Source organism: Vibrio rarus, from assembly GCF_024347075.1.
GTDB lineage: Bacteria > Pseudomonadota > Gammaproteobacteria > Enterobacterales > Vibrionaceae > Vibrio > Vibrio rarus.
The window spans coordinates 2,248,075-2,305,745 of the sequence record NZ_AP024900.1; the positions used below are offsets into that span (position 1 = coordinate 2,248,075).

Below are 57,671 nucleotides of genomic sequence, written 5' to 3' on the forward strand. Positions count from 1 at the left end.
CTGCTCTCAAGTTACTGAAGTGTGTAGAACAGTCCCCACTCAACTGCGAGAGATCGAAAGTCAACGTTTATCAAATTGTCACCTTTTTGGTGAACCTATCACACAGACAAAAGTCGATTCAGACCAACAAGACGTGTTCGGAGAAGTCACATGAGCAAACCTACAGGCGAATTACTCATTGAAGGTAAGAACTTAATTAAAGACTTTCCTGTTAGTAGTAATGCACTAAAAAACCCCATGATGCGCGCCATTAACGACGTATCATTTAAAATGTACAAAAGTCGTGGTTTATCTGTGGTTGGTGAGTCAGGTTCAGGGAAATCAACAACAGCCAAGATGATCGCTAAGATGTACGCGCCAACCGATGGTCAAATTGAATATCGTGGACGCGATATTCAAACCATCAATAAGAAGAAGGATTTAATGCACTACCGTGAAGGGGTGCAGATGGTATGGCAAGATCCATTTGGCTCTTTAAATCCAACACATAACATCTTTCATCATATTGCGCGCCCCTTGCTTATTCATAAGAAAGTCACTCGTGGTAACAACAAAGAACTACAAGATCGAGTGCATGATTTACTGGAGCAAGTAGGGTTAATTCCCGCCAAAGAAACCGCAGAAAAGTTTCCTCATCAGCTCTCGGGAGGACAGCGTCAGCGGGTTAATTTAGCGCGAAATATTGCCGTAGGTGCAGAGGTCGTCCTTGCCGATGAGCCTACCTCAATGCTTGATGTCTCTATTCGAGCTGGGGTATTGAACCTAATGCAAGAGATGAAATTTGAAAAACAAATGTCTCTTTTATACATCACTCACGATATTGCAACCGCTCGTTACATTGCAGAAGATATTGCGGTGATGTATGTGGGGCACATGGTGGAATGGGGAGATACTGATGAGGTTATCGCCAATCCTCAACACCCTTATACGCAACTGTTGATTTCTGCTGTGCCCGATCCGGCAAAATCTATTCACGTCAAACTAGAAGGCAATAAAGGTGATATCCCCCTATGGACACCCGAATCTTTTGGATGTCCTTTTGCAGGTCGATGCCTACATGCAACAGATAAGTGCAAAGAGCGGCTCCCTGAGGTTACTCAATTATCCGAAAATCATTTTGTGCGTTGTTATTTGCACCAAGATTAAGGGTAACCTTTCTTTATAGCCTCCTATATAGGAGGCTACTTTTAGCTAAACAGATTAATACCTTAATAGATTGGTTAACGTTTTCATACTCATCGCACACCTACCGTAAATGAATCACTAGGAGACTCACAATGAGCCTATTTCGTCTTAACCTAAAAGTGGTTAACGAAACCCAGCAGCGCACTCGTTTTTCTTTATCTATTATTAATTTATCCGCTGTGACTCTCAATGACTGGAAACTGCACTTCTCCATTACACGCTTTTTAGAGAGCCAAAGCTTCACGTTAGGATCTTGTTCACAAGTGGGTAGCTTTTGCACAGTAACCCGCCTTCCTAACCTTAAACCTGCTGATACGATGACCACTGAGTTTGAAATGCTAACGCCACCGTTGCAACTGCAATGCGATGGCATACTAGAAGCCTTTGTGGTGAGCTCGGAGGATGAATATTCGGTGGAGGTTATGCCATTGCAGTTGATGCAACCTACGACTAAGTCACCCACAATAGCACCAGTAAAGGCGGCGACTGTCGCTATTATCCCAAAGCCTAATAAACTTGCCGTCAAGCCCGGCCACTTTCAATTTAGTCGAGGGGAAAGCCTAGCGATAACGACGGAGATGGCAAAAGATGCGGCGCTATGGTTATGTGAGGCACAGCAAACGTTGCATTTAAATCTCAGTCAAATGGAAGATCGAATACACTTTAAGCAATGCGACACACTTAAAGCTCAGGCTTATCAACTGGATATTTCAACCGACAAGATCTCTATTTATGCCAATAGCAAGCAAGGGTTTAGCCACGGCGTAGCGACATTACTGCAACTCATTAACGACAATAACAGCGCACCCTGCGTGGAGATCTCCGATAGTCCTGCCTATGACTACCGTGGGATGATGCTAGATTGCGCTCGACACTTTCATCAAATTGAGCAAGTTAAACTCATCATAGAGCAACTTGCCAGATACAAATACAACCATTTTCACTGGCATCTTACCGATGATGAAGGCTGGCGAATCGAAATTAAAGGCCTTCCTGAGCTCACCGACATTGGTGCCTGGCGGGCAATTGATCTTCCCCTAACAGCTCAATTTAGACACATTCAATCGAAATACGGTGGCTTTTATACCCAACAACAAATTACAGATGTGGTGAACTACGCTCAGCGTCGTGGCATTACCGTAATCCCTGAAATTGATATTCCAGGACACTGTCGCGCGGCGATTAAGTCTCTGCCACAACTTCTTTTAGACAGTGATGACCACTCTGTTTATCGCAGTGTTCAGCACTATAATGACAACGTGTTATCCCCAGCACTGGCAGGCACTTATCAGTTTTTAGATCACGTTCTTGAACAAGTGGCGACGTTATTTCCTGCCCCTTATGTTCATATTGGCGCAGATGAAGTTCCTGAAGGGGTTTGGACAAAAAGCCCCCGTTGCCAAGCTCTAATGAAAAAGCATCATTATGCTGACGAAAAAGATCTGCAAGGGCACTTGCTACGCTATGTTGAGAATAAACTGCATAGCTTAGGTAAACGTATGCTCGGCTGGGAAGAAGCGCAACATGGCGGAAAAGTGAGCCAACAAACCGTGATTTATTCATGGCAAAGTGAGCAGGCTGCTATCGACTGTGCTCGTCAAGGCTTTGATGTAGTATTGCAACCCGGTCAATATACTTATCTCGATATGGCTCAAGAGTTCGATGAAACAGAGCCGGGATTCTATTGGGCAAACATCACCCCTTTAAAACACGCATATCACTATCAGCCTTTACAAGATATCCCCCCTACAGACCCTATTCATAAAAAGGTGTGGGGAATTCAAGCTGGGTTATGGTGCGAATTAATCGATAATGAGCAAAAACTGCAATATATGGTACACCCACGATTGCAGGCTATTGCCGAAGTCTGTTGGACTCAAGCCGACGATAAAGAGTGGACAGACTTTTTATCACGATTAAAAACTGACTTACAACGACTGGATCGTCGTGGCATGACTTACCGTAATCCTTGGCACTAAGGCCAAGGTTATCTATTTAAAACGCTAACTGCTGAGTTGCTATCAAGATAACATCAACTCGGCTACCAATTTCTAACTGCTCAAGAGAACTCGAAATTAATTTATGTCCCTCAACATCAATAACATAACGAAAGTGGTCCCCCATAAATTGCCGCTCTAACACCTCTGTTAAGCCTTTGGGGTTGGCAAAGAGTTGCAGGTGTTGTGGTCTAAAGAAAATATCTACCAATTCACCATGCTCTCCCCTACCTCCGTGCTGATTCTTAGGCGCGACACTGACAATGCCTAAACAAGTCTGATAACGATCCAATTCAACTTTTAATCCCGGTAAGTAACTTCCGCCTCCTAAAAAGTTCGCGACAAAACGGCTCGAAGGATTATGATACAACTCGCTGGCAGTCCCAAATTGCTCGATAACGCCTTTATTCATTACTGCCATTTTGTCAGAAAAAGCAAACGCCTCTTCCCTACTGTGAGTAACAAAAATAGCGGTAACTCCGGCTTGCTTAAAGATGGCTCGGATCTGAGAGATCAATTGATGGCGCACTTGAGTATCTATATTAGAAAATGGCTCATCGAGTAGCAACAGGTCGGGCTTATAAGCTAAAGAGCGAGCGATTGCGACTCGTTGCTGCTGCCCACCAGACAACTGATGAGGGTAGCGATCCCCTAAGTTTTGCAAATGCACCATAGTCAGCATTTCTGCTACGCGTTCTTTTTGCGCGTATTTATCTAGGTGTTGAATACCAAAACTAATATTCTCCGCCACAGTAAGATGCGGAAATAGCGCGTAGTCTTGGAAGATCATCCCTATATTTCGTTGCTCCGGTGGCAACCAATATTCACCATCATCAATCACAGTTCCGTTCAGTTCAATGTGCCCTTTCGCTAAAGGAAGCAAACCTGAAATCGCCTTAAGTAAGGTGGTTTTACCGCAACCACTCGCCCCAAGCAGGCAGACTATTTCGCCCTGTTTAACGGTTAATGACAAGGACTCTAACACAGTCAGATCCTCATACTGGCAGGTTAGGTCTTTAATGGCTAAAGTACGGCTCATTAGTGTGATTGCTCCAAAGAACGGTTAACAATAATTAAAGGGATTAACCCAACGAGCACCAGCAATACCGCTGGCATAGCGGCAATTTCCAGTTGTTCGTCAGAGGCAAAGTTATAAACATAGGTAGCTAAGGTTTCAAAATTGAACGGCCTCAATAACAACGCGGCATTGAGCTCTTTCATCGACTCTATAAATACTAATAAAAAGGCAATAAGCGCCCCTCGCTTAATTAGGGGGATGTGCACGCGCTGCAACATTTTCGAGCTATTACACCCCATAGTGCGCGCAGCCATATCTAACGAAGGGGAAACCTTATTCATGCTACTTTCAATAGTGCCGATTGCCACTGCAGAAAAACGCACCACAAAGGCAAACACAATGGCAAACATAGAGCCGGAGAAAATAAGGCCGGGCCTGCCCCAATCCATTGCTTTAGCAATATCATTCACTGCATGATCTGCTGTCAGCACCGGCACCATAACGCCAATGGCAAGCACCGTCCCCGGTACCGCATAGCCCATAGAGGCAATACGCACGAACACACTACTACTGGTCGTGGCAGACAAACGATTATAAAAATTCAGTACGATGGCAATCAATAACGCAATCAAAGCGGCGAGTACTGACACTTGCACACTGTTGGCAGCATATTGATAAAACTGACTGGTCCAGCTTTCTGAAAAATAGTCGTAAGCGTAATGGCATAATTGTAACAATGGGAAAATAAAAGCCACAGCAACAATGGACCAACACCAAGTCACCGCTGCCCATTTTTTCCAACCATGCAACTGATAACGAAAGTTCTCATGGCTATTAAATTGGTTCTGAAACATTTTTTTCTTACGGCGACTGTAACGCTCCGCGCTGATGAGCAAAATGATCACTAACAACATGACCGCTGAGATCTTAGCCGCGGCGCCTAAATTAGAGTAGCCAAGCCAAGTATCAAATACCGCAGTAGTTAATGTATTCACCGCAAAATAGCTTACTGTACCAAAATCACCTATCGCCTCCATTGCGACTAAAGATAAACCCACCGCAACAGAAGGGCGAACAATAGGCAGAGAAATACGCCAGAAGCTTTGCCAAGGGGAGCACTTAAGGAGTCTAGCTGATTGTAAAATACTGACGCTTTGCTCCATAAATGCAGCTCGGCACAATAGATAAATATAAGGATAAAGAACCAAAGACAAGACCCAAATTGCCCCCCCTAAGGTGCGCATATCAGGAAACCAATATTCACCTGCCCCCCAGCCGGTTAAGTCACGCAGTAATATTTGTAAGGGACCGGCAAAATCAAACCAATCGGTAAAAACATAGCCTACGATATAACCTGGCATAGCTAAAGGCAGCACCATAGCCCACTGTAATATACGTTCTGAAGGCAAGTGACACATGGCCATCAACCACGCACTGGGGATACCTATCAACAAAGAGAGTAACATCACCCCTAATACCAACCACACAGTATTAGAGATATAGGTAGGCAACACGGTATCGATTAGGTGGGAAAATAGCGCATTATCGCCACCGATGCTCGTGTAAAAAATTGCTAAGATAGGTAATACGAGTAACAGCGCTAAAAGGGTGCTACTGACTCGAAATACTGGATAATTCTCTTTCATTTAATAACTTGAAAAGGCGCCTTAAAGACGCCTTAACATTAAACCTTATAATTTATAGGGATTTGTCCCATAGCAGTGTATTACAGGTCAAATTTCGTTTCATCAAGTAGTTTCACTGCAACTGCGTGATTTTCAGCAATTTTTTCTAAAGGAAGTGTGTCTGCTTTAAAATCACCCCATGAGGCAACAAGCTCAGAACGCTTAACCCCTTCTTTTACTGGGTACTCATAGTTAACTTCAGCATACATTTGCTGGGCTTTTTCACCGGTCAAAAACTGCATCAGTTTTAGTGCATTTGCATGGTTAGGTGAATGTTTAGCCATAGCCATACCACTCACATTGACATGAGTACCGGTGGTTTCTTGCCCAGGGAAGTTAATGTAAACAGATTCAGCCCAAGCGGTTTGTTTAGGGTCGTTGACCATTTTACCTAGGTAGTAACTGTTACCCAGAGCAATATCACATAAGCCTTCTTTAATGGCCTTAACTTGTGCGCGATCATTGCCTTGTGGTTTACGAGCAAGGTTTGCTTTGACACCTTCTAGCCATGTTTTCGCTTCAGCTTCACCATAGTGAGCAACCATAGAAGCGACAAGAGAAACATTGTAAGGATGTTTGCCACTGCGCGTACAAATCTTTCCTTTGTACTCAGGTTTAGTTAGGTCTTTGTAATCAAAATCAGAAGCTAACTTACCAACACGATCACGAGATGAGTACACATTACGTGCACGCAGTGTTAGAGCAAACCACTCACCTTCACTATCACGGTATTGAGCAGGAACATTGTCATTAATGGTTTTGTCTTGTACTGGTTGCACAACCTTTTTAGTGCTTAACTCCACCAAGCGACTAATGTCGGTCGTCAATACCACATCAGCAGGGCTATATTCCCCCTCTTGGACCAGCTTTTCTGCAAGACCTGTCTTTGAAAATTTAACGTTAACCGTAATGCCCGTTTGCTTAGTAAATTCGTCAAACATAGGTTCAACCAAAAATGGTTGGCGATACGAGTAAACATTAACCTCTTCTGCAGCTGATGCTATTGGTGCAAATACACCGCTAATCGCAGCAGTCAGCACAAGTATTTTTTTCATTACAGTTTCCTTAAGTAAAAGTGATAATAGTTATCAATTCGATTATTATATAAAAACAATGATAAGAAACAACCAATAGCTGATTTAATATAACTTTTGTAACAGTTTTGTGATGCTCGTCTTATGTCATACCCCTTTTACGAAATAACGGGTCATTCTAGCTTGTTAAAATACTCGATAACTGCGTTATAATTTTTGATTGTAGAATAACGACTTATCGCAAAATTCCGCCTTGTTTTCGAGCATTTTCCCTGCGCTATTTCTGATTACTTACTTAGTGTGATCGGTATAACATCCCTTTACAGATCTCATTGTTCGTCTATCAAAGATAAAAAAGGACCTGCATCAAGCAGATCCTTTAGTGAACAATTCATTATTGGGAGGATAATTACTATTTTTTAGCTGTCATAAACTCTGGGTATGCCCCTACACCACAGTCATGCATATCCATGCCTTCAATCTCTTCTTCTTCTGTAACACGAATACCCATTGTCGCTTTAATGATGCTCCAAACTAGGAGGCTGGCACCAAATACCCAAGCAAAGATAACTGCAGCACCAAGAAGCTGAGCACCAAATGTGGCATCTGCATTGCTTAGAGGCACTACCATCAAACCAAAGAAGCCACACACGCCATGTACAGAAAGAGCACCAACTGGATCATCAATTTTAATTTTATCAAAAGCGATGATACTAAAGACAACGATAACACCCGCTACAGCACCGACACCGACTGCAGCCAGTGGTGATGGTGATAGAGGATCTGCCGTGATAGCCACTAGGCCAGCCAAAGCACCGTTAAGAATCATAGTTAGGTCTGCTTTACCCCAAGTCGTCTTACATACTAGTAGAGCAGTAATGGCACCAGCGGCAGCGGCAGCATTGGTGTTTAGGAAGATTTGACCAACCGCAGTGGCATTTTCAAAGTCAGATATCATCAACTGAGAACCACCGTTGAAACCGAACCAACCGAACCACAAGATAAAGGTACCTAAAGTAGCTAATGGCATGTTTGAGCCTGGAATCGGGTTTACTGTACCATTCTTACCGTATTTGCCTTTACGAGCACCAAGTAAGATAACACCAGCAAGTGCTGCGGCTGCGCCCGCTAGGTGGACGATACCAGAACCTGCAAAGTCACTAAAACCTGCAGCTGATAGGAAACCACCACCCCATGTCCAGTACCCTTCTATTGGATAGATCAAGCCAGTTAATATCACTGAAAACACAAGGAAGGACCAAAGTTTCATACGTTCCGCAACCGCACCTGATACTACAGACATTGACGTTGCAACAAACACAACTTGGAAAAAGAAATCAGACTCTAAAGAGTGGTCAGCACCGGTTGCTTGGCTTCCTATTAAGCCACCAAATGATGGTAGCCATCCGCCTTCGCTGTTACCTAGATACATGATGTTATAACCCACCAGCAAGAATACGGTACAAGCAATGGCGTATAGCACGAAGTTTTTAGTTAAAATTTCTGTCGTGTTTTTAGAACGCACAAGACCGGCTTCTAGCATGGCAAATCCGGCCGCCATCCACATGACTAAGGCGCCTGAAATTAAGAAGAAAAAGGTATCTAGTGCGTAACGTAGTTCCGTTACTGTAGCTGAAAGTTCCATAATAAATTCTCTTATCCGTTATTCTTAAAGGGCTTCTGTATCCATTTCGCCTGTACGAATACGCACAGCCTGAGATAGGTCATAAACAAAAATTTTGCCATCACCAATTTTACCTGTGTGAGCGGCCTTAGTGACGGCCTCTACTACACGGTCTACGTTCTCAGCCTGTGTGGCTATTTCCAGTTTAACCTTAGGTAGGAAATCCACTTGGTACTCTGCCCCGCGGTATAGCTCTGTGTGTCCTTTCTGGCGGCCAAATCCTTTGACTTCAGAAACGGTCATACCTTCAATCCCTACATCGGATAGAGCTTCACGGACATCGTCCAATTTGAAGGGTTTAATAATTGCATTGATAAGTTTCATCGCTTTCCCTCTGCATACATAATAATTTCATCAACGCTTTTATATATACAAAGGGCGTGCCAAGTTTTTAAGGTATTGAATTAAAAGAAGTTTTATCGATAAGAAAAAAGAAGGGACCATAGAGTGCACCAGTGCGGTGCGCCACGCTCACCAAAAGTGCACAAAATGTTAACTGATGTCACAATTTTGTGCATATAAGCTAGAGACTAGCGTCCAGTAGTAAGAAAGCGTTGCCATTGATGAATGAGTATTGAAAAATCTTCTAAGCCACACACCGCCGAACTTTCACTATTGTAAAAGTCCATATCCGGCTCAAATTCTTGATCTTGCTGTTGCTGTAACACGTTTTCTTGTACTGTCACTTCTCCCATTTCAATTGCGAGGCTAATTTCAACACCGGGAAGCGTCAACAATTGAGTGCTGCTAGTTTGCGCGTTATTAATCAGTTCAAAAACCTGTTGTAGTTTTTCTGTATCACGGCCAATTTCTTCTTGTAGCCAACGACCTACAATCTCATGCCCCATGCTACATTGAATGGAATACACACCAAATGCTCGTTTAAACTCAAACTCCATGACTCACCTCTATCGCAACTTATATCCGTGACTCATACTAATCACACTAAGTAAGTGATCAGAAATAGCGCAGGAAAAATAGCTTCTGTATCAAATATTGAGGCGATTCTACCGTAGAATCCCCATAGTAGTAATAGCCAATCACTGTAAATCAATCATAAGAAATAGCGCAGGAAAAACCCCTTGCACTCAGGTGTTGAAACCCGCTTGGCTGATCAGTGACTTGCTACGATAGGAACCCATCAGCAAGCCTAGTGACGAGGTGAAAGAAGACATAAAAAAACCGCTGATAAACAGCGGTTTTATAGTGCATATTACATTTATGCAGGTTCTTGGAAAATAACCGTATCCGCTTTTTCCGTGTACTCGCTCATTCGATGGAAGTTCAGGTAACGATAGGTATCGGCCGCTGTTGCATCAATTTGTGAGGAATACTTAAGGTACTCTTCTTTAGTGGGGATTCGCCCTAAGATAGCACCTACAGAGGCCAGTTCCGCTGAAGCCAAATAGACGTTTGCTCCAGTACCTAGACGGTTAGGGAAGTTACGTGTTGATGTGGAGATGACCGTGGCTTTATCTGCAACACGGGCCTGATTCCCCATACACAAAGAACAGCCAGGGGTTTCAATTCGTACTCCAGCACGACCAAAGATACCGTAATAGCCCTCTTCGGTCAGTTGATCACGATCCATCTTAGTGGGTGGCGCAATCCATAGTCGAGTATCTAGTTGCCCTGTAAATTTATCGAGTAATTTACCTGCGGCACGGAAATGCCCAATATTGGTCATACATGAGCCAATAAATACTTCATCAATTTCAGTGCCTTGCACCTCTGATAAAGGACGTGCATCATCAGGATCATTTGGTGCGCACAAAATAGGTTCATCTATTTCAGCAAGATCAATCTCAATGACATGCTTATACTCTGCGTCTTTATCCGCTTGCATCAGTTCAGGCTTGTCGAGCCACTCTTGCATCGCAGAAATACGACGCTCTATGGTACGTCGATCTCCATAACCTTCTGCAATCATCCACTTCAGCATAACAATGTTAGAGTTCAAATACTCTTCAATGGATGCTTGCGAAAGCTTAACGGTACAACCTGCTGCGCTGCGCTCTGCAGATGCATCTGACAATTCAAACGCTTGCTCTACACTCAGGTGTTCTACACCTTCAATTTCCAGAACTCGACCTGAAAACTCATTGATCTTGCCTGCTTTTTCTACCGTCAGCAAACCTTGTTTAATGCCGTAGTAAGGAATCGCATGCACCAAATCACGCAAAGTAATACCCGGTTGCATTTCGCCTTTAAAGCGCACCAAAATAGACTCTGGCATATCCAATGGCATAACGCCTGTAGCAGCGGCAAATGCCACAAGACCAGAACCTGCTGGGAAAGAGATACCAAGAGGAAAACGAGTATGTGAATCACCACCAGTACCCACAGTATCAGGCAATAGCATACGGTTTAACCATGAATGGATAACACCGTCTCCTGGGCGAAGAGACACCCCACCACGGTTCATAATGAAATCCGGTAATGTATGATGAGTATTCACATCCACCGGTTTTGGGTAAGCCGATGTATGACAGAAAGACTGCATTACAAGATCCGCAGAGAAGCCTAAACACGCAAGGTCTTTCAGTTCATCACGAGTCATTGGGCCGGTTGTATCTTGTGAACCGACGGTTGTCATCTTAGGCTCGCAATATTGCCCTGCGCGCACACCTTCTACGCCACATGCCTTACCTACCATTTTCTGCGCTAGGGTATAGCCTTTATCTGACGCTGATGGATCTATCGGTTTAGCAAATAGATCCGTTTCGGCTAAACCGAGTGACTCTCGAGCTCGGCCAGTTAAACCACGACCAATGATTAGAGGAATGCGGCCACCAGCACGCACCTCATCAAGCAAGACCTTACTAAGTTCAAAGGTAGAGATCGGTTGACCATTCTTGCGTACAACACCTTCGTAAGGGTAGATATCAATCACATCTCCCATGTTCATGTCTTGCACATCTAACTCGATAGGCAAAGCACCAGAATCTTCCATAGTGTTATAGAAGATTGGAGCAATCTTGCCCCCTAAACAGATACCACCGGTACGTTTATTAGGTACATTTGGAATGTCATCCCCCATAAACCAAAGTACTGAGTTGGTTGCTGACTTACGAGAAGAACCCGTTCCTACGACATCCCCCACATAAGCCAGTGGAATGCCCTCTTTTTGCAGTTCTTCAATTTGACGAATAGGTCCTACGCTGCCTTGTTCATCAGGATTAATCCCTTCACGCTCCATCTTGAGCATGGCTTTGGCGTGTACAGGAATATCAGGGCGAGACCAAGCATCTGGTGCAGGTGATAGGTCATCGGTGTTGGTTTCACCGGTAACTTTAAATACTTTTACCGTGATTTTTTCAGCGACTTTTTCTTTAGTCGTAAACCACTTTGCATCAGCCCAAGACTGAATAACTTGTTTGGCAAATTCATTACCTGCTTTGGCTTTTTCTTCTACGTCGTAGAAAGCATCAAACATGAGCAAGGTATGGGAGAGCATTTTGGTTGCAATAGGAGCCAGTTCAACATCGTCTAAAAGGCTTACAAGAGGCTCAATATTATAACCACCTTGCATGGTACCTAGTAGTTCAACTGCTTTTTGTTTACTCACTAATGGGGATTCAACTTCACCTTTAGTAATAGCGGTTAAGAAGCCTGCTTTTACATAAGCGGCTTCATCAACGCCTGGAGGAATACGATTTTCTAGAAGATCTAAGATGAAACTTTCTTCACCTTGAGGTGGGGTCTTTAATAATTCAACAAGTGCTGCTACTTGTTCTGCATCTAGTGGTTTTGGAACCACTCCCTGTTCAGCACGCTCAACTACGTGTTTGCGATAAGCTTCAAGCACAACTTCATTCCTCTGGTTGTGGTCTATGATGGGATCACCACAGACATCCTTTGATCCGACACCTTGTCCTAAAATTGTCATTATGTTTCAGCAAAACAAAAGCCGTGCTGTGAACAAGGTCTAAAATGGTGTATCGAGAATAGCAAAACTGGCTATAAATTAAAATCTCACCATTTGACCGACATAGCAACTTAGAACAAAAGGTAATAAAAATGTAAACAAAATACCAACTTAGTTAAAGATCAGTTGATTCTATGGGTTTATTATTTAAACGCAGTACCAATGGAAAGATAAGCGGCTCCCATACCGTTTTCAGTCTGTCCATAGCCCAATAACACCGGCCCGATTGGAGAATCGATACCTATATAAGCTGAGCCTGCAACAAATAACGGCACATCATCAAGGCTACGATCCGCTCCTGACCATACTCCACCATACTCTGCTGATAATCCAACGTAAATCGGTGACTGGAACATACCAAAGTCATTTTCAAACCATCGGTAGCGATATATCAACATAGTAAATGCTTTGTTTTGGCCAATTAAGCTATTACGCGGGATACCTGACAAATGCTGAAAGCCACCAAGATCATAGGGATCAATAGGCGCCACATTATTTTCTGAATCAAACAGTCCCAGTTCGGCATTTGCTACAAAGGTATGTTTTTGCCAAAAAGTGAACGCTGAAAGCCAACGCACTTTGTATTCATCCACCCTTTCTTCTTTATAAGTAGATTTTTTTTCATCCACTTCATCAAAAGAGGTCAAATACTCCATGGATAAGTAACTACCTTTGGTAGGTAAACTCGCACTATCTAAGGTATCGACGACGTATTGTACATAGATACCTTTACGATCGTATGAGATATCACCACCGGAAGAGAAGGTAGATAACGACGCTCTACCACTGGTATAGCGAAGCCCAAGGGAAATATGACTCCATAGCGCGGGTTGCAAACCGACACTGGCATCCGCAACAAACTCTGAGTATGAAATCGGTATGTAATTGGAGACATCCGACAAATCATTGATTTCATTACCTTGAATGCTTGCCACTGGTACATTGCGGCTTTCGTCGGAATAGCTGAACTTTAGAGTATTAAATAACAATTGATTGGAGAAAAAAGGCGTATAAATATCGGCCGCCAGTAACTTATCCGTTCCCAACTCTAAACTGGTTCTCATTTCACCACCATCCCAACCAAGGTCAGTGAAGTTAGCTGATGCCCCTAAGCTGTACTGACTTGTGGTCGTAAAATCGTCTTCCAGAAAAAACCTAAAATTCAAATAGTTGGGACCCCAGTCTTTCTCATCCACATCAATAACAATGGTATTTTCTTGGTCATCTTGTTTATGCTTATAAGTGATTTTTTCAAATCGATCTAATGCATACAGTCGTGAGATAGAGTGCTCTATATCTTCAGATGTCAGGTCATCTTCAGGGTCTAACGCTAAGCGAGTGTTGAGTACATCGGGATTGAAATGCGTTTGATTGACCATTTCGATGTTAGTGATTGGAATATCATCGCCAAATATGATTTTTTGCGCTTTTTGCCGTTTCCTGTTCTGGTAAGCGGCATAATCTTGTTCTGATAACGCAAATTTTTGCAGTTGTTGCTTATGCTTCATTGCCTCTTCATAGCCCCGTTTATAGGCTTCAGGCATTGCACTAAAATCTGTCGTCCCTATTTGGCCTACAGCAGGAGACAATAAGACATCTTGCTCATTGAGTCGCTTCCCTTGTTCCACTGTGCCGCGTTGAACTAGGTAATTGGAAAGTTGCCCCCCCACATCTAAAAAGCTAGATAATTCCTCTTTGGTTTTATAATCAGAGGAAATATCGACTGCAATTATATAATCTGCACCCATTTGTTGGGCCAAATCTACCGGCATGTTGTTCACCACGCCGCCATCAACTAATAAACGTCCATCCAATTCATAAGGAGGTAATGCCCCTGGCACTGACATAGATGCCATCATCGCATCCACTAGGTAACCTTTGTCTAGCACCACTTCTTGCAAATTAACAATATCCGTCGCTACTGCGCGATAGCGAATGGCAAAATCATCAAAGCTGTCCATTTTTAAAGGAGAGTGGGACGTTTCGCGTAATATGCGCAACATGCCTTGCCCTTGCACGACGCCTTTAGGGGTTTTGATTTTTCCCCAACCAATGCCTAAATCCGCATTGATTTGGTATCTATCTTCATACGCTTTGTCACGAAAGCGGCGATCGGAGCGATCCACTTGATCGCGATAGCCTAAGTTCCAATCTACCGCCGTCAAATAACTTTCAATTTGATCGGCGCTTTGTCCTGTGGCGTATAAGCCTCCAACATAAGATCCCATGCTGGTACCTGTGATAATATCAACAGGTATACGCATTTCTTCTAGGGCTTTGAGCACACCAATATGCGCGGCCCCCTTTGCGCCTCCCCCGGCTAAAACGACCCCTATAGTAGGTCTGGATTTAGAGGTCACTTGATTCACCTCTGTTGCGAAAGACGGTTGTACACCGACCAGCACAGTGAGGAGGATAATTAGACTGACAGCACATGCATTCCGAAGCAATTGAAAAACCTATACATCCGTTTATTAGAGTATTAATAAATCTAACACACTTTGCCCTGCATCATCCTATCTACCAAGGTAATATTTTTTTAAACCAAGGCTTTGCATTAGATTCACATTCCGCCAAGGCTTGGCCATCTTCATCCCAAACCGGTAAGGTAAATTTACTATTACAATCAACCGTTAAGCTACCATCTTGTTGTTTGCGGTATCCTAAGGTTCTAATTCCTTGTGGCCAAGGCAAAGTCAGCACTTCCGGCTCTCGTTGTTGTAAATAGTCGGCATAAACTCGCAATGCCCCTGACGCCCCTGTTAAGTAAGCTTGAGTGTTATCATCGCGCCCTACCCATACTGTCACCACTTCTCTACCGTCAACACCGACAAACCAACTGTCACGTCCGTCATTACTGGTGCCGGTTTTACCCGCTAAAGCATAACGAGAGAAATGCGCACTTAAATAACGTCCAGTACCTTCGGTGACGACTTTTTTCATCGCATAAGTGGTGAGCCAAGCGGCTTGTTCTGGCACCACCTGTTGAGCTTTAGGGAATGACTGATAAATCACCTCACCCTGTTGATCTTTAACCACCCTCAGAGCACTTAACGGCACTTTTCTCCCTGAGTTGGTTAATGATTGGTACATTTGTGCTACTTGATAAGGGGTCAGGGTAAAGGCACCTAAAAACATTGAAGGTAGAGGACGAACTTCCCCTTTATCCACACCTAACTTTTCAATTACCTGCTGCACATTTTTAATACCTAGCGTCATCCCTAACTGCACCGTAGGTACATTTCTAGAGTGAGCTAACGAGTGATAAAGAGGAATATTGCCCAAAAACTTCCGATCATAGTTACGCGGAGTCCAGGTGCTTCCTTTGTTGCCTTTTAAGGAGATAGGTTCATCCACTAAGGTGCTCGCCAATTGGTATTTATTGGGTTGCATTAAGGCATCCAAATACACCGCAGGCTTCACCAACGAACCGATTTGCCGTGACGCATTTAACACACGATTAAATCCATCATAGCCCGTTCTTCTGCCCCCCACCATGGCGCGAATTTCACCCGTTTGTCGATCAACGGCAATCGCAGCCGCTTGCAAGTTTTTGGCTTTTCCTTTTTCCAATCGAGGCAGTGTTGCTGTCACCGCTTTTTCTAATTCACTCTGCGAAACAGGATCTAGTGTGGTGAATAATCTCAGTCCGGCATGTTGTTCAAAATCATCACCTACATTGCGGTTTAACTCATTTTTTAATTGCTGAAAATAGGCGGGTTGTCGACTCGCAATACGAGGCACTTTTTGCAGATCCAATTCACGGCTAATGGCCTGTTGGTATTGATCCGAATCTAATGTCCCTTGTTCAAACAGCAGTTTAAGGATCAAATCGCGACGATGCTTAGCTCGCTGTGGATTACGCACTGGGTTATAGTAAGACGGCCCCTTAACTAGCCCTACTAACATGGCCAACTGATCAACCCTAAGCTCTTGAATTGGTTGACCAAAATAAAAGCGTGCTGCTAGACCAAAACCGTGGATCGCTTGTCCGGCACTTTGACCTAGGTACACTTCATTTAAATACGCTTCAAGAATACGATCTTTGCTATAGCGATGATCAATAATGATGGCGATCAGAGCTTCACGAACCTTACGCCACAGTGTTTTTTCACGCGTTAAAAATAAATTTTTACTCAACTGCTGAGTAAGAGTACTTCCCCCTTGCACCGCTCTCCCTGCTTTTAAGTTCACAATAAAAGCACGGGCAATGGCCGTTGGTGATACCCCATCGTGGTGATAAAAATCGCGGTCTTCGGTTGTCAGTAGTGCGTCCACTAAAAATTCAGGATAATCTTGGCGTTTAACAAACAGTCGCTGCTCTGTTACATCTTTCTCAAGCATACCCAGCATTTTAGGTTCTAAACGCAAAAATCCGAGCTCACCGCCTTTGTCTAAGGAGGCAATTTTTGTCACGCTATTGCTGTTAAAGTTCAACATGACATGGCGTTCAGTTTCTGGCCCATCTTGAAAATCAAATGGACGTCTAATCAACTCTATTTTACTGCTTGATGACGAATACTCCCCAGGGAACTGAGGGTTTCTTACCTTGCGATAATTGAGAACATCCAACTCTTTTAACATTTGTGAATGGGTCAGTTCCGTCCCCGGAGCCAAGTTCAATATGCGCGCATACACCACGGTAGGCAAATCAAATAATTGCCCATCAAAACGACGTTCCACTATGGTGTTGAGATAAATCATGATAAAAGCGAGCACGGCGATTCCAGCCACAGCTAGCTTCCAGCTGATGCTGAAAATTCTTCGTCCCCATGACTTTGAAGGGGCTTTCTTTGTCCGTCGCTTACCCGCCGCAGATTTTTTTGCGGGCGTTTTTTTTGCTTGTGGCTTCTTGGTTTGACGACGCTTTTCCGGTGTCCGTTTCTCTGGCACGCTATAATTCCATGGCTATTATTTTAAATGACGTTTGGTTTTGCTCGTGGCTTGATGGGATGCAGGATCATCAGGCCAAGGATGTTTAGGGTACCGTCCCTTCATCTCTTTTTGCACTTCTTTGTATGCGCCGCTCCAAAAACCGGCCAAATCTTGAGTCACCTGTAAAGGGCGCTGCGCCGGTGAAAGCAACTCAAGCGTAATTTTCACTCTTCCTTCTGCCACCGTTGGCGATTGCGGTTCACCAAACATTTCTTGTAATTTCACCGCTAACCTTGGTGGCTGACCTACGCTGTAATGCAGCATTTTCATTGAACCTGACGGCACCTTTATACCCTTAGGTAACAAGGTATCTATGTGCTGATTCAACGGCCAAGCCAAAGCAGCATTAAGGATGTTGAGCATATTGAGGCTCTGCAGCCCTTTTACCGAGCGAATTCCCTCTAAGTAGGGTAATAACCAAGTTGACATAGTGTCCAACAAAACGCTATCACTCCAATCGGGCCAAGGCATTTCAGGTAGCCATTGCTTAGCGCAGTTCACTCTATTGAGTAATGCCATAGACTCCTTGCTCCAAGGTAAAACCGTTAAGCCTTTTTTCGCCACGTAATCCAACATGCCTTGAGCTAATGCATCGCTGGCGAGCTCTGCTGAAGGTATGGATTTTCGCTGAATAATCAGTTGCCCAAGGCAGCGTTGATGCTCGGCTAACAGTCCCTGCTTATGCTCATTCCACTGCAATACCTGCTTTTGTTGCAAGGTATGATACTGCTCTAGCTCAGCAAGAGTGACCTTGGCTGCGGCCAACACTCGACTTGAAGATTGACGGCCTTTTTGCAAGTGGGCCACCACTAAAAACTCGTTAGCGCATAAAGGGCTACTCTCATCCACAAACGCACCATGACCTGAAGCCAGTTGATATTGAGAGCTGTTGATGGCACGGCGCAAACCGATACGATCCGGAAACGCAAAACTTAAACAGACCCCTATATCGCTATTTTTCACCGACGTAAGAGTGAATTTTTGCCCAATTCGATTGGCCAAATTATCGGCTCTACGCTTTAATACCTTCTGTTTTGGGTGTTTTCTATCTAGTAAAAGACTCACTTGCAAACTAATATCATCGCTATTTCTCATGGGTTCTTCTAACACAACAGCCGTGGCTAATGCGGTATGAAACATAGACGATGGTGCTCGTGCGAGCATAGCGGCAAGGCGCGGTTCTACGCCCAATTGTAGAGCGCGCTTCCCTTGCTGAGTCAGGGTTAAGTCAGAAGTAAGCAAGGTTAAGCTCTGCAAAAGAGTGCAAGCCGCTTGTACCGCAGAAGCTGGAGGTTGGTCTACCCACTGCATCCCCTCAAGATCCGCACTGCCCCACTGCACAGCCTCAAGAATTAAACTGCATAGATCGCTACGCATAATCTCAGGTGTTGTATGTTGCGGGTTTTGTTTAAATTGCGATTCAGAATAGAGTCGAATACATACCCCTGCCTCTGTTCGGCCCGCACGACCGGCCCGTTGCACTGCAGATGACTGAGATATCCAGCGCTGCTCTAAACGTGTCACACCACTGTTTAAGTCAAAGCTCGCTCGATTTTCCAACCCACTGTCGATAACAATTCTCACCCCTTCAATGGTTAATGAGGTCTCAGCAATATTGGTGGTGACGACTATCTTCCTTTGTTGGTCACTACAAGGTTGAATAGCGCGCTGCTGAGCTGAAAAATCCAAGCCTCCATGCAGTGGCAACACACTGACGTTTGCAAGGGATGACAACTGTGTGGTTAATGAGTCACAGCAAGCATTAATTAGGCCGACACTTGGCAAAAAGAGCAAGATTGACCCCGATTCATCATTGAGCGCTTTAATGGTCTGCTGACAAATATGTGCGATAAGGTTTTGATTCGCTTGCAATGGGGCGTACCGTTGCTCAATAGGGTAGCCTCGTCCCTTAGAGGTATGCACAACGGCATCAGGAAGCAATAGCTGTAAACCGGTTTGATCAAGGGTGGCCGACATCACAACGATCGTCAGTTGCTCATTAAATACCTGCTGCACTTCTAATGCCAGCGCTAACCCAAGATCTGCATGAATGCTTCGTTCATGAAATTCATCAAACAGCAGCATGTCAACACCATTAAGCTCAGGATCCCCTTGGATCATGCGCGTAAGTACCCCTTCAGTCACAATTTCTAATCGCGTTGTCGCGCACGTTCGGCTCTCGCCTCGAATCCGATACCCTACTCGTTGACCCACAGGTTCATTTAACTGCGAAGCAATATAACTGGCGATGCTTTTGGCCGCCAAGCGTCTTGGTTCAAGCATGATGATTTTGCCATTCCAGTTAGGATTTAGCAGTAATTGCAATGGCAAATAAGTGGACTTGCCTGCCCCTGGAGGCGCTTGAATGATGAGCTGAGGGTACTGCACTAAAGAAGTGACAATATCATCTAAGATAGCGTGAATGGGCAAATTGGATAGAGCTTGAGTCAAGGTATTGGCCTATGCCATGATGTGAACTTAACTCAATTCTACCCAAATGATTTAGAAATGGAATTTTATCCTAACCTGCAAAAAGGCACCTTACTCAAGCGCTATAAACGTTTCTTAGCGGATCTTGCTTTAGACGACGGTTCACAAATCACCATTCATTGTGCCAATACTGGGGCGATGACAGGTTGCGCAGTGCCGGATAGCACTGTGTGGTATTCCACCTCTGATAACCCAAAACGTAAATACCCAAATAGCTGGGAAATCACAGAGACCGCGCAAGGGCATAGAATTTGTGTGAATACCTTACGCGCAAACACTTTAGCTGTAGAGGGAATAGAGCAAGGGGTAATACAAGAGCTATCAGGTTATGATGAATTAACCACAGAACAAAAGTACGGTGCTGAAAACAGTCGTATTGATATACTGCTACGTTCTCACAACAAAGTAGATTGCTACGTTGAAGTTAAGAGTGTGACACTACTTGATGAAAATAATGAAGGGTTAGGTCAATTTCCTGATTCTGTTACCACTCGAGGTCAAAAACATCTACGAGAGTTGATCGAGGTAACAAAATCTGGACAAAGAGCCGTACTTTTATTCATTGTTTTGCATTCAGGCATTGAAAAGGTGTCTCCGGCACTCCATATAGATGGGCGTTATTCCACTTTACTTAAACAAGCCCAAAACGCCGGCGTTGAAGTAATTTGTTACAAAGCCAATTTATCCGTTAACTGCATAAAAATGTCGCACAAGTTGCCGTTTCATATGCTTTAAAATGACGAACTGTTCACAGTTATAGATAGAGTTAACTCTGTATCGAAAAGACTTTATTGCTAAGGCTAAATGTTTTTGCTATAGATACCCGCCTTAAAATTAGGCCCTTGCTGGTTTAATAAGGTTACTAGGAGATGCGGTATGCCAGAATCTAAGAAAAAAACGCTAGGCATTCTAGCCATAGCAGGTGTTGAGCCGTACAAAGAACAAGCTGGTGAAGAGTACATGTCACCAGAACAGACGGCTCACTTTACAAAAATTTTAGGCGCTTGGCGCGACCAATTGCGCGAAGATGTAGAACGTACAGTTGTACACATGCAAGACGAAGCAGCTAACTTCCCCGATCCTGTAGACCGTGCGTCACAGGAAGAAGAGTTTAGCTTGGAGTTGCGTAACCGCGACCGTGAGCGCCGCTTGATCAAGAAGATCGAGAAAACGCTAAACAAAATCGAAGAAGATGAATTTGGCTTCTGCGATTCTTGTGGTGTTGAGATTGGCATTCGTCGTCTTGAAGCTCGCCCTACAGCTGATCTTTGCATTGATTGCAAAACTCTAGCCGAGCTAAAAGAAAAACAAATGCAAGGCTAGCGCCAACAAAGCAATAGTTTAAACTAAGGGAGCCTAGGCTCCCTTTTTCATTAATAAGTATTGGTATGCATTACACTGGACGATTTGCCCCTTCCCCTTCTGGCCCGTTGCATTTTGGTTCGCTAGTCGCCGCTTTAGGTAGCTATTTCCAAGCCAAATCTCAACATGGCCGCTGGCTTGTACGTATGGAAGACCTTGACCCACCAAGAGAAATGCCCGGCGCAGCCACTCTAATTTTGCAAACACTAGAGCGCTATCACCTGCATTGGGATGGCGAGGTAGTGTATCAAAGCCTGCGACACCATCTGTATCAACAACAAATTAATGATTGGTTATCACAGCAAAAAGCCTACTATTGCCAATGTACCCGTAAACAAATTAAACAAGACGGTGGTTACTACCGTGGGCACTGTCGTAGTAAACAGCTGAACTCAAGTGGGTGCTCTGTTCGTATTAAAATAGATACCCCTATTACTGAGTTTTTCGATCTCAAACACGGCCATATTGCTCTTCCGCAAGCCATTGCAGAAGAAGACTTTATTATTAAACGCCGTGATGGATTATTTGCCTATAACCTTGCTGTCGTCATTGATGATATTGAACAAGGGGTCACTGAAGTGGTGCGTGGTGCCGACCTTATCGAGCCCACAGGCCGGCAAATTAGCCTATATCATTTACTCGGGGCTAAGCCGGTGAGTTACCTACACCTACCTCTAGCGGTTACCGCAACAGGTGCTAAGTTATCCAAACAAAATCACGCTAGCGGCATTAGCTTAGAGAACCCTATCCCCACCTTAATTGAGGCGATGCGCTTTTTAGGTTTTACACTGGAAAAAGAGCTGGAATCTGCGTCAATTGAGCAAATTCTCGCCTGGGGAGTCAATCAATGGCACTTAGCTCAGCTAACAAAAGAGACTCAAGTCACAACCTTGTTCTCAAATCGAGTCAGCTAGGCTATTATATGCGCGGATTTGAGCGTAATTTCAAATCGAAGCCTTATGGGGAGCATGCCAAGCATTGCTCTCTCGTTCCCATAAAACAAGAAACCGACTAACTCGATGACATCTGATTGCGATAACCATAACTCCGTTGGCAAAGTAGACTTAACTATCTACCCAAGAGACCAACACAATATCTCACGAGAGCATATTAGTGATAATGCACTCAAGGTATTATATCGATTGCAAAATGCTGGATACGATGCGTATTTAGTAGGTGGCGGGGTTCGAGATCTTCTTCTTGAAAAATCACCTAAAGATTTCGATATCGCAACTAACGCAACGCCAGAACAAATTAAACTGTTGTTTCGCAACTGCCGTTTAATTGGACGACGTTTTAGATTAGCGCATATTATTTTTGGACGTGACATCATTGAGGTGGCGACATTTAGAGGCCACCACCAACAAGCAGAAAAGCAAACATCGGTGCAATCTGATGAGGGTATGCTACTGCGTGATAACGTATACGGCAGCATTAACGAAGATGCCGAACGTCGTGATTTCACCATTAATGCTATGTACTACAACATTGCAGATTACTCTATTCACGATTATGCCAACGGTATGCGTGATCTCAACGAAGGTATGGTACGACTGATTGGCGATGCCGAAGTTCGTTATCGCGAAGACCCAGTGCGTATGCTTCGTGCTATTCGCTTTGCCTCAAAACTGGACATGGATATCAGCTTTGAAACCGCCGATCCCATTAATTACCTCGCCCCCTTATTGCAAGGTATTCCATCCGCAAGATTATATGAAGAGTCTCTGAAACTGCTGCAATCTGGGCACGGTTTAGATACCTACGATTTACTGCGTGAATTTGGTTTATTTGAACACTTATTCCCACCGGTTGCTGCGCTATTTACTGAAGAAGAAGATTCTAAAGCCGAGCAGATGATTGATTTGGTTCTTGAATCTACCGATCAAAGAATTAAAGAAGGTAAGCGCATTAACCCTGCATTTATGTTTGCAGCTATGCTTTGGTACCCTGTAGAAGAGTACGCTAAGCGTTTAATGGCCGAGCAAGATATGAGTCATTATGATGCCATGATGACTGCAGGTAATCACATTCTTGACGAACAAGTTCGTAGCACGGCCATTCCACGCCGCCATACTGCAACTATCCGTGAAATTTGGCAATTGCAGTCTCGTTTAGAGCGACGCTCAGGAAAACGAGCTTTCCGTCTATTGGAATTAAATAAATTCCGTGCGGGCTTTGATTTCTTAGAAATGCGCGGCCAAGCGGAGCAAGGGGAAACTCTGAAATTGGCTCAATGGTGGCATACTTTCCAGCATTCAGGTCGCAACATGCGTCAAGCTATGGTGAATGACCTTGGTAACTCTCCTAAAAAATCAGCTAACGGTCGCCGTCGCCGCCCTGCGAAGAAGAAACCAAAGAAAACCAATTCATGAAAACCGTATATATAGCCGTTGGTAGCAATTTAGGCGATCCTGTTGCCCAAACAAAACTGGCAATAAAAAGCTTACAAAAGCTACCTAATAGCCAAGTATTATCAGCCTCATCACTGTATAGCAGTACACCTATGGGGCCACAAAACCAACCCGATTACATTAATGCGGTGGTAAAAATAGCCACGACACTGCTTCCTCTTGAGTTGTTAGATCAGACGCAAAAAATAGAGAATGAACAGGGGCGTGTACGTAAAGATGAACGGTGGGGTCCTAGAACTCTCGACCTTGATATCCTTCTTTACGCTGATGAAACCATCAATCTACCGCGATTAATCGTCCCTCATTATGGCATGAAGGTAAGAGAGTTTGTCCTCTACCCTCTGCTAGAAATTGAACCAAACTTAATACTTCCAGACGGAAGTGCACTGACTGAGTTAATCAAGTCCGTAGACCGAAACGGCTTACAAGTGTGGGGCTAACACCCAACTTCCAGTAAAAGGCATAAAAATGAAAAAAGTAACCATCAATACGTTAATGAAGCTTAAAGCAGAAGGCCGAAAATTTGCCTCTTCCACTGCTTATGACGCAAGCTTTGCTCAGCTATTTGAACAACAAGAGATGCCCGTTCTCTTAGTTGGTGACTCTTTAGGCATGGTCCTTCAGGGAAAACCGGATACTCTACCTGTAACAATTACAGACATTGCCTACCACACACGCTGTGTTCGTGCTGGTAGTCCAAATAGTTTATTGATGGCGGATATGCCATTCATGAGTTATGCCACACCAGAGCAAGCCTGTTTAGAAGCTGCAAAATTAATGCAAGCGGGGGCTAACATGGTAAAACTGGAAGGCGGCGCTTGGCTTGCTGAAACGGTTCGCATGCTAACAGAACGTGCTGTTCCTGTATGCGCCCACTTAGGGTTAACCCCGCAATCGGTCAATATTTTTGGTGGTTTCAAAGTTCAAGGTCGTGATCAACAACAAGCGGATCAAATGGTTAAAGATGCACTAGAGCTGCAAGCAGTCGGCGCACAAATCATTTTACTTGAGTGTGTACCATCTTCTCTTGCCGAACGAATTACACAAGCATTAGACGTGCCAGTTATCGGTATTGGTACTGGTAATGTCACCGATGGTCAAATTTTAGTAATGCATGATATGTTAGGTATTTCAGCCAACTACATGCCTAAATTCTCTAAAAACTTCCTAGCAGAAACGGGCGATATTCGTTCGGCTGTCACTCAATACATTACCGATGTAGAAACAGGTGCTTTCCCTAGTCCTGATCACACGATTGCCTAGGAGTAAGCATGTTAACCGTCAATAATACTGCTGAGCTTCGTCAGCAAGTTCGTGCTTTTAAACAAGCGGGAAAACGCATAGCTTTTGTTCCAACCATGGGTAATCTACACCAAGGTCATCTCACATTGGTGCGCAAAGCGCAGCAAGTGGCAGATGTGGTTGTGGTCAGCATCTTTGTCAATCCATTACAATTTGGCAATCCAGAAGATCTGCAAAACTACCCAAGAACCCTAGAACAAGATCTGGCATTACTGGAAGAGCAAGGTACCGCTTTAGTGTTCACTCCGACTCCGGAGATCATTTACCCTCAAGGGCTAGACAAGCACACTTTTGTTGAAGTGCCGGTACTTTCCGACATGCTAGAAGGCGCATCACGTCCGGGGCATTTTCGTGGCGTAACCACCATAGTATCTAAACTATTCAATTTGGTTCAGCCTGACATTGCCTGTTTTGGTGAAAAAGATTTTCAGCAAGTGGCGGTAATTCGCCAAATGGTTGAAGACCTAGCCATGGACATCGAAATTATTCCAGTGCCTATCGTACGTGAAGAAAATGGTCTGGCGATGAGTTCTCGTAATAATCGCCTAACCGAGCAAGAGCGAGCTATTGCTCCGCGCCTTGCCCAAGCCATGCACAAAATGGCCGACCATTTACTTGCTCATCCGCAAGATGTTACATCAACAATCGAACTTGGTGAAGCAGCTATTGTGGACGCAGAAATGAAGCCAGATGAGCTGTTTATTTGCGATGCTCGAACTCTTGGCGAGGTCAATACTGACACTAAAGAAGCCGTCATTTTAATCGCCGCTTTCTTAGGTCAAGTGCGACTGATTGACAATGTGGTTGTGACGCTAAAATAAGCAAGCCTTAACCTCATAAACAAGCGAGCTAAATGCTCGCTTTTTTTCTATCCGGCAAATAGCTATTACCGTAAGTTTTGCTCTAGCAAGCATTGATATTGAACGCACTACCGCTGGAGGCCTTGTTGCTGGTGGTGTGATCATGCCAATCACACTAAGTAAGTGATCAGAAGTAACGCAGGACAAAAAACCAATTTCAGGACAACTTGTCCTAGCAAGAACTATGGCGGATAAACCTGTAGCATATATGATATTTTATTCTGCTCATGAGAAGCAATTTCTATGCTATGTAGAAGAGAATATTCCTGAAAATTTAAGAATGGTTGAATATCAGGAAGGAATGGAAATTATTGCTACATTTGAATGTTTTGTTGTGACAGAATAATTTATTTAATTTTCAGTAACTTAAGTAAGGCATGGCACTAATCGCCGCCATACCTTACTCTGTTAATATAATCTATTCACTAATTAAGTTCTTAATCCAATACCTTTATCGACTAAACGATAGGCTACAGCAAACAATACAGCGACAAAGATCGTCAGCACCGAAAATGAGCTGACTATATCCACATCAGATACCCCTAAAAATCCATAGCGAAATGCATTTACCATATACACTATTGGATTTATTTTTGAGATACCCTGCCAAAACTCAGGCAATAGATTAATTGAGTAAAATACACCACCTAAATAAGTTAATGGCGTCAAGATAAAGGTCGGTATAATAGAAATATCATCAAAGGTTCCAGCAAAAACCGCATTAATAAGCCCTCCTAAAGAGAAGACTACCGATGTCATAAAGACAGTCGCAATAATTATGCCCCAATGATGTACCTGTAAATCGACAAAGAACAAAGAGACTATGGTAACTATGGTACCCACCAATAATCCTCGTACTACCCCTCCCATAACAAAACCAGCAATAATTACATAGGTAGGTACAGGGGCAACTAATAACTCTTCAATATTCTTTTGAAATTTAGCACTAAAAAATGATGAAGCGACATTTGAGTATGAATTGGTGATCACGCTCATCATGATCAAGCCGGGCACTATATATTCCATATAGCTAAAGCCATTCATTTGCCCGATACGTGAACCAATTAAATTACCAAATATAATAAAATAGAGCGTCATCGTTATAGCAGGTGGGACTAATGTTTGTACCCAAATGCGTGTAAATCGGTTGATCTCTTTTCTTAATAAACTTTTAAATGCAGTCCAATATACTGAATACATTACTGTTTTTCCTTTGCTTGCTCTCGCACTATGGTGACAAATAACTCTTCTAAGCGGTTGGCTTTATTACGCATTGACAGCACTTTTATGCCGGCATCGGTAAGTTGAGAAAAGACATGGTTTAACCCTTGCTTATGCTTCAATTCAATCTCTAGAGAGCCATTAATAAAATGCTGGCTTACTACATCATGTAAAGGTTTAGGCTCGGCACCCTCTTCTAAATCGAGAATAAAGGTTTCGACCTGCAGTTTATTTAGCAAGTTTTTCATGCTGGTATTTTCAATTAATTCACCACGATTGATAATACCGATATTTCGACATAGCGTTTCCGCCTCTTCCAAATAATGGGTTGTTAGGATAATGGTTATCCCTTCTTCGTTAATCTTTTGTAAGAACCCCCACATAGAGCGACGTAGTTCGATGTCTACACCCGCGGTAGGTTCATCGAGGATAAGTAGCTTAGGTTCATGCATTAACGCTCGTACAATCATTAGACGGCGTTTCATGCCACCGGATAAACTGCGTGCTCTCTCATGGCGTTTATCCCATAAATCCAGCTGTGATAGGTACTTCTTCGCTCTCTGTTTTGCATCCGCTCTAGATACGCCGTAATAACCCGCTTGTTGTAAGACAATTTGCTCTACGGTCTCAAACATGTTGAAGTTAAACTCTTGCGGCACTAAGCCTAAGTATTGTTTCGCCAATTCCAAATCTTTACTTAGGTTGTATCCAAAAACAGACACTTCCCCAGACGTTTTATTCACTAAAGAAGAAATGATACCAATGGTTGTTGACTTGCCGGCACCGTTAGGCCCTAACAAAGCATAAAAGTCGCCTTTTTTTACTTGAAGAGAGACGCCTTTCAGCGCTTCAAAGCCACCTTTATAGGTTTTTCGTAGATTCTCTATTTCTAATGCGTACATATGCGCTTATTTTCTCAATTAATATTTGTCACAAATCGGATTTGATTTGCATATTTTTTCGGTATAGTAACTTAAGATTCAATAAAGGACTTAACATGCCAGAAATTAAACTATTGTTTGAGAATAATTCCAAATGGTCACAATCTCTTAAGGCTGATGAGCCAGGATACTTTACTACATTAGCACAAGGACAGAATCCAGACTTCCTATGGATAGGATGTTCTGATAGCCGAGTTCCAGCAGAGCGATTAACCGGCCTCTTTTCTGGAGAACTGTTCGTTCATCGAAATGTGGCTAACCAAGTAATACATACTGATTTAAATTGCTTATCCGTTGTTCAATACGCCGTTGACGTGTTAAAAGTTAAACATATCATTATTTGTGGTCACTATGGTTGTGGTGGTGTTAACGCCTCAATTGAAAACCCGAAATTAGGCTTAATTAACAACTGGTTACTTCATATTCGCGACCTGTACCTAAAGCATCGCGATATGCTAGATAAGCTCTCACCAGAGGCTAGAACTGACAAGCTATGTGAAATTAACGTCGCAGGTCAAGTGTACAACTTAGCCAACTCTACTATTATGCAATCCGCATGGGAAAGAGGGCAAGATGTAGAGATCCACGGTGTCGTCTATGGTATTGGCGACGGTAAACTCGAAGATCTTGGCGTGCGTTGCTCTAGTCATAAAACTTTAGAGAAAAACTTCCCTGAAGCTATGGCTAAGATCTTAAACCAAGCGTAATTGACAGCCGAATACCAATACGTTTATTTTTTATTGGTAAACTAGCAAAGCAAATACTCAGCCTATGTGAGTATTTGCTTTTTTGTACCCTACAATGGGATAACTTTACCAATGTAAGGTAAGTTACGATATTTTTGGGCGTAATCGATACCAACACCAACCACAAATTCATCCGGAATTTCAAAGCCAATCCACTGTACATCGACCTTAACTTCACGGCGAGATGGTTTATCCAGCAAGGTCGCGATTTGAATTGAATTAGGTTCACGTATGGATAAAATTTCACACACTTTGCTTAAAGTGTTGCCCGTATCGATAATATCTTCGACTAACAGTACGTCTTTACCCTGAATATCATCATCTAGGTCTTTAAGAATTCGTACATCACGAGAGCTTTCCATCGTGTTGCCGTAGCTTGATGCTGTCATGAAATCAACACTATGATTAACCGTTACCGCTCGAGATAAATCAGCCATAAACACAAAAGAGCCACGTAGAAGCCCTACCATGACCAACTCTTGGCTATCTTTATAATGCTCATTAATTAGCGCTCCAAGCTGCTGTACCCTTTCCTGAACTTCTTGTTCGGAAATCATCACTTCTACGGTATGTTTCATACTGTTCTCTCGTTTACTAGGCTCGCATCAACTATAGTCATGGACCGTAACTTTTTCGCAAAACTTTACAGATCTATGGATAAAATTGCTTGAGCTTAAAATGGGCGTGCATTGTAACAAACAAACTTTCAAACCTAAAAAAAAACCCAGCTAAAGAGCTGGGTTTATAATGAATCTTAATTTTCAATGACTAAGAAATTACTTCTTTTTCACCGCTTTTTTATTTGGCAGGTCAGTAATAGAGCCTTCAAATACTTCAGCTGCTAAGCCAACAGATTCGTGTAGCGTTGGGTGAGCATGAATGGTTAGAGCGATATCTTCCGCATCACAACCCATTTCGATAGCTAGACCAATCTCACCAAGAAGTTCACCACCGTTAGTACCAACAATAGCACCACCGATTACGCGATGAGTATCTTTATCAAAGATCATCTTAGTCATACCATCAGCACAATCTGAAGCGATTGCACGACCAGAAGCGGCCCAAGGGAAAGTAGACACTTCGTAGTTAAGACCTTCAGCTTTCGCTTCTTTCTCAGTTTTACCTACCCACGCCACTTCAGGCTCTGTGTAAGCAATTGATGGGATAACTTTAGGATCGAAGTAGTGTTTCTTACCAGAAATCACTTCAGCCGCTACGTGGCCTTCATGCACACCTTTGTGCGCAAGCATTGGTTGACCAACAACGTCACCGATAGCGTGGATATGAGCTACGTTAGTGCGCATTTGCTTATCAACATTGATGAAACCACGCTCGTCAACTTCGATACCCGCTTTTTCAGCGTCAATGAGTGCACCGTTTGGCACACGGCCGATAGCCACAAGAACCGCGTCGTAACGCTCCGCTTCCGCAGGGGCTTTTTTGCCTTCCATTGAAACGTAGATACCGTCTTCTTTTGCTTCTACCGCAGTCACTTTAGTTTCAAGCATTAGCTTGAACTTGTTTTTAATGCGTTTAGTGAAGACTTTAACAATGTCTTTATCAGCTGCAGGGATAACTTGATCAAACATCTCTACAACGTCAACTTTAGAACCTAGAGAGTGATATACCGTACCCATTTCAAGACCGATGATACCGCCGCCCATGATAAGCAGTTTCTCTGGTACTTCTTTCAGTTCAAGTGCATCCGTAGAATCCCAAATACGTGGATCTTCATGTGGGATAAATGGCAGTTTAATTGGGCGAGAACCCGCTGCGATGATGGCATTGTCAAAAGTCACTGTAGTAGACTCTTCACCACCTTCAACTTGAATGGTGTTAGGACCGGTAAATTTACCGTAACCGTTAACAACCGTTACTTTACGCATCTTAGCCATGCCATTAAGGCCGCCAGTAAGTTGATCTACTACTTTTTCTTTCCAGATACGAATCTTGCTGATGTCTGTGGTTGGTTCACCAAAAACAACACCGTGTTCAGCCATCGCTTTTGCTTCTTCGATAACTTTAGCAACGTGAAGAAGTGCTTTCGATGGGATACAACCCACGTTCAAACAAACACCACCTAAAGTGCTGTAGCGTTCAACCAGTACCGTTTCAAGACCTAAATCTGCGCAACGGAAAGCGGCAGAATATCCAGCAGGACCAGAACCAAGTACTACAACTTGGGCTTTAATTTCTTTGCTCATTTTGACCTCTTGTAGTCATTATCCCTAACAGGCTAATTGGGTATGTCCGTCACCTCAGTTTACAAAGTTGTAAACTAAGAGAAAACTAATTCCATTTAGGCTGTGAGCCATACAACAAATCGACGCATCTTATCTCAGATTTTGTCTAGTGTTGTTAATAAATTGCGATAAATATCACCCCTAATGTAAATAAGCTATTGCCAACACTAGGAGTGATAAAAGCAGCTCTTACGAGCTGCTTTAGATTGTTACATTACTAAACGACGAATATCGCTTAAGCACTGGTTCAAGAAGGTAATGAAACGTGCACCTTCTGCACCATCAATCACTCGGTGATCGTAAGATAGAGACAATGGAAGCATTAGGCGAGGAACAAATTCACTGCCGTTCCAAACTGGCTTCATCTCAGACTTAGATACACCTAGAATACCCACTTCTGGAGCATTAACAATAGGAGTGAATGCAGTACCACCAATGCCACCTAGGCTAGAGATAGTGAAACAACCACCTTGCATGTCAGCTGCAGTAAGCTTACCTGAGCGTGCTTTCTTAGAAATAGCGGACAATTCTGCAGATAGCTCGTAGATACCTTTCTTGTTCACGTCTTTAAAGACAGGAACAACAAGACCGTTCGGTGTATCTACCGCGATACCTACGTTCACGTATTTCTTAAGAATGATGCTTTCGCCATCTTCAGAAAGAGATGAGTTAAATGCAGGGAACTCTTCTAGCGCTTTAGCTACGGCTTTCAAGATAAACACAAGTGGTGTGATCTTGATACCAGAGTCTTTCTTCGCTTCAAAAGCGTTCTGTTCTTTACGGAACTTCTCAACTTCAGTGATATCGGCATTATCCCACTGTGTAACATGCGGGATCATTACCCAGTTACGGTGCAGGTTAGCGCCAGAAATTTTCTTAATTTTAGACAGTTTCTGGATTTCAGTTTCACCAAACTTGCTAAAGTCCACTTTTGGCCAAGGTAGTAGACCAAGTGCACTGCCGTCGCCTTTACCCGATGCAGCCGCACCAGACTCTAGACGTTTAAGGGCATCTTTAACAAACGTTTGCACGTCTTCTTTTAGAATGCGGTTCTTACGGCCTGTACCTTTAACTTTAGAAAGGTTAACACCGAACTCGCGAGCAAGACGACGAACAACAGGAGAAGCATGAGTATACTCGTGGTTCTCTTGGAAATCGTTCGCAGCAGGCGCGGCTTCTGCTTTAGCGGCAGGCGCTGATACTGGAGCGGCAACAGGTGCTGCGGCTTGAGCAACAGGCGCTACTGGCGCTGAACCACCAGCAGTTTCAAATACCATGATTAAAGAACCCGTAGTTACTGAATCCCCTTCAGCAATCTTGATTTCTTTAACTGTACCTGCAAATGGTGCTGGAACTTCCATTGAAGCTTTATCACCTTCAACAGTAATTAGAGATTGCTCTTCTTCTACTGCATCGCCAACTTTAACCATGATTTCAGTAACTTCTACTTCATCACCGCCAATATCTGGTACGTTCACGTCTTGCACTGCAGAAGCGGTTGCAACAGGTGCTGCCGCTACTGGAGCCGCGGCTACTGGAGCTGACGCACCAGTTTCAAAGACCATAATAAGAGAGCCAGTAGAAACAGAGTCGCCAGAAGCCACTTTGATTTCTTTCACCGTACCAGCAAATGGTGCTGGTACTTCCATAGACGCTTTGTCGCCTTCTACAGTAAGAAGAGATTGTTCTTCTTCTACTGTATCGCCAATAGCAACCATGATTTCAGTCACTTCGACTTCGTCACCACCAATGTCTGGTACGTGAACTTCTTTCAATTCAGATGCGCCTGCAGGAGCTGCAACAGGTGCTGCTTCAACCGCTGGAGCTACTGGTGCTTGCGCCGCACCAGCTTCTTCGAAAATCATGATTAAAGAACCCGTAGAAACTGAATCACCTTCAGCCACTTTGATTTCTTTAACAATACCCGCTTGAGATGCAGGAACTTCCATTGAAGCCTTGTCGCCTTCAACAGTGATCAGTGACTGCTCTTCTTCAACTTTGTCGCCAACGTTAACTAGAATCTCAGTTACTTCAACCTCATCAGCACCGATATCGGGTACATTAATTTCGATTGTCATTGTTTTTTTCCTTACTAAATGGAAGTCTTATGCAAATTGCGGGTTAGTTTTTTCAGTGTCGATATTGAATTTAGCAATGGCTTCAACCACGACAGACTTATCAACATCACCACGCTTAGCCAGTTCACTCAATGCAGCAACAACTACGTAGCCAGCATTAACTTCGAAGTGACGACGTAGGTTGTCACGGCTATCAGAACGACCGAAACCATCAGTACCCAGTACTTTATATGACTCAGCAGGAACGTAAGCACGTACTTGCTCAGCGTAGTTCTTCATGTAATCCGTAGCTGCGATTGCAGGCGCATCACTTAGAACCGTTGTAATGTAAGGTACTTTCGCTTCCGCTTCAGGGTGAAGCATGTTGTCACGCTCAATGTTTTGACCATCACGAGTCAATTCATTGAAAGAAGTCACAGAGAATACATCTGACGCTACGCCATACTCTGCACTTAGGATTTCAGCGGCTTTACGAACTTCGTTCATAATTGTGCCTGAGCTCAATAGTTGAACTTTACCTTTCGCGCCTTCATGAGACTCTAGCTTGTAAATACCTTTACGAATGCCTTCTTCAGCGCCTTCTGGCATTGCTGGCATTGCGTAGTTTTCGTTCATTACGGTTAGGTAGTAGTAAACATTCTCTTGCTCAGGACCGTACATGCGACGAATACCGTCTTGCATGATAACCGCTAGCTCATAAGCGAATGTTGGGTCATAAGAAACACAGTTAGGAATGATGTTCGCTTGAATGTGCGAATGACCATCTTCGTGCTGTAGACCTTCACCGTTAAGTGTTGTACGACCGGCTGTAGCACCCAGTAGGAAGCCACGAGCTTGTTGGTCACCTGCTAACCATGCCATGTCACCAATACGTTGGAAACCAAACATTGAGTAGTAGATGTAGAATGGGATCATTGGCAGGTTGTTGGTGCTGTATGACGTTGCAGCAGCAACCCAAGACGCCATTGAACCGAGTTCGTTGATACCTTCTTGAAGAACTTGACCAGACGTTGCTTCTTTGTAATAAGAAACGATGCCTTTATCTTCAGGTGTGTACTCTTGGCCGTGTGGGTTGTAAATACCGATTTGACGGAATAGACCTTCCATACCAAATGTACGCGCTTCATCACAGATGATTGGCACAATGTTCTTACCGATATTTTTGTTTTTCAACAAAATGTTCAAAGTACGAACGTAAGCCATTGTTGTTGAGATTTCACGCTTTTGAGCACCCAGTAGAGGAGCAAACTCTTCCAGTTCTGGTACTTTAAATTCTTGAGTGAATTTAGGCAGACGCGCTGGAGTGTAACCATGTAGAGCGTTACGACGAGCATGCATGTATTCATACTCAGGCGTGCCTTCTTCTAGTTTCAAGTAAGGCAGTTCGCTGACTTTCTCGTCAGAAAGAATGTCTTGCAGGCCTAGACGGTCACGAAGATGTTGAACATGAGTCATGTCCATTTTCTTCACGCCGTGGGCAATGTTTTTACCTTCAGCCGCATCACCCATGCCGTAACCTTTAACGGTTTTAGCTAGGATTACTGTCGGCTTGCCACCGGTTTCTTTTGCATTGTTAAACGCTGCAAACAGTTTAGATGAATCATGACCACCACGCTTAAGAGCGAAGATTTCGTCATCAGTCATATCGGCAACAAGTGCTGCTGTTTCAGGGTATTTACCAAAGAAGTGCTCACGTACATAGGCGCCATCTTTAGATTTGAATGTTTGGTAGTCGCCATCGATAGTTTCGTTCATTAGTTGAAGAAGCTTACCAGTGGTGTCTTTTGCTAGTAGTGAATCCCAGTTGCTACCCCAGATAACTTTAACAACGTTCCAACCTGCGCCTTTAAATAGGCCTTCAAGTTCTTGAATGATGCTACCGTTACCCATTACAGGGCCATCTAGACGCTGCAAGTTACAGTTGATTAGGAAACATAGGTTGTCCAGTTTTTCACGAGCAGCAAAAGAGATTGCACCGCGTGATTCTGGCTCATCCATCTCACCGTCACCTAGGAAAGCGTATACGCGTTGTGCTGACGTTTCTTTCAGACCGCGACCTTCAAGGTATTTAAGGAAACGTGCTTGATAAATAGCAGAGATAGGACCTAGACCCATAGAAACGGTTGGGAACTGCCAGAATTCAGGCATCAACTTAGGGTGTGGGTAAGAAGGGATACCTTTACCGTCTACTTCTTGACGGAAGTTATCGAGTTGCTCTTCAGTTAAGCGACCTTCAACGAATGCGCGAGAGTAGATTCCTGGAGAAATATGACCTTGATAATAAACCAGATCGCCACCGTCCGTCTCATTTGGAGCGCGGAAGAAGTGGTTGAAACAGACTTCGTAGAATGCGGCTGCAGACTGGTAAGAAGCCATGTGACCACCAAGGTCTAGGTCTTTCTTAGAAGCACGCAATACAATCATGATTGCGTTCCAACGAATGATTGAGCGAATACGACGCTCAAGTGTTACATCACCAGGGTAAGCAGGCTCTTGCGCTGCTGGAATGGTATTGATGTAATTTGTGTTAATGCCAGTTGGCATGTCAACACCGTCTAAACGCGCCTTATCTAGAACTTGTTCTAGTAAGAATTGTGCACGTTCTACACCTTCTTCACGTACTACTGACTCAAGGGCTTCTAACCAATCTTGAGTTTCCAGAGCATCAACGTCATGCTTCTTATCAGACATTGCGAACTATCCTTTTTTATTAAGTTAGGTCAACTACTAGGGTGTTATACCCTAAGCAAAAGCTTACTGTTTATTCTGTTGAATTCGACGTAATGAACGAGCTCTTCTATCTTGCTCTTGCGTCAAACTCGACAATGTTTCATCTATAAATGCTAAATGAGTTTCCGACATTTCACGGGCTCGGTGTGGCTCTCTCGATGTAATGGCCTCAACGATATCCGCTCTGTGCTCATTTAGCTTTTGTATTACGTCTTCACGGCTGTGTAGCAGCATCAAATTTTGTGACACATTCTTTTGCAGCAGTGGAGATAAGCTACGAACAATGTGCAGCAATACAACATTGTGTGACGCCTCAGCAATAGCAATCAAAAATTCCATGATCGCTTCGGCTTCACTTTCAACATCGCCACTATCCACCGTGACACTCATTGCTTTTTGGCATTGAGTAATACGCTGAAAATCTTCTTTTGTTCCTCTTAACGCTGCAAAATAGGCTGAAATCCCCTCAAGGGCATGTCGCGTTTCAAGTAAATCTCTTTGCGTATCAGCATGATTCGCAAGCAGGTTCAAAAGAGGATCGGCTAAATTAGAAGACAAACTCTCACAAACAAAAGTTCCCCCACCTTGACGACGAGTTAGCAATCCTTTGGCTTCTAACCTTTGGATTGCCTCACGTACAGACGGCCGAGAAACATCAAACTGCTTAGCTAATTCTCTCTCTGCCGGTAATTTTTGGCCTGGAGATAAGATCCCATCCAAAATCAATATTTCCAACTCTCTTTCTATCACATCGGATAATTTAGGTTGGCGAATGCTTTGAAAAGAAACTTTTTGCATCTAAATCTCTGCTTCCTGCTCGGTGTAAATTGGTATTACCAATTTGAACTTGATGCGAAACTTAACATATGAAATCAATTTTTGTCTAGAAAAACTTGATTTAAATCATAAAACAAGGAGGTTGATAACATATTCTGGCTAAAAAAACGGCGTTTTGTAGGTGGATTGTTAAAAGATGTGTGCAGACACTCTCTCATCTACCCCTGACAATTTGTATGACAAATATATCGGGTATGCTCTATTTTGCAATCATCTTATGATATTTAGACCAATTAAAAGATAAACCGGGGTCGGTTTTACGTAGCGGGGCAATGTATTGATGGCCGGTAATACGCAACGGAGTTAACTGAGTGTATGTGCTAAGTAAATAGCGGGTCAGTTCGGCTAAGGCTAGATATTGAGCTTCGCTATAAGCGAGGCTATCGGTTCCCTCAAGCTCTATGCCAATGGAATAATCGTTGCACTTTTCTCTGCCAGCGAAACAAGATACGCCCGCATGCCAAGCGCGTTTTGCAAAAGGAACAAACTGCACCACTTCCCCATCACGCTTAATGAGACAATGAGCCGATACTCTCATGGCGCTGATACGCTCAAAAAAAGGATGAGCACTTGCCTGCAACTGACCTTGAAAGAAAGCCTCTATATTATTTTGCGTAAAATCCCCTGGTGGTAAAGAGATATTATGGATGACTAATAACGATATATCACTAGGATCAGGTCTGTCATCACAGTGAGGTGAGGGAACAACTTTGGCTAGTGAATACCATGATGATGAAGACATTTTTCTTACCTATGATCAATTATTGCTGAATTATAATTCAAGCCAGAGTATCATTCAGCACAAATCAAGTTTAGACAATATAGTGAAAGTTTTGGATATGACAAATACCCACGACAGCGACGCTCGTTTAGCGTACCTAAAGCAGCAATTACCCTATGAGGTTTCTCGCGCCGTAGAGGACACTCTTAAAGAAGATCTTGGTGGCACACTAGATGCATCGGTCGATATCACCGCTAATTTAATCGCAGAGGACACCCAGGGAACCGCAACCATCATCACCCGTGAACACGGCGTGTTTTGTGGACAAATGTGGGCAGATGAAGTGTTTAAACAGTTAGGTAGACAAGTCACTATAAAGTGGCATGTGCAAGACGGTGATACCGTTGAACCAAACCAAACACTATGCACATTAACAGGCTCTGCGCGCACTCTCCTTACCGGTGAACGTAATGCGATGAACTTCATCCAAACGTTATCAGGTTGCGCCACTGTGGTTGCTGAGTATGTCAGCAAAATTGACGGCACTGGCTGTAAGTTGCTTGATACTCGTAAAACTATCCCATGCTTACGTAGTGCCCTAAAGTATGCCGTTGCCTGTGGTGGTGGCTTTAATCACCGCATTGGGGTATTTGATGCTTATCTCATTAAAGAGAATCACATTATTGCTTGTGGTGGTATTGAACGCGCCATTTCTACGGCAAAGGCACTCTCTCCAGGTAAACCGGTTGAAGTAGAAACCGAAAGCATTGATGAACTGCGCAAAGCCATTGAGGCTGGTGCTGATATCATCATGTTAGATAACTTCACTCTAGATATGATGAGAGAGGCAGTCGCAATTAATAACGGTCGCGCGGTACTGGAAAACTCTGGTAACGTCACCTTAGAAACGATTCGCCCAATGGCGGAAACTGGGGTGGATTTTATCTCCGTCGGCGCCTTAACTAAGCACCTTAAAGCCTTAGACTTATCTATGCGCTTTAAGTAAGCACTTAGCACGAAATAACTCGGCCAGCATTGCTGGCCTTTTTTTTGTCTCATTAAAAATATCATTACTAATCACACTAAGTAAGTGATCAGAAATAGCGCAGGAAAAATGATCGAAAACAATGCTCGAAAACAAGGCGGGATTTTTCGATAAGTCGTTATTCTACAATCAAACACTCTAACGCAGTTATCGAGTTTTTTAACACGCTAGAATGACCCGTTATTTAGTACGATGAGTATAAGTATGAGAAAGTGTTTGAGCTAATGCTGAGTGCGTCGCGCTATGTATGCCTGTTTCTTTCATCTTTTATTTATGCGGTGCGATCCGGTTGCCAAGCCACTGACTCAAGACTTCTCTTTCCCTCTACAACGTCTAGTTTTACTGCCACCAGCAATCACTCGCAAAGGCAATAAACCACTATGAAACACTCAACAAAAGGCTTTACCTTAATCGAATTAATGATCGTTGTAGCCATCATTGGCGTGCTCTCCGCCATTGCTGTACCCATGTATAAAGACTATATAAAAAAATCCGAATTAGCTTCTGCCACCTCAACCTTACGAGGATTGTTAACCAAAGCGGAGTTATTTTATTTAGATAATGGCTCTTTCCCTAGTAACTTAAGTGATATTAATACCGTCTCCAGTGCGGCGGGAACACTTGGAGAAATTGCGATTAGTGGAGACAGCCTGCAATTTAACTTTGATAGCTCTGGTAGTTCGTTAAATGGAGCTTCCATTTCCTTTACTCGTGATGTTGATAACGGTTGGAGTTGTACTGTGAGTGGCGCAGTTGGCATCGATCCCCCTAAAGGTTGTCAGTGAGTCTCCTCTAATGAGCCACCCACTTCTGGCCTCCTTAGTGCCTACTTTGCTGTCGAAAACGACAGCAGAGCAACTTTTACAGACGGACAGTCTATCCACCGAGCAATTATTATGTCGCGTCTCTCAGCTAAGCGAGTGCCCACTTCCTCACATAGCTGAGGTGCTCGCCCTTAATCATCAACTCAGCTATCTCTCCACCCCTTGGCAACAGTGCCATGTTGCAAAAGTGATGGCCATTATCAAAGAGCTGCACCTAGAGCACTGGGTAGTCGAGCACCCTATTTTACCCATAAGCTTGCAACATCAGCCTCAGCAGTTGCAATTAGTCAGCTATGATCCTAGCCTGAAATCCGTTGCCTTAGAGTTGCAATTTCATCACAACCTCACCACGCAACTCATGCTCACCGACCTTGAGCAGTTTCAATCCTTTTATCAGCAAATATTAAACCTGTTACGAAGTGAGTCTCTCACTACTAACGCCTTAAATCTTCTGCCAGAAATCATGCAGCAAAGCCTACAAAGTGAGGCGTCAGATATTCATATTGAAGCCGAACGAGATAGCGCCCGTGTACGCATGCGCTGTGATGGTTTACTGGTCACTTTACTGACCATTTCGCTTGCTGAGGTTAAAGCTCTGATAAGCCAAATAAAAATTAATGCGGATCTTGATATAGCCGAGCAACGCCTGCCACAAGACGGCCGCATGAAATACCCAGTGTCAGACGATAAAGAGATCGAGTTACGAGTCTCTACCCTCCCAACTTTGTGGGGAGAGAAAATGGTGATGCGATTGGCTAAAGAACAGCAGGCTCTACCGCAACTGAGCGAGTTAGGTTTACAACAAGCTCAACTTCATTGCCTGCGGCAAGCGTTACATCAACCCCAAGGGTTAATCCTAGTTACTGGCCCTACGGGCAGTGGTAAAACCATTACTCTCTACTCATGCCTTAATCAACTCACCTGTGACACCATTAATATCTGCACAGTAGAAGATCCCGTTGAAATTCATTTGCCTGGATTGAATCAGATACAAATTAATGCCGGCATAGGGCTCAGTTTTGCTAAAAGTTTACGTGCTCTATTACGCCAAGATCCTGATGTGATTATGTTAGGAGAGATCCGAGATAAAGAGACGGCACAAATGGCCATTCAAGCTGCGCAAACGGGGCACTTGGTTCTATCCACTTTGCATACTAATTCGGCTTTTGATGCTTTAGAGCGTCTCTATCAATTAGGTATTGAACAGACGGATCTGCAAAGCAGTTTGCGTCTTGTGCTGGCTCAACGTTTATTAAGAAAAACATGCCCGCACTGCCAGCAACAACCGATAAAGCAAGCTTGCTATCAATGCCATAACGGCTATAAAGGAAGAGTTGGGGTTTTTGAGCTATTGCCTGTCAACCGAGACCTGCTACACCAAGCTAAACAACCGACTTACAGCCGCCAACAAATACAAGATTTCCTAATAGACAAACACGATCTACGCCTTGCGGCAAGCAGCCTATTGCAAAACAAAATCACCACCCTTGATGAGGTGCAACGAGTACTAGGTTATGAATAAACTTCGTTTGTACTATTGGCTTGGAGTGCAACACTCTGGACAAAAAACAACAGGCCGTACACTGGCCTACTCATCGGAGCAACTTGGCAGAGTGTTGCAGTTAAAAGAGATACGCCTTCTCAAGTTCGTCCCTAAACCCGTTCCATCATTAATGAGTGTTAAGCACAGTGTGCGCACACTCCATATTACTGTTTTTACTCAGCAGCTAGCTTTAATGCTTGATTCAGGGTTGCCCATTGCCGTGGCGATGACACAGTTACAACAAGGCAACCCACGCCAAGGGATCACCGCCCTTATGGAAGAGATCAGCTTTCAAGTTCAGCAAGGTAAATCGTTATCATCGGTCATGCACGATTTTACCTATTTTGACCCTCTGTATTTGCAATTTGTGCGGGTTGGCGAAGCAAACGGCGATCTGGCTAAGGCTCTAAACTTCTGTGCGCAACATAGAGAGAAAAACAGCAAACTGCTTAAGCAGGTAAAATCTGCCATGATCTACCCTGTCTCTGTCATCATTATTGCCGGTATAGTTATGGCGGTGATGCTGATTTTTGTCATTCCGCAGTTCTCTAGTCTGTTTAGCAGTTTTGGAGCAAACCTCCCTGCCATCACCCAGTTCACCCTCGATGCCTCTTTACTCTTACAGCGCTATGCGGGACATATTCTGCTGACAATAGTTGCCGTTGTAGCGGCCTTTCGCCTCGCCCTAAAGTCTGCTTCTTTTCGTTATCAAGTCTCGCGAAAAGTGTTGGCTACTCCCATACTAGGCTCATGTATTTTATCTGGCGAACTGGCCCGTTTTAATTTGCTACTGAGTAATGGCATTCAAGCGGGCCTCCCCCTTGTTTTATGCTTAGATAATGCCACTGCGGCGGTCAATAACACTTATTTAAAAACGCAATTAGCTCATATTAATCCACAAATTCGTCAAGGTAGTACTTTGTACTCTGCGCTAAAACGCATCTCGTGTATTCCCTCCTTAATGCTAAAAATGCTTAGCATTGGCGAAGTCACTGGGACACTGGCAATAATTACCGACAAACTCGCCACGCAATTTGAACTAGAGGTCGATGAAGCTACCGAGAAACTGGGGCAATGCATTGAGCCGATAATGATCGTTTTTCTAGGATTGCTGGTAGGAGGGTTGGTTTTATCTATGTATTTGCCTATTTTTACTCTGATGAGCGAGGTTGGTTAGCCATATCACTAGGATTAAGATAAACATGCGTACCAAGTTGCGATAACATAACAGAACCATCATCCTTAATTGTGGGCGCAGAATGCTCGATTTTTATTTTACATATTATCCAATGCTGTTTCCGATATTGGTCACCATACTTGGATTGATCATTGGTAGCTTTCTCAACGTGGTCATTTATCGCCTTCCTGTCATCATGGAAAGAGAATGGCAAAAAGAGTTTGCTGAAGCCTACCCTGAGTTAAAATTAAATGTCCCTACCGATGTTTTTAATCTCAGCCTGCCTCGTTCTCGCTGCCCTAAATGTCAAACACAAATCAAAGCAATAGATAACATCCCGGTTTTAGGCTGGCTTAATTTACGAGGCCGTTGCCGAAGCTGTAGCTGTAAAATCAGCCCCAGATACCCACTTATCGAACTGCTATCAGGCACCTTGTGTTTAGTGATAGCCCTCTATTTTCAGCCGGGTCTCTACGCCATAGCACTACTTGGCTTTACTTGGGTACTGTTGTGCGCCACCTTCATAGATCTCGACACTATGTTGTTACCAGACAGTTTAACCTTACCTCTTATGTGGGCAGGCTTGGCTTTGTCTGTACTTGGTATTAGCCCTATCTCACTGCAAGATGCCATCATAGGCGCCATGGCAGGTTACCTCTCTTTGTGGAGCGTCTATTGGTTGTTCAAATTGCTTACTGGCAAAGAAGGAATGGGCTATGGCGACTTTAAATTATTGGCCGCACTGGGTGCTTGGCTTGGCTGGCAATCATTACCATTAATTATTTTATTATCATCCCTAGTCGGTCTAGTCTTTGGGGTGATACAGCTAAGACTAAAAAAACAAGGCATTGAAAAGGCCTTTCCCTTTGGCCCTTATTTAGCCATCGCAGGTTGGGTGTACCTTATTGTCGGCAATGATATTGTGCGCTGGTATTTAAGTCGCTATATCGGAGGCTACTAATGACACTGATTATCGGCCTCACCGGAGGTATTGGTAGCGGAAAAACTACCGTAGCCAATCATTTTCATGACAATTACCACATTGATATCGTAGATGCTGATCTGGTTGCAAGAGAAGTGGTTGCAGTGGGTAGTCTTGGGCTAAAGGCCATCGCCGATAAATTTGGGGCGGGGGTTTTACACAATGACGGAACGCTGAACCGAGTCACTCTACGAGAGTTGCTGTTTGCCGACAGCAGTAATAAACAGTGGATTGATAACTTGTTGCATCCAATGATACGCCAAAGAATGCAACAGCAACTCACACAAGTGCGTTCTCCCTACTGTCTGCTGGTGATTCCTCTTATGGTGGAAAATAATCTGCAGTCTATGGCTGACCGAGTCTTAGTCGTCGATGTTTCTCCTACGACGCAGATCGAGCGGACCTTACACAGGGATGGCGTATCGGAAAATCAGGTGCGAGCCATACTTAAAGTGCAAGCAAGTCGAGAACAAAGGCTCGCTATTGCCGATGATATTATTAGCAATGATGATGAAAGTCAGGATTTAGAAGAAAAAATTGCTCACTTACATCGTAAATATCTAGCTTTATGCGACTGATTTCTGGGAGAATAACCAATATGTCTAAAGCCGGATTCATTACATGATAACCCAAAGATATGAACACCCACTGAATGAAAAAACCAGAACCTATCTGCGTATCGAAAGTCTGATTCGTCAGGCGCAGCACTGTGCAACCTTTTCCGATACCCAGCACTATCAAGTTCTTTTTCGTTCATTGTTCGATCTTTTAGATATCTTCGACCAAATTCAGCTCAAACCTGAATTACTAAAAGATCTCGATAAACTAAAGCTGACATACCGCCATTGGCTTAATGTTCCTGGAGTGGACCAAAAACGCTTACAAGGACTGTTAAATGAGATCGCTTTAGTGCATACCGAGGTACTGAAAGCGCAACGGTTCGGTACTAAACTCAAAGAAGATAACTTCCTATCATCGATTCGACAGCGCTTTAACTTGCCCGGTGGAGCCTGTTGCTTTGATCTTCCGGCTTTACATTACTGGCTACATCAGCCACTAGAGAAGCGCATGTCCCATGCGCAGCAATGGCTTACCTCTCTTGCACCACTCAATCACGCCTTGCAACAGTGGCTCAACCTCACCCGAAATTCAGCCCAGTTTACGCCTAAAATTGCCCGTAATGGCTTTTACCAAAGTGATGCCGACGAAGCTAACATACTCAGACTGCATTTTGCCCATGATTATGGCGTATATCCTATGGTTTCAGGACATAAGAACCGTTTTGCGATAAAATTCATTCACTTTGATAGTGGCCAAGCCAGTACTCAAGACATAGAATTTGAACTGGCTATTTGTAGCTAGTTATATCATTAAGAGAAAGAAACATGACTAAAGTTACCATAGTACCCTGCCCGACCTGTGGCGCAGATGTGGAGTGGGGAGAGCAAAGCCCTAACCGCCCTTTTTGTAGTAAGAAGTGTCAAATGATCGATTTTGGCGACTGGGCCGACGAAGAAAACTCAATCCCTGGTGCACCAGATATGTCAGACTCTGATGGCTGGTCAGAAGACCCGTATTAATTAAAGAAAGAGGGTCGTGATTCTGAGATGATCCTCTCAACCCCAGCATGCCACACCTCAAGCAAGCGCACCCTCTAAGAATCCAAGCCCCCCGAATACCTAGGCTTTTACTAATAATAATCCACCCATCACACCTATTTAGGGTCTTTTAGCGCAGGAAATTTGTGCCTTCGCAAGGAGGAGACGCGCAGTGTGCACTCGCACATGAGCATCGACGACGCCGCGAAGGTGCAAATTAACCAAAAACCAATATAAGGCTTTTACCAATCATTGACCCCACCCTCGCCTCTATTTTGGGTCTTTTAGCGCAGGAAATTTGTGCCTTCGCAAGGAGGAGACGCGCAATGTGCACTCGCACATGAGCATCGACGACGCCGCGAAGGTGCAAATTAACCAAAAACCAATATAAGGCTTTTACCAATCATTGACCCCACCCTCGCCTCTATTTTGGGTCTTTTAGCGCAGGAAATTTGTGCTTTCGCAAGGAGGAGACGCGCAGTGTGCATTCGCACATGAGCATCGACGACGCCGCGAGGTGCAAATTAACCAAAAACCAATATAAGGCTTTTACCAATCATTTACCCCACCCTCGCCTCTATTTTGGGTCTTTTAGCGCAGGAAATTTGTGCCTTCGCAAGGAGGAGACGCGCAGTGTGCACTCGTACATGAGCATCGACGACGCCGCGAAGGTGCAAATTAACCAGCTAAAAGCCCAAAATAAAAACGGGAGCCGTTAATGGCTCCCGTCCTTTATGAGAAATGCAGGTTGTGCATTACTTCTTAGCAAGTTTCTCTTTAATACGAGCTGACTTACCAGAACGCTCACGTAGGTAGTACAACTTGGCACGACGTACTGCACCACGGCGTTTAACTTCAATGCTATCAACCATTGGAGAGTGAGTTTGGAATGCACGCTCAACGCCTTCACCGTTCGAGATTTTACGAACTGTAAATGCAGAGTGTAGACCACGGTTACGAATAGCGATTACAACGCCTTCGAATGCCTGTAGACGCTCACGGTCGCCCTCTTTAACTTTAACTTGAACTACTACAGTGTCACCAGGTGCGAATGTAGGTAGGTCTTGTTTCATTTGCTCTTGCTCAAGAGCGTTGATGATATTACTCATGTTTCTATACCCTAGAATAAACTGAATCTAAATTTAATAGGTTACTTACTGTCTTTATTCGTGCATTTTTGTTCATTCACGAACTCGGCAAGTAATTTTTCCTGTTCGTCAGTCAGAGCTAGGTTTCCCAGCATCTCAGGCCTTCTTAGCCAAGTACGGCCTAGCGATTGTTTTAACCGCCAGCGACGAATGTCCTTGTGATTTCCAGATTTTAGTACCGCAGGTACCTCTTCTCCATCCAACACTTCAGGACGCGTATAGTGGGGACAATCCAGTAATCCATTGGCAAAGGAATCTTCCTCTGCTGACGCAAAATCCCCTAGTACACCCGGTATAAACCGTGATACTGAGTCAATTAACGTCATGGCTGGCAGTTCACCACCTGTCATCACAAAATCCCCAATCGACCATTCTTCGTCAACTTCAGATTGTATGATGCGCTCATCTACCCCTTCGTAGCGACCACAAATGAGAAGCAAGTTCTCCGTTGTTGCCAACTCTTCTACCCCTTGCTGGTCGAGTTTACGACCTTGAGGGCTAAGATAGATAACCTTCGTCTTTCCAGGAGCCGCTTGTTTGGCAGTGTGAATAGCATCGCGCAAAGGCTGTACCATCATCAACATACCAGGGCCACCCCCGTAGGGTCTATCATCAACAGTGCGATGTTTGTCTTGTGTAAAATCGCGGGGATTCCACGTTTCTACAGACAAAAGACCTTTTTTTACCGCTTGACCTGTTACACCAAAATCAGTGACAGAGCGGAACATTTCTGGAAACAGGCTTATTATGCCAACCCACATAGTTCACTCTCTAATTTTGATTTAAAAGGCTGGATCCCAGTCAACTTCGATCCGTTGAGCTTCGCGATCAACTTTAATGATCACTTGCTCTTCAAGGAACGGAATTAATCGTTCCTTTTGGCCAAAAGCATCTTTCAAGTTAGCTTTCACTACCAAAACATCGTTTGAACCCGTCTCTAACATGTCAGTGACTTCGCCTAGATCGTAACCTTTTGTGGTAACAACCTTCATTCCAAACAATTCACGCCAGTAGAATTCTTCTTCTGACAGTTCAGGCAATGACGATGGGGCTACTGAGATTTCAAAGTTAGTCAACAGATGTGCGTCTTCACGTACATCAAGACCTTCCAGCTTACACACATAACCTTTGTTATGACGCTTCCAGCTTTCTACTTTGTGCTCAACCCATACCCCCTTTTGGTTCAAGAACCAAGGGCTATAACTGAAAATGTTTTCAGCATCGTCTGTAAAGGAATGAACTTTAAGCCAACCACGAATGCCATAAGTAGCGCCGAGCTTTCCTACGACAATTTTTTCGTTTTGTTCACTCATTCATTCTTTTCCTTACATCAAGAATTTGCTGATTAAGCCGCTTTTTGAGCGTCTTTAACTAGCTTAGCTACGCGGTCAGAAACTGTAGCACCTTGTGAAACCCAATGAGTTACACGGTCTAGGTCAATACGTAGACCTTCTTCTTGACCTTGAGCTGTAGGGTTGAAGAAACCTACTTTCTCAATGAAACGACCTGTAGCTGCGCGACGGCTGTCTGCTACTACGATTTGATAAAATGGACGCTTTTTAGCGCCGTGACGTGCCAAACGAATGGTAACCATGTCGTCCTCTTTGCTTTCTCAATAAAAAAATTAACCCCAAACGACTCTTTTAACGGAGTAATACGGGGTCTCGTGCCAAAATAAAGCTCGGGAATTTTACTCTTATTCCCAATCTTTGCAAGCGGTTTAGCTACTTTTTAGCCAAGTAATTCAATGTGAGGGAGTTAACAACTTAAAAATAAAAAGGCTCTATTTAATAATAGAGCCTTTTCCTATAGTGAAGTCCTAAGCGCTGTTAGGTTAAGTTTCACAGCGAACTAATCGCTATCGGCCGAATGGTCCACCCATTCCGCCCATACCACCACCCATGCCACCCATCATGCCTTGCATGTTGCGCATCATGCCGCGCATTCCACCTTTTTGCATTTTCTTCATCATCTTCTGCATTTGGGTGAATTGCTTAAGCAAACGGTTTACGTCTTGTACTTGTGTACCAGAACCTGCTGCAATACGTTTTTTGCGTGAACCTTTAATTAACTCTGGGCGCTTACGCTCTTTCATTGTCATAGAGCTAATAATGGCTTCCATCTGCTTAAACATTTTGTCATCGACTTTGTCTTTCACATTGTCAGGCAGATTACCCATACCCGGTAGTTTGCCCATCATGCCAGCCATACCGCCCATGTTTTGCATCTGGCCAAGTTGCTCGCGGAAATCTTCAAGGTCAAAGCCTTTCTTTTCCTTGAACTTCTTCGCCATTTTCTGTGCTTTATCAGTATCTACATTACGCTGTAGATCTTCGATAAGAGACAGAACATCCCCCATACCTAAGATACGAGAGGCAACACGGTCAGGGTGGAACGGTTCTAATGCATCCGTTTTTTCACCAACACCTAAGAATTTAATCGGTTTACCGGTAATGTGTTTAACCGATAGCGCAGCACCACCACGCGCGTCACCATCTACTTTCGTTAAGATGACACCGGTTAATGGCAATGTATCACCAAACGCTTTAGCGGTATTGGCCGCATCTTGACCTGTCATGGCGTCAACCACGAACAGCGTTTCTACTGGGTTAATGGCGCTATGAAGCTGCTGAATCTCAGCCATCATTTCTTCATCAACGGCAAGACGACCCGCGGTATCGACGATTAATACGTCGTAGAATTTCTTCTTCGCATGGTCAATGGCTGCATTAGCGATAGCAAGAGGTTTCTGATCTGCGCTAGATGGGAAGAAATCGACACCCACATCTTCTGCTAATGTTTGTAGCTGTTTGATCGCCGCCGGACGATACACATCGGCAGATACAACCAGTACTTTTTTCTTGTCTCGCTCAGATAAAAGCTTTGATAGCTTAGCAACACTGGTGGTTTTACCCGCACCTTGTAAACCCGCCATCAACACCACTGCAGGTGGTTGCGCTGCGAGGTTAAGTCCTTCGTTGGACTCCCCCATTACCACTTCTAGTTCAGACTGAACAATTTTAATGAACTCTTGGCCTGGCGTTAAAGATTTAGAAACCTCAACCCCTACCGCGCCTTCTTTTACGCGTTTGATAAAATCGCGTACCACAGGAAGGGCGACATCCGCCTCAAGAAGCGCCATACGTACTTCACGTAGCGTCTCTTTTATGTTGTCTTCGGTCAGACGACCTTTACCGCTGATGTTCTTCAGCGTCTTGGATAATCTTTCTGTTAAGTTATCAAACATCGTGCTCTCTTCGCGTTAAGTTGCGATTCATATCGTAAAGTATACCTCACAGGCTCTATTTACAAAACCATGCTAAATAAGTACATAGCCAGTAATGTGGTATTAGGTGTATAATTTTGTTTTAACCCTAAATACTAATGTCGACAAATATGAACGTTGTGGTTGTTATACTAGCCGTACTGCTATACCTAACGGCAACCTTTCTTATCTTGCCAGGGCTAATACGTCAGTCAGAGATAAACAAAAAAACAGTGTTAGGCATCACGTCTACTGCCTTGATTTTGCACTTTTCAACGCTGTTTGAAAGTATTTTTGCCCCTTATGGGCAAAATATGAGCATTCTTAATGTTGCATCCCTTGTTAGCTTCATTATTTCTCTGGTGCTCAGTTTAGCCATGTTCAAAACTCGACTTTGGTTTCTGCTCCCCATTGCTTTTGGTTTTTCATGTTTAAGTTTGATTGCTGCTGAGTTTATTCCGGGTACCTTTATTACTCACTTTGAGCACTCCCCCGGTTTAGTGGCTCATATCACTCTAGCGCTATTTGCTTATGCCACACTGATGATTGCAGCTTTATATGCTCTACAGTTGGCTTGGCTAGATTACAAACTGAAACAAAAAACCTCACAAGCCTTAAACCCTAACCTACCTCCATTAATGAAGGTTGAGCGCCAGCTTTTCAATATTATTTTAATAGGTAACAGCCTGCTCACCTTAACATTAATCAGCGGTCCATTATTTGTTGAAGATTTTTTCAGCAGTGGTAAAACACATAAAGCCTTGCTCTCTTTTATTGCTTGGTTAGTTTTCAATCTTTTGCTGTGGGGTCACTACAAACAAGGGTGGAGAGGAAAAAAAGTAACCTGGTTTTCAATTATAGGTGCTTTTATACTGACCTTAGCCTATTTTGGTAGCCGATTCATGCGAGAAGTCATACTCACATAATTGCTCCCCCCGTTTAGTTGACAGGTGTGGGTAAATCATTCATTAATTGAAATGCATAACATAAAAGGATTAATTTAATTTGGACGACATATCAACTGAGGTACTGTTTACCCTCCTTGCATGTCTTATCGTTATATCGGGCTATTTTTCAGGTTCAGAGACCGGCATGATGTCCTTGAACCGCTATCGATTAAAACACTTATCAAACCAAGGGCATAAAGGCGCTCGTCGTGTAGAAAAACTACTCACTCGTCCCGACCGTTTGATCGGACTTATCTTGATTGGCAACAACCTCGTCAACATTCTTGCATCGGCAATTGCAACCATCATAGGTATGCGCTTGTATGGGGATCTTGGGGTCGCTATTGCGACGGGTATTTTAACTTTAGTCGTGCTGGTTTTTGCCGAGGTCACGCCAAAAACACTGGCCGCTATATACCCAGAAAAAGTCTCCTACACCAGTAGTATTTTATTAAGAGTGTTAATGAAACTGCTGTCACCCTTAGTCATTTTGGTTAACTTTATTACCAATGGTTTCTTACGCTTACTCGGCATTAAGGGGATGACCAATAAAAACGATCATCTTAGCTCTGAAGAGTTACGCACTGTGGTTAATGAAGCGGGCAGCCTGATCCCAACTCGTCACCAAGATATGCTGGTGTCAATTTTGGATCTTGAAAATGTCACGGTAAACGACATCATGGTGCCAAGAAATGAGATTACCGGTATTGATATCAACGATGACTGGAAATCCATTGTCCGTCAGTTAACTCACTCCCCTCATGCTCGAGTGGTTTTATACCGTGACCAAATTGATGAAGTGGTCGGCATGGTTCGACTACGTGAAGCTTATCGTTTGATGTTAGAGAAGAATGAGTTTAATAAGCAAACTCTCTTAAAATCAGCCGACGAGGTGTACTTTATTCCTGAAGCGACACAACTCAATATGCAGTTGCTGAAATTCCAACGTAACAATGAACGTATTGGTCTTGTGGTCGATGAGTATGGTGACATTATTGGTTTGGTCACTCTAGAGGACATTCTGGAAGAAATTGTCGGAGAATTTACCACTTCGATGGCCCCGAGCTTGGCCGAAGAAATCACTCCACAATCGGATGGTAGCTACCTTATTGAAGGCAGTGCCAATATCCGAGATATAAATAAAGGACTGCAGTGGAATTTACCCACCGATGGCCCTCGAACCTTAAATGGGTTGATTTTGGAACATTTACAAGACATCCCTGAAACCAATGTCAGCATCACTGTTGCCAAGTATAATATGCAAGTGATTGATTTTTCAGAGAATAGAATCACTATGGTAAAAGTGTTCCCTACCGCTTAATGGATATAAAAAATCGCTCAGCCCTGTTAAGGACTGAGCGATTTTTATTTAGTGTGATTGGTATAAACTAAACTTGCAGTGTTTTTAGCATCTCTTCAGGAAGTGCTAGCTCATCATTTTTATTCACCGATACTCCCGCCTCTAAAATGGCTTTAGCAATGGCTTTAGCTTCATCGAGTGAGTGCATAGCGGCGGTACCACATTGGTACTCGTTAAGCTCAGGGATCTTATTTTGCCCTTCCACTTTAAGTACATCTTGCATAGATGCAATCCACGCACTTGCCACATCCGACTCTGATGGCGAACCAATGAGACTCATGTAAAAGCCAGTACGACATCCCATAGGAGAGATATCAATAATCTCTACAGATTGGCCGTTTAAATGGTTACGCATAAAACCGGCGTAAAGGTGCTCTAAAGTGTGGATACCCGTTTCTGAAAGGATGTCCTTATTGGGTTGTGTAAAACGAAGATCAAATACGGTAATGGTATCACCACTTGGCGTTTGCATTGTTTTGGCAACACGAACAGCAGGGGCGTGCATTTTGGTATGGTCAACGGTAAAACTATCTAATAGGGGCATAATTGATTCTCTAATGTTATTTCAGGTACGCAAAGTATTCTTTTAAGTATTGCTCAAAGCCTAGCGTATCGGCCGCTTCAATCTTCTGTTGCTTAACCACAGAATCGGACACTTCTTTATCCATGACCGCAGCAGAATACACACTGTACTGGTGTTGATTGTATTGCTCTTGATATTGGGTGCCCAAGTGCATGCCAAAGCGTCCATTTCCGCCAAGCTCTTTTACTTGTGCCAACATCTTACCTGATAACGTCAACTCAGGCTCATCAATCCACTGGCGCAGTTCATTGCACACATCTTGATAGTCATGTCCATTATTGGCTTCATCCATCACTTTCGCAATTTGTTCAAATTGGTCAAAAATGCGGTGTACCCATTGTTGCAAGGTCAGTTTTTCACCATCACAACCTATGGTTAAAGATACCCCCTTACGGCGACCTTCAGTGATAACTGAGTTCCAATTGTGTTTCCAGCAGTTGAGTTCACAGTCATCCATGGGTTCGGATTCACTCAGCGCACACCAAGTTAAAAAGACATCTAAAAAGCGGATTTGACGCTCACTGATGCCCACAGGAGTAAACGGATTCACATCAAGGGCACGTACTTCAATGTATTCGACACCATCACGCTCTAGGGCTTCTGATGGCTTCTCACCACTTTTAGCGACGCGTTTAGGTCGAATTGGCGCATAGAGTTCGTTTTCAATTTGTAGCACATTGCTATTGAGTTGCTTAAGTTGCCCCTCTTCTTCAATGCCAATTTTTGAAAAATTCTCAGAAGGTGTACGAATCGCTCGATTTAAACCTTGTAGATACTCTTCAACACTATTGAAGCTAATTTTAAGATCGCTTTGCTCACTATTAGTGTACCCCAGATCGCTGAGACGCAAAGAAGTCGCATACGGTAAATACAAAGAGCCGTTTAGGTTTTCAAACGGTAGCGAGGTTTCTCTTCCTTGCAAAAAGGTATGACAAATTGCCGGAGATGCACCAAAGAAATACGGGATTAACCAACCGAAGCGGTAATAGTTTCGAATGACGCCAAAATAAGCATCCGATTTAGCCGCTTGGCGTTGCGTATCATCTTGCTCACCAAACAAGCTATCCCAGAACGATTCTGGGAAAGAAAAGTTAAAATGCACCCCAGAAATGACCTGCATCAAACTACCATAACGGTGCTTCAAACCTTGACGGTACAAGGTTTTCATTCTGCCTGCGTTAGATGAGCCATATTGAGCCAAGGCAATATCATTTTCACTTTCGACAATGCAAGGCATGGAAAGTGGCCACAGCTGTTCATTCTCAAGCTTACTATGAGCGTAATAATGAATGTCCTGCAGTTGGGCAAGCAGTGTAGGAATATCGTTAGATACTGGAGTAATAAACTCCATCAGAGATTCAGAAAAATCTGTCGTAATCCATTTATGCGTTAAGGGAGAGCCCAAGCCTTGTGGATGTGGGGTTGTCGCTATATGGCCATTGGTTTTATAGCGAAGCGTTTCTCGCTCCACTCCACGTCCATATTGCGTAAACACCTGCTTATTTGCAGCTACCTGATTGAGGCGGTGAGAAAAAATAGTCAAAACAACATCACTTATATATTTAGAGAGCGTACTCTCAATAAACAGTCCTGCGCGAGTTATCCAGCACAGGACATAATAATACCAATCGTACTAAATAACGGGTCATTCTAGCTTGTTAAAACACTCGAAAAATTCTGCCTTGTTTTCGAGTGTTTTTCCTGCGCTATCCCTGATCACTTACTTAGTGTGATTGGTATAACTACCTATAGATGGGTCAATTAAGGCTCAATTTCAAGTGCCTGAATAGGGAAATTTAACGTCTTCAGCTGAGGCATTAACTGTTTCGCATCTCCGACAACGATAATTTGATAGTCCGCAGGGTTAAACCACTTACTCGCCATCTCGTTGAGGGTCTGTTTAGATACATTGGCAACAATACTATTTCGGGTTGCCAAATAATCATGATCCAAGTTATAGGTCAGTATCGAACTTAATAAATACGCTTTTTGTGCTGGGGTTTCATATTTTAGCGCATCTTGTTGCCCCACAGCCAAACGCATAAATTCAATTTCTTTATCAGTAAAGCCCTCTTTTGAGACATTGTCCATTTCTTTAATCAACTCGACAATAGCCGGTGCTGTAGAGTCAGCTCTTACCTGAGCGGTGGCCACAATAGCCCCTACCTCACGATTACTCGCTACATAGGTACTTGCCCCATAGGTATAGCCTTTATCTTCTCGTAAGTTTTGGTTAATACGACTATTAAAGTTACCACCTAGATTAAAGTTGGCCAGTTGCGTTAGATAGGTTTCCCCCGTTGCGTCAAACGGTAAACCTCGACGAACTAAGCGAACAGCGGCTTGCGGCGCTCCGGGCTTATCAACCAAGAATAATGTTTGCTTACCCATCGCCGATAATTTACTGCGACGTAGCAGTGGTGGCGCTTCACCTTGCCAATCTAACAAGCTCGATAAGTCCTTACGTACCTGTTGCTGTGATAAATCACCTACCAGCAAAATTTGTGTTCCCTTAGGGGTATAGAAAGTCTTATAAAAGTCTTTCACATCTTGCAAGGTGAGGTTCTGTACTGAGGCAAGCGTACCCGATGATGAACGGCTATAGATACTGTCACCGTACAACACTTCTCGCGTTGCCTGCGAAGCTAACCAACTTGGCTTTTGATGCTCATAAACCACACCTTCTAGCATCTGGCGTTTCACTCGTTTAAAGTCATCTTCTTTAAACAGTGGCTGGAACAGAGATTTTTCCACCAATGCCATAGTGGCGGTAAAGTTTTTACTTAAACTCGATACCGTCAACGTCGTATTGTATTGACCGGCAGCTAACGAAACGCTACTGCCTAATTTATCTAACTCGGCTTGTAGGGCCTCACTGCTCAGTGCTGCACTTCCTTCTGACACCATAGACGAGGTTAATGTCGCTAACCCTTCTTTGCCTACAGGGGCATAGCGATTACCCGCGGGCATTTTAATTTGCATCATCACTGTTGGCGTTTCAGAGCTTTTTGTACCTAACACTTCAATATCATTACTTAAATGAAAGGAATATAGGCTCGGCATACTACCACTCACTGCCGATTGCACCTTAGGCATCACAGAACGATCAAAGGTGTCCTTAACAAAACGATACTGCAGTGCGCTCTCATCTATTTTCTGGTGAGCAGGTAAGGTTCTTGGTGGTGTGACAAACGTGGCCGTTCTAGCCGCAAGCTGTAGCTTGTGTTTTGGTACAACCGACAATACCACCTTATGCTTATTGTGAATAAAGCCTTGGTACACATCATATACCGATGCTAACGTCACTTGGTGTAAACGGTCTAACTCGGTTTGCAGACGGTCAGGTTGTTTATAGAAGGTTTCATTAGAGGCTAACTGAGCCACTTTGCCATGCACACTTTGTACGGCAAATATCGAACTGGCTTCAGCACTACCAATCACTTGCTGTAATACATCAGGATCGATATCCGACGGTTTCAAGTTGTCAATGATGCTACGCACTTCATCGTAGAGCGGGGTAAGGTCAGGGTGCTTACGTGAATCGGCCATAACATACACATAAAAATTACACGCCAACTCAGAACACTGATGGAAAGCGCCGGCATCCAAGGCTTTTTCGGTTTTAACCAGTTTCTGGTAAAGCACACTATTGCGACCATCACCTAACACTTTAGCTAACACATCTAAGTCGGCATTGTGTTGCTCACCTAAATAGGTTGTTGGCCAACCGATCACTAGCATAGGCTGCTGTATGCGATCTTCTACTGTGACATAACGATCTTCGGTTAATTTTGCCGGTTGTTTGTCAGCGGCTTTCACCTCTGGACCTTTAGGAATAGGCGCAAAGTATTTTTCTACCCATTTAAGCACTTGCTCTGAGTCAAAGTCACCGCCTATGGTCAATACCGCATTGTTAGGGCCATACCAACGCAAGAAGAATGCTTTGAGATCATTCACATCAACTTTATCGAGATCTTCAACATAGCCAATGGTTTGCCATGAATAAGGATGCCCTTCTGGGTACATAGCCTCACCCATTTTCTCCCACATCATGCCATAAGGTCTGTTTTCATAATTTTGCGCACGTTCATTTTTTACAGTTGAACGTTGTATCTCAAATTTGCGTTGTGATACGGCCTCAAGCAAATAGCCCATACGGTCAGATTCAAGCCATAGCATTTTTTCAAGCTGATTTGATGGGACGGTTTCAAAGTAATTGGTGCGGTCATTGTTGGTGGTACCGTTAAGAGAACCCCCTGCTTGAGTTATGATCTTAAAGTGCTGTTGATCGGCCACATGTTTAGAGCCTTGAAACATCATATGCTCGAAGAAATGAGCAAAGCCTGACTTACCTATTTCCTCTCTTGCTGAGCCCACATGGTAAGTCACATCGACATGCACTAAAGGATCGGAATGATCAGGGGCTAAAATTAATGTTAAGCCATTGTTGAGTTTGTACTTTGAATAGGCAATAGAGGCTTTTCCTGGAATCGCACTCACTTGCTCAACCAATTGAATCCCAGAGTCATTCTCTTTAGATTGTGTTGGTTTCTGCTGAGTGCTACAGGCCGAGAGAAGCGCGACTACTGTCACCGCCCCCATCAACTTGCACTTAGACAATGACAAGTTGAGATGAGATAAAATCATTGTTTTTCCTTATAAATTACTCAGACCAGTGAACAGCCCAATGAGAACCATGTAACGCACGAATTTCCCCAATGTAATCAATATCAAGCAGGGAAGAAAACGCATTCGCAACCAACCGGCTGCTAAGCACAGTGGGTCACCTATGACAGGCATCCAACTAAACAAAAGAGTCCAGTAGCCATACCTTTGTAACCAAGCTATAGCTTTGTGACCATGCTTTTCTTGTTGAGTTCGATTTGGTATCAACAAACCTAGCCAATAATTAGTTAAGCCACCTAAAGTGTTGCCTAACGTCGCGACCAATAGAATACTTGAAATTGAATATTGATTAAGATTTAAGGTAGCGATTAAGGCTGCTTCTGAACCACCGGGTAACAGTGTTGCACTCAAAAAACCGGTAATGAACAATAACGTTAGCGCAGAATCGGCCAACCAAACCCCTAACTGAGAAAATACCGCATCCACTCGCTTGTGCCCTTAAACGAAAAGAGTATCGTGCCACACTCTATGCCATACGCCTATACAGCATAACATTTGCTAATCATTTTCGATAAGTATGACAACATACTACAGTAAATATGTGCAATATCATTGTTTTGCTATTACCGATAGATGAAAAAAAAGGATGCAAAAAAGCATCCCTTCTATAGTCGTCATAGGTGAAAAATTTTAAAACATTAGCCTACTAACGCTAGCAATATACCCGCAGCAACTGCCGAGCCCAATACACCCGCCACATTTGGCCCCATCGCGTGCATCAACAAGAAATTCTGTGGATTAGCATCTAACCCCACTTTATTCACCACTCGAGCGGCCATAGGTACAGCGGATACTCCTGCGGCCCCAATAAGCGGGTTGATATCTTCTTTAGAGAGCTTATTGAGCAGTTTCGCCATCAGTACTCCACCGGCGGTACCAATACTAAAGGCTACAGCACCTAAACTGAGAATACCTAAGGTTTCCACGTTTAAGAATGTATCTGCCTGCAATTTAGAGCCGACGCCTAAACCTAGAAATATCGTCACTATATTAATCAGCTCATTTTGGGCCGTTTTACTCAAACGGTCCACTACACCGGCTTCACGCATTAGGTTACCTAGACAGAACATCCCCACTAAAGGCGTTGCAGAAGGCAAAAACAAAA

General features: G+C 43.7%; 50 protein-coding genes (2 of these 50 only partly in view). 22 read left to right on the top strand and 28 right to left on the bottom strand.

Going from position 1 to position 57,671, the window contains the following annotated elements:
- From OCU56_RS10195 to OCU56_RS10205, 3 genes are all read left to right on the top strand, one after another.
- Nucleotides 1-154, top strand: partial view of an ABC transporter ATP-binding protein gene (locus OCU56_RS10195; RefSeq protein WP_261873125.1) — the final stretch only. It extends 866 nt beyond the left edge of the window; 154 of the gene's 1,020 nt are visible here — the last part of the coding sequence; its start codon lies off the left edge, out of view; its stop codon occupies nucleotides 152-154.
- Entirely contained in the window at nucleotides 151-1,146 is a 996-nt protein-coding gene (locus OCU56_RS10200) for an ABC transporter ATP-binding protein (RefSeq protein WP_261873126.1), read from the top strand. Before OCU56_RS10195 ends, OCU56_RS10200 begins: the two co-directional genes overlap by 4 nt.
- Before the next feature lie 131 nt (nucleotides 1,147-1,277).
- A complete protein-coding gene (locus OCU56_RS10205; protein ID WP_261873127.1) occupies nucleotides 1,278-3,164 on the top strand; it encodes a beta-N-acetylhexosaminidase in 1,887 nt (628 codons plus the stop codon).
- Between the two features lie 16 nt (nucleotides 3,165-3,180).
- On the opposite strand, the gene OCU56_RS10210 is transcribed toward OCU56_RS10205, so the two are convergent.
- The 10 genes from OCU56_RS10210 to hrpB form a co-directional block, all read right to left on the bottom strand.
- On the bottom strand, nucleotides 3,181-4,221 hold the full coding sequence (locus OCU56_RS10210) for an ABC transporter ATP-binding protein (RefSeq protein ID WP_261873128.1): 1,041 nt from the start codon (nucleotides 4,219-4,221) through the stop codon (nucleotides 3,181-3,183).
- Nucleotides 4,221-5,846, bottom strand: coding sequence for an ABC transporter permease (locus tag OCU56_RS10215; RefSeq protein WP_261873129.1), 1,626 nt, complete (start codon nucleotides 5,844-5,846; stop codon nucleotides 4,221-4,223). Before OCU56_RS10215 ends, OCU56_RS10210 begins: the two co-directional genes overlap by 1 nt.
- A gap of 80 nt (nucleotides 5,847-5,926) precedes the next feature.
- Entirely contained in the window at nucleotides 5,927-6,940 is a 1,014-nt protein-coding gene (locus OCU56_RS10220; RefSeq protein ID WP_261873130.1) for a Fe(3+) ABC transporter substrate-binding protein, read from the bottom strand.
- Nucleotides 6,941-7,331: 391 nt separating this feature from the next.
- On the bottom strand, nucleotides 7,332-8,564 hold the full coding sequence (locus OCU56_RS10225) for an ammonium transporter (RefSeq protein ID WP_261873131.1): 1,233 nt from the start codon (nucleotides 8,562-8,564) through the stop codon (nucleotides 7,332-7,334).
- Between the two features lie 24 nt (nucleotides 8,565-8,588).
- Complete coding sequence (gene glnK / locus OCU56_RS10230) at nucleotides 8,589-8,927, bottom strand: P-II family nitrogen regulator (RefSeq protein ID WP_261873132.1); 339 nt, start codon at nucleotides 8,925-8,927, stop codon at nucleotides 8,589-8,591.
- Between the two features lie 206 nt (nucleotides 8,928-9,133).
- On the bottom strand, nucleotides 9,134-9,502 hold the full coding sequence (locus tag OCU56_RS10235) for a YacL family protein (RefSeq protein ID WP_261873133.1): 369 nt from the start codon (nucleotides 9,500-9,502) through the stop codon (nucleotides 9,134-9,136).
- A gap of 320 nt (nucleotides 9,503-9,822) precedes the next feature.
- Nucleotides 9,823-12,411, bottom strand: a complete 2,589-nt coding sequence (gene acnB / locus OCU56_RS10240; RefSeq protein WP_261874809.1) for a bifunctional aconitate hydratase 2/2-methylisocitrate dehydratase — start codon at nucleotides 12,409-12,411, stop codon at nucleotides 9,823-9,825.
- A gap of 263 nt (nucleotides 12,412-12,674) precedes the next feature.
- The gene (locus tag OCU56_RS10245) at nucleotides 12,675-14,981 is read right to left on the bottom strand and encodes a patatin-like phospholipase family protein (RefSeq protein ID WP_390904837.1); all 2,307 of its coding nucleotides are present in this window, start codon (nucleotides 14,979-14,981) and stop codon (nucleotides 12,675-12,677) included.
- 70 nt (nucleotides 14,982-15,051) lie between these two features.
- On the bottom strand, nucleotides 15,052-17,424 hold the full coding sequence (gene mrcB / locus OCU56_RS10250) for a penicillin-binding protein 1B (protein ID WP_261873135.1): 2,373 nt from the start codon (nucleotides 17,422-17,424) through the stop codon (nucleotides 15,052-15,054).
- 18 nt (nucleotides 17,425-17,442) lie between these two features.
- Nucleotides 17,443-19,917 (bottom strand): ATP-dependent helicase HrpB, encoded by a 2,475-nt coding sequence (gene hrpB, locus OCU56_RS10255; protein WP_261873136.1) that lies wholly within the window; start codon nucleotides 19,915-19,917, stop codon nucleotides 17,443-17,445.
- Between the two features lie 57 nt (nucleotides 19,918-19,974).
- Here hrpB and sfsA point away from each other — a divergent pair, with 57 nt between their 5' ends.
- The 8 genes from sfsA (at nucleotide 19,975) to OCU56_RS10295 (ending at nucleotide 26,237) form a co-directional block, all read left to right on the top strand.
- Nucleotides 19,975-20,691 (top strand): DNA/RNA nuclease SfsA, encoded by a 717-nt coding sequence (gene sfsA / locus OCU56_RS10260; RefSeq protein ID WP_261874810.1) that lies wholly within the window; start codon nucleotides 19,975-19,977, stop codon nucleotides 20,689-20,691.
- A 141-nt stretch (nucleotides 20,692-20,832) separates the two neighbouring features.
- Nucleotides 20,833-21,279, top strand: coding sequence for an RNA polymerase-binding protein DksA (gene dksA / locus OCU56_RS10265; RefSeq protein WP_261873137.1), 447 nt, complete (start codon nucleotides 20,833-20,835; stop codon nucleotides 21,277-21,279).
- A gap of 65 nt (nucleotides 21,280-21,344) precedes the next feature.
- Complete coding sequence (gene gluQRS, locus OCU56_RS10270) at nucleotides 21,345-22,232, top strand: tRNA glutamyl-Q(34) synthetase GluQRS (RefSeq protein ID WP_261873138.1); 888 nt, start codon at nucleotides 21,345-21,347, stop codon at nucleotides 22,230-22,232.
- Nucleotides 22,233-22,337: 105 nt separating this feature from the next.
- Nucleotides 22,338-23,690 carry a polynucleotide adenylyltransferase PcnB gene (gene pcnB, locus OCU56_RS10275; RefSeq protein WP_261873139.1) on the top strand — a complete coding sequence of 451 codons (1,353 nt, stop codon included), beginning with the start codon at nucleotides 22,338-22,340 and terminating at the stop codon, nucleotides 23,688-23,690.
- A complete protein-coding gene (gene folK / locus OCU56_RS10280; RefSeq protein WP_261873140.1) occupies nucleotides 23,687-24,169 on the top strand; it encodes a 2-amino-4-hydroxy-6-hydroxymethyldihydropteridine diphosphokinase in 483 nt (160 codons plus the stop codon). The genes pcnB and folK overlap by 4 nt, the downstream gene beginning before the upstream one ends.
- 28 nt (nucleotides 24,170-24,197) lie before the next feature.
- Complete coding sequence (gene panB, locus OCU56_RS10285) at nucleotides 24,198-24,992, top strand: 3-methyl-2-oxobutanoate hydroxymethyltransferase (RefSeq protein ID WP_261873141.1); 795 nt, start codon at nucleotides 24,198-24,200, stop codon at nucleotides 24,990-24,992.
- A gap of 8 nt (nucleotides 24,993-25,000) precedes the next feature.
- Nucleotides 25,001-25,852 carry a pantoate--beta-alanine ligase gene (panC, locus tag OCU56_RS10290; RefSeq protein WP_261873142.1) on the top strand — a complete coding sequence of 284 codons (852 nt, stop codon included), beginning with the start codon at nucleotides 25,001-25,003 and terminating at the stop codon, nucleotides 25,850-25,852.
- Nucleotides 25,853-26,075: 223 nt separating this feature from the next.
- A complete protein-coding gene (locus OCU56_RS10295) occupies nucleotides 26,076-26,237 on the top strand; it encodes a hypothetical protein (RefSeq protein ID WP_261873143.1) in 162 nt (53 codons plus the stop codon).
- 83 nt (nucleotides 26,238-26,320) lie between these two features.
- On the opposite strand, the gene OCU56_RS10300 is transcribed toward OCU56_RS10295, so the two are convergent.
- Together OCU56_RS10300 and OCU56_RS10305 are read right to left on the bottom strand one after the other, a co-directional pair.
- Nucleotides 26,321-27,091 (bottom strand): ABC transporter permease, encoded by a 771-nt coding sequence (locus OCU56_RS10300; RefSeq protein ID WP_261873144.1) that lies wholly within the window; start codon nucleotides 27,089-27,091, stop codon nucleotides 26,321-26,323.
- The gene (locus OCU56_RS10305) at nucleotides 27,091-28,014 is read right to left on the bottom strand and encodes an ABC transporter ATP-binding protein (protein ID WP_261873145.1); all 924 of its coding nucleotides are present in this window, start codon (nucleotides 28,012-28,014) and stop codon (nucleotides 27,091-27,093) included. Before OCU56_RS10305 ends, OCU56_RS10300 begins: the two co-directional genes overlap by 1 nt.
- Nucleotides 28,015-28,109: 95 nt before the next feature.
- Between OCU56_RS10305 and can the strand changes: the two genes are divergently transcribed.
- The gene (gene can / locus OCU56_RS10310; protein WP_261873146.1) at nucleotides 28,110-28,760 is read left to right on the top strand and encodes a carbonate dehydratase; all 651 of its coding nucleotides are present in this window, start codon (nucleotides 28,110-28,112) and stop codon (nucleotides 28,758-28,760) included.
- Nucleotides 28,761-28,849: 89 nt separating this feature from the next.
- Here the strand turns inward: can and hpt are convergent, their stop codons facing one another.
- The 6 genes from hpt to ampD all read right to left on the bottom strand — a co-directional run bounded on the left by hpt (nucleotide 28,850) and on the right by ampD (nucleotide 37,429).
- Nucleotides 28,850-29,377 (bottom strand): hypoxanthine phosphoribosyltransferase, encoded by a 528-nt coding sequence (gene hpt, locus OCU56_RS10315; RefSeq protein WP_261873147.1) that lies wholly within the window; start codon nucleotides 29,375-29,377, stop codon nucleotides 28,850-28,852.
- Nucleotides 29,378-29,575: 198 nt separating this feature from the next.
- Nucleotides 29,576-31,003, bottom strand: a complete 1,428-nt coding sequence (gene lpdA, locus OCU56_RS10320) for a dihydrolipoyl dehydrogenase (RefSeq protein WP_261873148.1) — start codon at nucleotides 31,001-31,003, stop codon at nucleotides 29,576-29,578.
- A 248-nt stretch (nucleotides 31,004-31,251) separates the two neighbouring features.
- Entirely contained in the window at nucleotides 31,252-33,120 is a 1,869-nt protein-coding gene (gene aceF, locus OCU56_RS10325) for a pyruvate dehydrogenase complex dihydrolipoyllysine-residue acetyltransferase (protein ID WP_261873149.1), read from the bottom strand.
- Between the two features lie 27 nt (nucleotides 33,121-33,147).
- On the bottom strand, nucleotides 33,148-35,811 hold the full coding sequence (gene aceE / locus OCU56_RS10330) for a pyruvate dehydrogenase (acetyl-transferring), homodimeric type (RefSeq protein WP_261873150.1): 2,664 nt from the start codon (nucleotides 35,809-35,811) through the stop codon (nucleotides 33,148-33,150).
- 63 nt (nucleotides 35,812-35,874) lie between these two features.
- Nucleotides 35,875-36,648, bottom strand: coding sequence for a pyruvate dehydrogenase complex transcriptional repressor PdhR (gene pdhR, locus OCU56_RS10335; protein ID WP_261873151.1), 774 nt, complete (start codon nucleotides 36,646-36,648; stop codon nucleotides 35,875-35,877).
- Between the two features lie 238 nt (nucleotides 36,649-36,886).
- Nucleotides 36,887-37,429: a 1,6-anhydro-N-acetylmuramyl-L-alanine amidase AmpD gene (ampD, locus tag OCU56_RS10340; protein WP_261873152.1), complete on the bottom strand. Its 543-nt coding sequence runs from the start codon at nucleotides 37,427-37,429 to the stop codon at nucleotides 36,887-36,889.
- A 97-nt stretch (nucleotides 37,430-37,526) separates the two neighbouring features.
- On the opposite strand from ampD, the gene nadC reads away from it, so the two are divergent.
- The 8 genes from nadC (at nucleotide 37,527) to yacG (ending at nucleotide 44,559) form a co-directional block, all read left to right on the top strand.
- A complete protein-coding gene (gene nadC / locus OCU56_RS10345) occupies nucleotides 37,527-38,414 on the top strand; it encodes a carboxylating nicotinate-nucleotide diphosphorylase (RefSeq protein ID WP_261873153.1) in 888 nt (295 codons plus the stop codon).
- 419 nt (nucleotides 38,415-38,833) lie between these two features.
- A complete protein-coding gene (locus OCU56_RS10350; RefSeq protein WP_261873154.1) occupies nucleotides 38,834-39,238 on the top strand; it encodes a pilin in 405 nt (134 codons plus the stop codon).
- A gap of 10 nt (nucleotides 39,239-39,248) precedes the next feature.
- The gene (locus OCU56_RS10355) at nucleotides 39,249-40,799 is read left to right on the top strand and encodes a GspE/PulE family protein (protein WP_261873155.1); all 1,551 of its coding nucleotides are present in this window, start codon (nucleotides 39,249-39,251) and stop codon (nucleotides 40,797-40,799) included.
- Complete coding sequence (locus OCU56_RS10360; protein WP_261873156.1) at nucleotides 40,792-41,997, top strand: type II secretion system F family protein; 1,206 nt, start codon at nucleotides 40,792-40,794, stop codon at nucleotides 41,995-41,997. The genes OCU56_RS10355 and OCU56_RS10360 overlap by 8 nt, the downstream gene beginning before the upstream one ends.
- Before the next feature lie 82 nt (nucleotides 41,998-42,079).
- Nucleotides 42,080-42,958 carry a prepilin peptidase gene (locus tag OCU56_RS10365; protein WP_261873157.1) on the top strand — a complete coding sequence of 293 codons (879 nt, stop codon included), beginning with the start codon at nucleotides 42,080-42,082 and terminating at the stop codon, nucleotides 42,956-42,958.
- Nucleotides 42,958-43,557, top strand: coding sequence for a dephospho-CoA kinase (gene coaE / locus OCU56_RS10370; protein ID WP_261873158.1), 600 nt, complete (start codon nucleotides 42,958-42,960; stop codon nucleotides 43,555-43,557). Before OCU56_RS10365 ends, coaE begins: the two co-directional genes overlap by 1 nt.
- Before the next feature lie 43 nt (nucleotides 43,558-43,600).
- On the top strand, nucleotides 43,601-44,341 hold the full coding sequence (zapD, locus tag OCU56_RS10375; protein ID WP_261873159.1) for a cell division protein ZapD: 741 nt from the start codon (nucleotides 43,601-43,603) through the stop codon (nucleotides 44,339-44,341).
- Nucleotides 44,342-44,364: 23 nt separating this feature from the next.
- A complete protein-coding gene (gene yacG / locus OCU56_RS10380) occupies nucleotides 44,365-44,559 on the top strand; it encodes a DNA gyrase inhibitor YacG (protein ID WP_261873160.1) in 195 nt (64 codons plus the stop codon).
- Nucleotides 44,560-45,332: 773 nt separating this feature from the next.
- Here the strand turns inward: yacG and rplS are convergent.
- From rplS to ffh, 5 genes are all read right to left on the bottom strand, one after another.
- Nucleotides 45,333-45,686 (bottom strand): 50S ribosomal protein L19, encoded by a 354-nt coding sequence (gene rplS / locus OCU56_RS10385; RefSeq protein WP_261873161.1) that lies wholly within the window; start codon nucleotides 45,684-45,686, stop codon nucleotides 45,333-45,335.
- A gap of 41 nt (nucleotides 45,687-45,727) precedes the next feature.
- On the bottom strand, nucleotides 45,728-46,486 hold the full coding sequence (gene trmD, locus OCU56_RS10390; RefSeq protein ID WP_261873162.1) for a tRNA (guanosine(37)-N1)-methyltransferase TrmD: 759 nt from the start codon (nucleotides 46,484-46,486) through the stop codon (nucleotides 45,728-45,730).
- Nucleotides 46,487-46,507: 21 nt separating this feature from the next.
- Entirely contained in the window at nucleotides 46,508-47,038 is a 531-nt protein-coding gene (rimM, locus tag OCU56_RS10395; protein WP_261873163.1) for a ribosome maturation factor RimM, read from the bottom strand.
- Nucleotides 47,039-47,070: 32 nt separating this feature from the next.
- Nucleotides 47,071-47,319 carry a 30S ribosomal protein S16 gene (gene rpsP, locus OCU56_RS10400; RefSeq protein WP_261873164.1) on the bottom strand — a complete coding sequence of 83 codons (249 nt, stop codon included), beginning with the start codon at nucleotides 47,317-47,319 and terminating at the stop codon, nucleotides 47,071-47,073.
- A gap of 264 nt (nucleotides 47,320-47,583) precedes the next feature.
- The gene (gene ffh, locus OCU56_RS10405) at nucleotides 47,584-48,972 is read right to left on the bottom strand and encodes a signal recognition particle protein (RefSeq protein WP_261873165.1); all 1,389 of its coding nucleotides are present in this window, start codon (nucleotides 48,970-48,972) and stop codon (nucleotides 47,584-47,586) included.
- 149 nt (nucleotides 48,973-49,121) lie between these two features.
- Between ffh and OCU56_RS10410 the strand changes: the two genes are divergently transcribed.
- Both OCU56_RS10410 and OCU56_RS10415 read left to right on the top strand, forming a co-directional pair.
- Nucleotides 49,122-49,916: a cytochrome C assembly family protein gene (locus OCU56_RS10410; RefSeq protein ID WP_261873166.1), complete on the top strand. Its 795-nt coding sequence runs from the start codon at nucleotides 49,122-49,124 to the stop codon at nucleotides 49,914-49,916.
- Between the two features lie 79 nt (nucleotides 49,917-49,995).
- Entirely contained in the window at nucleotides 49,996-51,258 is a 1,263-nt protein-coding gene (locus OCU56_RS10415; protein WP_261873167.1) for an HlyC/CorC family transporter, read from the top strand.
- A 67-nt stretch (nucleotides 51,259-51,325) separates the two neighbouring features.
- On the opposite strand, the gene luxS is transcribed toward OCU56_RS10415, so the two are convergent.
- The 5 genes from luxS to OCU56_RS10440 form a co-directional block, all read right to left on the bottom strand.
- Nucleotides 51,326-51,841, bottom strand: coding sequence for an S-ribosylhomocysteine lyase (gene luxS / locus OCU56_RS10420; RefSeq protein WP_261873168.1), 516 nt, complete (start codon nucleotides 51,839-51,841; stop codon nucleotides 51,326-51,328).
- 16 nt (nucleotides 51,842-51,857) lie between these two features.
- On the bottom strand, nucleotides 51,858-53,423 hold the full coding sequence (gene gshA, locus OCU56_RS10425) for a glutamate--cysteine ligase (RefSeq protein WP_261873169.1): 1,566 nt from the start codon (nucleotides 53,421-53,423) through the stop codon (nucleotides 51,858-51,860).
- A gap of 218 nt (nucleotides 53,424-53,641) precedes the next feature.
- Nucleotides 53,642-56,482, bottom strand: coding sequence for a M16 family metallopeptidase (locus OCU56_RS10430; protein ID WP_390904867.1), 2,841 nt, complete (start codon nucleotides 56,480-56,482; stop codon nucleotides 53,642-53,644).
- Nucleotides 56,483-56,536: 54 nt separating this feature from the next.
- Nucleotides 56,537-56,992, bottom strand: a complete 456-nt coding sequence (locus tag OCU56_RS10435; protein ID WP_261873171.1) for a YqaA family protein — start codon at nucleotides 56,990-56,992, stop codon at nucleotides 56,537-56,539.
- A gap of 212 nt (nucleotides 56,993-57,204) precedes the next feature.
- Nucleotides 57,205-57,671: the 3' end of a sodium ion-translocating decarboxylase subunit beta gene (locus OCU56_RS10440; RefSeq protein ID WP_261873172.1), read on the bottom strand. It continues 664 nt past the right edge of the window; the window shows 467 of its 1,131 coding nt (coding positions 665-1,131); its start codon lies off the right edge, out of view; it ends in the stop codon at nucleotides 57,205-57,207.

Excerpts from the sequence above, each read along its gene's own strand:
- OCU56_RS10430 (WP_390904867.1), bottom strand. The coding sequence starts at position 56,482 with ATGGGGGCGGTGACAGTAGTCGCGCTTCTCTCGGCCTGTAGCACTCAG.
- OCU56_RS10220 (WP_261873130.1), bottom strand. The coding sequence starts at position 6,940 with ATGAAAAAAATACTTGTGCTGACTGCTGCGATTAGCGGTGTATTTGCA.
- folK (WP_261873140.1), top strand. The coding sequence starts at position 23,687 with ATGAAAACCGTATATATAGCCGTTGGTAGCAATTTAGGCGATCCTGTT.
- OCU56_RS10360 (WP_261873156.1), top strand. The coding sequence starts at position 40,792 with ATGAATAAACTTCGTTTGTACTATTGGCTTGGAGTGCAACACTCTGGA.
- rimM (WP_261873163.1), bottom strand. The coding sequence starts at position 47,038 with ATGAGTGAACAAAACGAAAAAATTGTCGTAGGAAAGCTCGGCGCTACT.
- hpt (WP_261873147.1), bottom strand. The coding sequence starts at position 29,377 with ATGAAACATACCGTAGAAGTGATGATTTCCGAACAAGAAGTTCAGGAA.
- panB (WP_261873141.1), top strand. The coding sequence starts at position 24,198 with ATGAAAAAAGTAACCATCAATACGTTAATGAAGCTTAAAGCAGAAGGC.
- aceF (WP_261873149.1), bottom strand. The coding sequence starts at position 33,120 with ATGACAATCGAAATTAATGTACCCGATATCGGTGCTGATGAGGTTGAA.
- OCU56_RS10295 (WP_261873143.1), top strand. The coding sequence starts at position 26,076 with ATGGCGGATAAACCTGTAGCATATATGATATTTTATTCTGCTCATGAG.
- pdhR (WP_261873151.1), bottom strand. The coding sequence starts at position 36,648 with ATGCAAAAAGTTTCTTTTCAAAGCATTCGCCAACCTAAATTATCCGAT.
- OCU56_RS10210 (WP_261873128.1), bottom strand. The coding sequence starts at position 4,221 with ATGAGCCGTACTTTAGCCATTAAAGACCTAACCTGCCAGTATGAGGAT.
- OCU56_RS10410 (WP_261873166.1), top strand. The coding sequence starts at position 49,122 with ATGAACGTTGTGGTTGTTATACTAGCCGTACTGCTATACCTAACGGCA.
- yacG (WP_261873160.1), top strand. The coding sequence starts at position 44,365 with ATGACTAAAGTTACCATAGTACCCTGCCCGACCTGTGGCGCAGATGTG.
- OCU56_RS10225 (WP_261873131.1), bottom strand. The coding sequence starts at position 8,564 with ATGGAACTTTCAGCTACAGTAACGGAACTACGTTACGCACTAGATACC.
- OCU56_RS10215 (WP_261873129.1), bottom strand. The coding sequence starts at position 5,846 with ATGAAAGAGAATTATCCAGTATTTCGAGTCAGTAGCACCCTTTTAGCG.
- pcnB (WP_261873139.1), top strand. The coding sequence starts at position 22,338 with ATGACATCTGATTGCGATAACCATAACTCCGTTGGCAAAGTAGACTTA.
- rpsP (WP_261873164.1), bottom strand. The coding sequence starts at position 47,319 with ATGGTTACCATTCGTTTGGCACGTCACGGCGCTAAAAAGCGTCCATTT.
- coaE (WP_261873158.1), top strand. The coding sequence starts at position 42,958 with ATGACACTGATTATCGGCCTCACCGGAGGTATTGGTAGCGGAAAAACT.
- OCU56_RS10305 (WP_261873145.1), bottom strand. The coding sequence starts at position 28,014 with ATGTACGCATTAGAAATAGAGAATCTACGAAAAACCTATAAAGGTGGC.
- luxS (WP_261873168.1), bottom strand. The coding sequence starts at position 51,841 with ATGCCCCTATTAGATAGTTTTACCGTTGACCATACCAAAATGCACGCC.
- zapD (WP_261873159.1), top strand. The coding sequence starts at position 43,601 with ATGATAACCCAAAGATATGAACACCCACTGAATGAAAAAACCAGAACC.
- OCU56_RS10300 (WP_261873144.1), bottom strand. The coding sequence starts at position 27,091 with ATGTATTCAGTATATTGGACTGCATTTAAAAGTTTATTAAGAAAAGAG.
- dksA (WP_261873137.1), top strand. The coding sequence starts at position 20,833 with ATGCCAGAATCTAAGAAAAAAACGCTAGGCATTCTAGCCATAGCAGGT.
- OCU56_RS10355 (WP_261873155.1), top strand. The coding sequence starts at position 39,249 with ATGAGCCACCCACTTCTGGCCTCCTTAGTGCCTACTTTGCTGTCGAAA.
- sfsA (WP_261874810.1), top strand. The coding sequence starts at position 19,975 with ATGGAATTTTATCCTAACCTGCAAAAAGGCACCTTACTCAAGCGCTAT.
- lpdA (WP_261873148.1), bottom strand. The coding sequence starts at position 31,003 with ATGAGCAAAGAAATTAAAGCCCAAGTTGTAGTACTTGGTTCTGGTCCT.
- can (WP_261873146.1), top strand. The coding sequence starts at position 28,110 with ATGCCAGAAATTAAACTATTGTTTGAGAATAATTCCAAATGGTCACAA.
- rplS (WP_261873161.1), bottom strand. The coding sequence starts at position 45,686 with ATGAGTAATATCATCAACGCTCTTGAGCAAGAGCAAATGAAACAAGAC.
- aceE (WP_261873150.1), bottom strand. The coding sequence starts at position 35,811 with ATGTCTGATAAGAAGCATGACGTTGATGCTCTGGAAACTCAAGATTGG.
- OCU56_RS10235 (WP_261873133.1), bottom strand. The coding sequence starts at position 9,502 with ATGGAGTTTGAGTTTAAACGAGCATTTGGTGTGTATTCCATTCAATGT.
- glnK (WP_261873132.1), bottom strand. The coding sequence starts at position 8,927 with ATGAAACTTATCAATGCAATTATTAAACCCTTCAAATTGGACGATGTC.
- OCU56_RS10200 (WP_261873126.1), top strand. The coding sequence starts at position 151 with ATGAGCAAACCTACAGGCGAATTACTCATTGAAGGTAAGAACTTAATT.
- trmD (WP_261873162.1), bottom strand. The coding sequence starts at position 46,486 with ATGTGGGTTGGCATAATAAGCCTGTTTCCAGAAATGTTCCGCTCTGTC.
- panC (WP_261873142.1), top strand. The coding sequence starts at position 25,001 with ATGTTAACCGTCAATAATACTGCTGAGCTTCGTCAGCAAGTTCGTGCT.
- OCU56_RS10350 (WP_261873154.1), top strand. The coding sequence starts at position 38,834 with ATGAAACACTCAACAAAAGGCTTTACCTTAATCGAATTAATGATCGTT.
- OCU56_RS10205 (WP_261873127.1), top strand. The coding sequence starts at position 1,278 with ATGAGCCTATTTCGTCTTAACCTAAAAGTGGTTAACGAAACCCAGCAG.
- ampD (WP_261873152.1), bottom strand. The coding sequence starts at position 37,429 with ATGTCTTCATCATCATGGTATTCACTAGCCAAAGTTGTTCCCTCACCT.
- ffh (WP_261873165.1), bottom strand. The coding sequence starts at position 48,972 with ATGTTTGATAACTTAACAGAAAGATTATCCAAGACGCTGAAGAACATC.
- OCU56_RS10365 (WP_261873157.1), top strand. The coding sequence starts at position 42,080 with ATGCTCGATTTTTATTTTACATATTATCCAATGCTGTTTCCGATATTG.
- gluQRS (WP_261873138.1), top strand. The coding sequence starts at position 21,345 with ATGCATTACACTGGACGATTTGCCCCTTCCCCTTCTGGCCCGTTGCAT.
- nadC (WP_261873153.1), top strand. The coding sequence starts at position 37,527 with ATGACAAATACCCACGACAGCGACGCTCGTTTAGCGTACCTAAAGCAG.